General features: G+C 53.4%; 58 protein-coding genes, 1 tRNA gene, 1 pseudogene and 1 riboswitch (2 of these 61 cut by a window edge). Of the genes and pseudogenes, 20 read left to right on the plus strand and 40 right to left on the minus strand.

Features of this window, described 5'->3' with window-relative positions:
• Together NQH49_RS16405 and NQH49_RS16410 are read left to right on the plus strand one after the other, a co-directional pair.
• Positions 1-207, plus strand: partial view of a class II fructose-bisphosphate aldolase gene (locus NQH49_RS16405; protein ID WP_256697452.1) — the 3' portion only. It extends 645 nt beyond the left edge of the window; the window shows 207 of its 852 coding nt (coding positions 646-852); the start codon falls outside the window, past its left edge; the stop codon is at positions 205-207.
• 128 nt (positions 208-335) lie between these two features.
• Positions 336-1199, plus strand: a complete 864-nt coding sequence (locus NQH49_RS16410; protein WP_256697453.1) for a ketose-bisphosphate aldolase — start codon at positions 336-338, stop codon at positions 1197-1199.
• Positions 1200-1259: 60 nt separating this feature from the next.
• Here the strand turns inward: NQH49_RS16410 and NQH49_RS16415 are convergent, their stop codons facing one another.
• On the minus strand, positions 1260-2021 hold the full coding sequence (locus NQH49_RS16415; RefSeq protein ID WP_256697454.1) for a transporter substrate-binding domain-containing protein: 762 nt from the start codon (positions 2019-2021) through the stop codon (positions 1260-1262).
• Positions 2022-2182: 161 nt separating this feature from the next.
• Between NQH49_RS16415 and NQH49_RS16420 the strand changes: the two genes are divergently transcribed.
• Together NQH49_RS16420 and NQH49_RS16425 are read left to right on the plus strand one after the other, a co-directional pair.
• A complete protein-coding gene (locus tag NQH49_RS16420) occupies positions 2183-2761 on the plus strand; it encodes an NAD(P)H-dependent oxidoreductase (protein ID WP_256697455.1) in 579 nt (192 codons plus the stop codon).
• A 31-nt stretch (positions 2762-2792) separates the two neighbouring features.
• Positions 2793-3101 (plus strand): putative quinol monooxygenase, encoded by a 309-nt coding sequence (locus tag NQH49_RS16425; RefSeq protein WP_256697456.1) that lies wholly within the window; start codon positions 2793-2795, stop codon positions 3099-3101.
• Positions 3102-3186: 85 nt separating this feature from the next.
• Here the strand turns inward: NQH49_RS16425 and NQH49_RS16430 are convergent, their stop codons facing one another.
• The 4 genes from NQH49_RS16430 to NQH49_RS16445 form a co-directional block, all read right to left on the minus strand.
• The gene (locus NQH49_RS16430) at positions 3187-6339 is read right to left on the minus strand and encodes an Ig-like domain-containing protein (protein ID WP_256697457.1); all 3153 of its coding nucleotides are present in this window, start codon (positions 6337-6339) and stop codon (positions 3187-3189) included.
• Positions 6340-6543: 204 nt separating this feature from the next.
• A complete protein-coding gene (locus tag NQH49_RS16435; protein WP_256697458.1) occupies positions 6544-7413 on the minus strand; it encodes an OmpA family protein in 870 nt (289 codons plus the stop codon).
• Between the two features lie 70 nt (positions 7414-7483).
• A complete protein-coding gene (locus NQH49_RS16440; RefSeq protein ID WP_256697460.1) occupies positions 7484-9673 on the minus strand; it encodes an Ig-like domain-containing protein in 2190 nt (729 codons plus the stop codon).
• Positions 9674-9939: 266 nt separating this feature from the next.
• On the minus strand, positions 9940-10839 hold the full coding sequence (locus NQH49_RS16445; RefSeq protein ID WP_256697461.1) for a LysR substrate-binding domain-containing protein: 900 nt from the start codon (positions 10837-10839) through the stop codon (positions 9940-9942).
• 92 nt (positions 10840-10931) lie between these two features.
• Between NQH49_RS16445 and NQH49_RS16450 the strand changes: the two genes are divergently transcribed.
• Complete coding sequence (locus NQH49_RS16450; protein WP_256697462.1) at positions 10932-12407, plus strand: tetratricopeptide repeat-containing glycosyltransferase family protein; 1476 nt, start codon at positions 10932-10934, stop codon at positions 12405-12407.
• Between the two features lie 27 nt (positions 12408-12434).
• Here NQH49_RS16450 and parE read toward each other — a convergent pair whose 3' ends face one another.
• Genes parE through nudF form a run of 5 tightly spaced genes read right to left on the minus strand, consistent with a single transcriptional unit; the run spans position 12435 to position 16892 of the window.
• Positions 12435-14330: a DNA topoisomerase IV subunit B gene (gene parE / locus NQH49_RS16455; protein WP_256697463.1), complete on the minus strand. Its 1896-nt coding sequence runs from the start codon at positions 14328-14330 to the stop codon at positions 12435-12437.
• A 46-nt stretch (positions 14331-14376) separates the two neighbouring features.
• Entirely contained in the window at positions 14377-14958 is a 582-nt protein-coding gene (gene yqiA / locus NQH49_RS16460) for an esterase YqiA (protein WP_256697464.1), read from the minus strand.
• A gap of 3 nt (positions 14959-14961) precedes the next feature.
• Positions 14962-15789, minus strand: a complete 828-nt coding sequence (gene cpdA / locus NQH49_RS16465; RefSeq protein ID WP_256697466.1) for a 3',5'-cyclic-AMP phosphodiesterase — start codon at positions 15787-15789, stop codon at positions 14962-14964.
• A 45-nt stretch (positions 15790-15834) separates the two neighbouring features.
• Complete coding sequence (locus NQH49_RS16470) at positions 15835-16260, minus strand: DUF1249 family protein (protein ID WP_008103400.1); 426 nt, start codon at positions 16258-16260, stop codon at positions 15835-15837.
• Positions 16257-16892 (minus strand): ADP-ribose diphosphatase, encoded by a 636-nt coding sequence (gene nudF, locus NQH49_RS16475; RefSeq protein ID WP_256697467.1) that lies wholly within the window; start codon positions 16890-16892, stop codon positions 16257-16259. Before nudF ends, NQH49_RS16470 begins: the two co-directional genes overlap by 4 nt.
• Before the next feature lie 25 nt (positions 16893-16917).
• Here nudF and NQH49_RS16480 point away from each other — a divergent pair, with 25 nt between their 5' ends.
• The 4 genes from NQH49_RS16480 (at position 16918) to NQH49_RS16495 (ending at position 20566) form a co-directional block, all read left to right on the plus strand.
• Positions 16918-17109: a hypothetical protein gene (locus NQH49_RS16480; RefSeq protein WP_225614418.1), complete on the plus strand. Its 192-nt coding sequence runs from the start codon at positions 16918-16920 to the stop codon at positions 17107-17109.
• Positions 17106-18578: an outer membrane channel protein TolC gene (gene tolC, locus NQH49_RS16485; RefSeq protein WP_061720468.1), complete on the plus strand. Its 1473-nt coding sequence runs from the start codon at positions 17106-17108 to the stop codon at positions 18576-18578. Before NQH49_RS16480 ends, tolC begins: the two co-directional genes overlap by 4 nt.
• A gap of 141 nt (positions 18579-18719) precedes the next feature.
• Positions 18720-19394 (plus strand): DUF1190 family protein, encoded by a 675-nt coding sequence (locus tag NQH49_RS16490; RefSeq protein ID WP_008103408.1) that lies wholly within the window; start codon positions 18720-18722, stop codon positions 19392-19394.
• Between the two features lie 8 nt (positions 19395-19402).
• The gene (locus NQH49_RS16495) at positions 19403-20566 is read left to right on the plus strand and encodes a glutathionylspermidine synthase family protein (protein WP_256697468.1); all 1164 of its coding nucleotides are present in this window, start codon (positions 19403-19405) and stop codon (positions 20564-20566) included.
• Positions 20567-20604: 38 nt separating this feature from the next.
• Here the strand turns inward: NQH49_RS16495 and ygiD are convergent, their stop codons facing one another.
• Positions 20605-21390, minus strand: coding sequence for a 4,5-DOPA-extradiol-dioxygenase (gene ygiD, locus NQH49_RS16500; protein ID WP_256697469.1), 786 nt, complete (start codon positions 21388-21390; stop codon positions 20605-20607).
• A gap of 275 nt (positions 21391-21665) precedes the next feature.
• On the opposite strand from ygiD, the gene NQH49_RS16505 reads away from it, so the two are divergent.
• Positions 21666-22049, plus strand: coding sequence for a cell wall hydrolase (locus tag NQH49_RS16505; RefSeq protein WP_256699412.1), 384 nt, complete (start codon positions 21666-21668; stop codon positions 22047-22049).
• A gap of 58 nt (positions 22050-22107) precedes the next feature.
• Here the strand turns inward: NQH49_RS16505 and ribB are convergent, their stop codons facing one another.
• Positions 22108-22764, minus strand: coding sequence for a 3,4-dihydroxy-2-butanone-4-phosphate synthase (gene ribB, locus NQH49_RS16510; protein ID WP_256697471.1), 657 nt, complete (start codon positions 22762-22764; stop codon positions 22108-22110).
• A gap of 105 nt (positions 22765-22869) precedes the next feature.
• Positions 22870-23019: riboswitch (FMN riboswitch) on the minus strand.
• A 171-nt stretch (positions 23020-23190) separates the two neighbouring features.
• On the opposite strand from ribB, the gene ubiK reads away from it, so the two are divergent.
• A complete protein-coding gene (ubiK, locus tag NQH49_RS16515) occupies positions 23191-23496 on the plus strand; it encodes a ubiquinone biosynthesis accessory factor UbiK (RefSeq protein WP_008103418.1) in 306 nt (101 codons plus the stop codon).
• A gap of 37 nt (positions 23497-23533) precedes the next feature.
• Here the strand turns inward: ubiK and hldE are convergent, their stop codons facing one another.
• Genes hldE through NQH49_RS16530 form a run of 3 tightly spaced genes read right to left on the minus strand, consistent with a single transcriptional unit; the run spans position 23534 to position 29212 of the window.
• Positions 23534-24958, minus strand: a complete 1425-nt coding sequence (hldE, locus tag NQH49_RS16520) for a bifunctional D-glycero-beta-D-manno-heptose-7-phosphate kinase/D-glycero-beta-D-manno-heptose 1-phosphate adenylyltransferase HldE (protein WP_256697472.1) — start codon at positions 24956-24958, stop codon at positions 23534-23536.
• A gap of 59 nt (positions 24959-25017) precedes the next feature.
• Entirely contained in the window at positions 25018-27876 is a 2859-nt protein-coding gene (gene glnE / locus NQH49_RS16525; RefSeq protein ID WP_256697473.1) for a bifunctional [glutamate--ammonia ligase]-adenylyl-L-tyrosine phosphorylase/[glutamate--ammonia-ligase] adenylyltransferase, read from the minus strand.
• Between the two features lie 25 nt (positions 27877-27901).
• Complete coding sequence (locus tag NQH49_RS16530; RefSeq protein WP_256697474.1) at positions 27902-29212, minus strand: CYTH domain-containing protein; 1311 nt, start codon at positions 29210-29212, stop codon at positions 27902-27904.
• 204 nt (positions 29213-29416) lie between these two features.
• On the opposite strand from NQH49_RS16530, the gene NQH49_RS16535 reads away from it, so the two are divergent.
• Together NQH49_RS16535 and NQH49_RS16540 are read left to right on the plus strand one after the other, a co-directional pair.
• Positions 29417-30040, plus strand: a complete 624-nt coding sequence (locus NQH49_RS16535) for a TIGR04211 family SH3 domain-containing protein (protein WP_097095975.1) — start codon at positions 29417-29419, stop codon at positions 30038-30040.
• A 142-nt stretch (positions 30041-30182) separates the two neighbouring features.
• Positions 30183-31415, plus strand: coding sequence for a multifunctional CCA addition/repair protein (locus NQH49_RS16540; protein WP_256697475.1), 1233 nt, complete (start codon positions 30183-30185; stop codon positions 31413-31415).
• An 18-nt stretch (positions 31416-31433) separates the two neighbouring features.
• Here the strand turns inward: NQH49_RS16540 and bacA are convergent, their stop codons facing one another.
• The gene (gene bacA / locus NQH49_RS16545) at positions 31434-32252 is read right to left on the minus strand and encodes an undecaprenyl-diphosphate phosphatase (protein WP_008103429.1); all 819 of its coding nucleotides are present in this window, start codon (positions 32250-32252) and stop codon (positions 31434-31436) included.
• Positions 32253-32443: 191 nt separating this feature from the next.
• Positions 32444-32803 carry a bifunctional dihydroneopterin aldolase/7,8-dihydroneopterin epimerase gene (gene folB / locus NQH49_RS16550; protein ID WP_008103431.1) on the minus strand — a complete coding sequence of 120 codons (360 nt, stop codon included), beginning with the start codon at positions 32801-32803 and terminating at the stop codon, positions 32444-32446.
• 107 nt (positions 32804-32910) lie between these two features.
• On the opposite strand from folB, the gene plsY reads away from it, so the two are divergent.
• A complete protein-coding gene (gene plsY / locus NQH49_RS16555; protein WP_256697476.1) occupies positions 32911-33510 on the plus strand; it encodes a glycerol-3-phosphate 1-O-acyltransferase PlsY in 600 nt (199 codons plus the stop codon).
• 30 nt (positions 33511-33540) lie between these two features.
• Here plsY and tsaD read toward each other — a convergent pair whose 3' ends face one another.
• Positions 33541-34554 (minus strand): tRNA (adenosine(37)-N6)-threonylcarbamoyltransferase complex transferase subunit TsaD, encoded by a 1014-nt coding sequence (gene tsaD / locus NQH49_RS16560; protein ID WP_256697477.1) that lies wholly within the window; start codon positions 34552-34554, stop codon positions 33541-33543.
• A gap of 281 nt (positions 34555-34835) precedes the next feature.
• Here tsaD and rpsU point away from each other — a divergent pair, with 281 nt between their 5' ends.
• From rpsU to rpoD, 3 genes are all read left to right on the plus strand, one after another.
• Positions 34836-35051 carry a 30S ribosomal protein S21 gene (gene rpsU / locus NQH49_RS16565; protein WP_008103436.1) on the plus strand — a complete coding sequence of 72 codons (216 nt, stop codon included), beginning with the start codon at positions 34836-34838 and terminating at the stop codon, positions 35049-35051.
• Positions 35052-35169: 118 nt separating this feature from the next.
• Positions 35170-36915 (plus strand): DNA primase, encoded by a 1746-nt coding sequence (gene dnaG, locus NQH49_RS16570; protein WP_008103438.1) that lies wholly within the window; start codon positions 35170-35172, stop codon positions 36913-36915.
• Between the two features lie 287 nt (positions 36916-37202).
• Complete coding sequence (rpoD, locus tag NQH49_RS16575) at positions 37203-39044, plus strand: RNA polymerase sigma factor RpoD (RefSeq protein ID WP_008103440.1); 1842 nt, start codon at positions 37203-37205, stop codon at positions 39042-39044.
• A 60-nt stretch (positions 39045-39104) separates the two neighbouring features.
• Here rpoD and mug read toward each other — a convergent pair whose 3' ends face one another.
• Positions 39105-39623, minus strand: a complete 519-nt coding sequence (gene mug / locus NQH49_RS16580; RefSeq protein WP_256697478.1) for a G/U mismatch-specific DNA glycosylase — start codon at positions 39621-39623, stop codon at positions 39105-39107.
• Positions 39620-40207 (minus strand): TetR/AcrR family transcriptional regulator, encoded by a 588-nt coding sequence (locus NQH49_RS16585; RefSeq protein ID WP_256697479.1) that lies wholly within the window; start codon positions 40205-40207, stop codon positions 39620-39622. Before NQH49_RS16585 ends, mug begins: the two co-directional genes overlap by 4 nt.
• A 133-nt stretch (positions 40208-40340) precedes the next feature.
• On the opposite strand from NQH49_RS16585, the gene NQH49_RS16590 reads away from it, so the two are divergent.
• Together NQH49_RS16590 and NQH49_RS16595 are read left to right on the plus strand one after the other, a co-directional pair.
• The gene (locus NQH49_RS16590) at positions 40341-41123 is read left to right on the plus strand and encodes an SDR family NAD(P)-dependent oxidoreductase (RefSeq protein ID WP_256697480.1); all 783 of its coding nucleotides are present in this window, start codon (positions 40341-40343) and stop codon (positions 41121-41123) included.
• A gap of 190 nt (positions 41124-41313) precedes the next feature.
• A tRNA-Ile gene (locus NQH49_RS16595) sits at positions 41314-41389 on the plus strand.
• A 165-nt stretch (positions 41390-41554) separates the two neighbouring features.
• Here the strand turns inward: NQH49_RS16595 and NQH49_RS16600 are convergent.
• The 14 genes from NQH49_RS16600 to NQH49_RS16665 all read right to left on the minus strand — a co-directional run bounded on the left by NQH49_RS16600 (position 41555) and on the right by NQH49_RS16665 (position 52337).
• Positions 41555-41773, minus strand: coding sequence for an ogr/Delta-like zinc finger family protein (locus tag NQH49_RS16600; protein ID WP_256697481.1), 219 nt, complete (start codon positions 41771-41773; stop codon positions 41555-41557).
• An 86-nt stretch (positions 41774-41859) separates the two neighbouring features.
• Positions 41860-43011 (minus strand): phage late control D family tail protein, encoded by a 1152-nt coding sequence (locus tag NQH49_RS16605; protein ID WP_256697482.1) that lies wholly within the window; start codon positions 43009-43011, stop codon positions 41860-41862.
• Positions 43008-43514, minus strand: a complete 507-nt coding sequence (locus NQH49_RS16610) for a phage tail protein (RefSeq protein ID WP_256697483.1) — start codon at positions 43512-43514, stop codon at positions 43008-43010. The genes NQH49_RS16605 and NQH49_RS16610 overlap by 4 nt, the downstream gene beginning before the upstream one ends.
• 3 nt (positions 43515-43517) lie before the next feature.
• Positions 43518-45998 (minus strand): phage tail tape measure protein, encoded by a 2481-nt coding sequence (locus NQH49_RS16615; RefSeq protein WP_256697485.1) that lies wholly within the window; start codon positions 45996-45998, stop codon positions 43518-43520.
• The gene (locus NQH49_RS16620) at positions 45991-46113 is read right to left on the minus strand and encodes a GpE family phage tail protein (RefSeq protein ID WP_256697486.1); all 123 of its coding nucleotides are present in this window, start codon (positions 46111-46113) and stop codon (positions 45991-45993) included. The genes NQH49_RS16615 and NQH49_RS16620 overlap by 8 nt, the downstream gene beginning before the upstream one ends.
• A 32-nt stretch (positions 46114-46145) precedes the next feature.
• Positions 46146-46424: a phage tail assembly protein gene (locus NQH49_RS16625; RefSeq protein WP_256697487.1), complete on the minus strand. Its 279-nt coding sequence runs from the start codon at positions 46422-46424 to the stop codon at positions 46146-46148.
• 64 nt (positions 46425-46488) lie between these two features.
• Positions 46489-46998, minus strand: coding sequence for a phage major tail tube protein (locus NQH49_RS16630; protein WP_256697488.1), 510 nt, complete (start codon positions 46996-46998; stop codon positions 46489-46491).
• A gap of 12 nt (positions 46999-47010) precedes the next feature.
• A complete protein-coding gene (locus NQH49_RS16635) occupies positions 47011-48180 on the minus strand; it encodes a phage tail sheath protein (protein WP_256697489.1) in 1170 nt (389 codons plus the stop codon).
• Positions 48181-48291: 111 nt separating this feature from the next.
• Positions 48292-48720, minus strand: a complete 429-nt coding sequence (locus NQH49_RS16640) for a tail fiber assembly protein (protein ID WP_256697490.1) — start codon at positions 48718-48720, stop codon at positions 48292-48294.
• Positions 48720-49895, minus strand: a complete 1176-nt coding sequence (locus tag NQH49_RS16645) for a phage tail protein (protein ID WP_256697491.1) — start codon at positions 49893-49895, stop codon at positions 48720-48722. Before NQH49_RS16645 ends, NQH49_RS16640 begins: the two co-directional genes overlap by 1 nt.
• Entirely contained in the window at positions 49892-50500 is a 609-nt protein-coding gene (locus tag NQH49_RS16650) for a phage tail protein I (protein ID WP_256697492.1), read from the minus strand. Before NQH49_RS16650 ends, NQH49_RS16645 begins: the two co-directional genes overlap by 4 nt.
• The gene (locus tag NQH49_RS16655) at positions 50493-51401 is read right to left on the minus strand and encodes a baseplate assembly protein (protein ID WP_256697493.1); all 909 of its coding nucleotides are present in this window, start codon (positions 51399-51401) and stop codon (positions 50493-50495) included. Before NQH49_RS16655 ends, NQH49_RS16650 begins: the two co-directional genes overlap by 8 nt.
• 4 nt (positions 51402-51405) lie before the next feature.
• On the minus strand, positions 51406-51756 hold the full coding sequence (locus NQH49_RS16660) for a GPW/gp25 family protein (RefSeq protein ID WP_256697494.1): 351 nt from the start codon (positions 51754-51756) through the stop codon (positions 51406-51408).
• Positions 51753-52337 carry a phage baseplate assembly protein V gene (locus tag NQH49_RS16665; RefSeq protein ID WP_256697495.1) on the minus strand — a complete coding sequence of 195 codons (585 nt, stop codon included), beginning with the start codon at positions 52335-52337 and terminating at the stop codon, positions 51753-51755. The genes NQH49_RS16660 and NQH49_RS16665 overlap by 4 nt, the downstream gene beginning before the upstream one ends.
• A gap of 107 nt (positions 52338-52444) precedes the next feature.
• Between NQH49_RS16665 and NQH49_RS16670 the strand changes: the two genes are divergently transcribed.
• Entirely contained in the window at positions 52445-53317 is an 873-nt protein-coding gene (locus NQH49_RS16670; RefSeq protein WP_256697496.1) for a pentapeptide repeat-containing protein, read from the plus strand.
• A 100-nt stretch (positions 53318-53417) separates the two neighbouring features.
• Here the strand turns inward: NQH49_RS16670 and NQH49_RS16675 are convergent, their stop codons facing one another.
• The 6 genes and pseudogenes from NQH49_RS16675 to NQH49_RS16700 form a co-directional block, all read right to left on the minus strand.
• On the minus strand, positions 53418-53870 hold the full coding sequence (locus NQH49_RS16675; protein ID WP_256697497.1) for a phage virion morphogenesis protein: 453 nt from the start codon (positions 53868-53870) through the stop codon (positions 53418-53420).
• Positions 53858-54334 (minus strand): phage tail protein, encoded by a 477-nt coding sequence (locus NQH49_RS16680; protein WP_256697498.1) that lies wholly within the window; start codon positions 54332-54334, stop codon positions 53858-53860. Before NQH49_RS16680 ends, NQH49_RS16675 begins: the two co-directional genes overlap by 13 nt.
• Complete coding sequence (gene lysC, locus NQH49_RS16685) at positions 54267-54587, minus strand: Rz1-like lysis system protein LysC (RefSeq protein WP_256697500.1); 321 nt, start codon at positions 54585-54587, stop codon at positions 54267-54269. Before lysC ends, NQH49_RS16680 begins: the two co-directional genes overlap by 68 nt.
• A pseudogene (locus NQH49_RS16690) lies at positions 54511-54861 on the minus strand (Rz-like lysis system protein LysB); the annotation flags it as partial. The gene lysC and the pseudogene NQH49_RS16690, both read right to left, overlap by 77 nt.
• A complete protein-coding gene (locus NQH49_RS16695; protein WP_256697501.1) occupies positions 54855-55367 on the minus strand; it encodes a lysozyme in 513 nt (170 codons plus the stop codon). The pseudogene NQH49_RS16690 and the gene NQH49_RS16695, both read right to left, overlap by 7 nt.
• Positions 55348-55427, minus strand: partial view of an HP1 family phage holin gene (locus NQH49_RS16700; RefSeq protein ID WP_039335507.1) — the final stretch only. The gene runs 136 nt beyond the window's last position; only the last 80 of its 216 coding nucleotides appear in the window; its start codon lies off the right edge, out of view; it ends in the stop codon at positions 55348-55350. The genes NQH49_RS16695 and NQH49_RS16700 overlap by 20 nt, the downstream gene beginning before the upstream one ends.

Raw genomic sequence — 55427 nt, forward strand, 5'->3', positions numbered from 1 at the left:
GAGGATATCCGCCGCGTCAGTGAGTTTGGCGTCGCCAAGATCAATGTCGGTGCGGCGGTGTTTGATGCCGGGAAAATGGCGGTGGTGCAGGCCTTGAAGCAGCATCCGCATGTTGAACTGGCCGACTTGCTTAGGCTGATGGAATCAGCCTGCCGTGAAGTGGTCGTCGAGTATCTGAGCTGGTCGGGATCGGCGGGCAAGGGTTAGCCATCGGGTTAGCTGGTGGTCGCCATGAATGGCGACCCTACATCGTTTTGTAAATTTCACATTCATATCCACTATCGGGTCGGCGCGTGCGTCGGCTCCAGTAAAAATCACGCTGAGGAAATATTAACATGTTGATTTCAATGAAAGAGATGTTGGCACCGACTCGTGAACACCGCTACGCGATTGGCGCATTTAACGTGGCCGACAGTTGCTTTATCCGTGCAGTGGTTGAGGAAGCCGAAGCGACCAACACCCCGGCGATTATCTCCATTCACCCGAGCGAACTGGAATTTGTCACCGATGAGTTCTTTGGCTACGTGCGCGAACGCACCCTGAAAAGCAAAGTGCCGTTCACCATCCACCTCGATCACGGCGCGTCCATTGCTCAGGTGCTGCGCGCCATTCAGTGCGGCTTTACTTCGGTGATGATCGATGGCTCGCTGCTGCCCTATGAAGAAAATGTGGCGCTGACCAAAGAAGTGGTAAAGCTGGCGCACGCGGTGGGCGTTTCGGTAGAAGGAGAACTTGGCACCATCGGCGATACCGGCACTTCAGTGGAAGGCGGTGTGAGTAAAGTGATCTACACCGAACCGGCGCAGGCAGAGGATTTTGTGCAGCGTACCGGCGTAGATACGCTGGCGGTGGCGATTGGCACCGCGCACGGCATCTACCCGAAAAATATGAAGCCTGAGCTGCAGATGCATATTCTCAGAGACATTTCACAGCGCACCCCCATTCCGTTGGTGCTGCACGGCGGTTCAGCCAATCCTGATGCTGAGATCGCGGAAGCGGTGACCCTGGGCGTGGGCAAAATCAATATTTCCAGCGACATGAAGTTCGCCTATTTCGACAAGCTGCGTGAGATTCTGGCGCGCGAAACCTGGTGGGATCCGAACGTGATTTATCCGGATGCGATTGCGGCGGCGAAGTCAGTGATTCGCTACAAGATGAATCTGTTTGGCGGGTTGGGTAAGGCGAGTTTGTATCGTTGAGTTTAGTTTCATGGTGCGCAGTTTGCGCACCATGTATACAGGTCGCCATAAATGGCGACCCTACTTCTCGCCTAACCATTTCTGAGTAATCTGGGCGTATTCGCCGGTGGCGGTGCTGAGATGCAGCCACTGATCGACATACAGCTTCCAGCTCATATCATCGCGCGGGATCATGTAGGCCTTCTCGCCGTACTGCATCGGTTTGTCCGGATTGATGGCGCACAGCGTGGGATAATGCTGCTGCTGGAACAGCGCTTCAGACGCATCGGTGATCATCACATCCGCTTTGTTATCGACTAACTGCTGGAAAATCCCCACGTTGTCAGCCAGCTGCAGCGTTGCCTGTGGTAAATGGCTGTGTACGAAGGCTTCGTTGGTGCCGCCCGCTGGTTCTATAACCCTCACGCTTGCCTTGTTGATCTGCTCAACCGTCTGGTATTTCGCTTTGTCATCGCAGCGTACCAGCGGAATTTTGCCATCGACGCCGAGCGGCTGGGCGAACCAGGCAATCTGCTGACGCTTAAGCGTGACCGATACGCCGCCCAGTGCGATATCACACTGCTTCGCGACAAAATCCTCGCTCAGGGTTTTCCAGGTTGTTGGCACCCACTGCACTTTCGCGCCAAGGCTCGCCGCCAGCGATTGCGCCATGCTGATATCCAATCCTTCGTATTGGCCATCGCTGCGCAAATAGCTATAAGGCTTGTAATCGCCGGTGGTACAAACTTTTAAGGTCTTGCTTGCGCGGATGTCATCAAGGTGGGATTGCGCCTGAGCAGCGCCAGTCACCAGAAGTAATGCACTCAGTATCGCGGTTTTCATGGTTTCTTCTTTTATGAGTTGATGTTGGTTTGCATGCGGATTGTTTCATAATCATCCGCATTATTGCTTTCTTAGCAAAAGTGTTGTGATCAATCACGCATTTTTCTCGCTCCTGCGCGCGCGTAGAGTGTGCGGCATCAACCAGAAACGGAGCGGATTAGATGAATTTTTTAATTATCGATGGCGGCAAAACCTTCGCCCATTCGAAAGGCGAGCTGAACCATACTTTGACTGACGTTGCAGCCAGCCAGCTGCGCGACCTTGGTCATCAGGTACAGGTGACTATCGCTGATAACAATTACAACGTGGCAGAAGAAGTGCAGAAGTACCTCGACAGCGATGTGGTGATTTATCAGATGCCGGGTTGGTGGATGGGCGAGCCGTGGACGGTGAAAAAATACATCGATGATGTCTTCACTGAAGGTCACGGTTCACTGTACGCCAGCGATGGCCGCACGCGTAGCGATGCCGGTAAAAAGTACGGTTCTGGCGGCCTGATTCAGGGCAAGAAATACATGTTGTCATTGACCTGGAACGCGCCGCTGGAAGCCTTTAACGATCCTGAGCAGTTCTTCGAAGGCGTGGGCGTGGATGGCTTATATCTGCACTTCCATAAAGCCAACCAGTTCCTCGGTATGGAAGGTTTGCCAACCTTTATCTGTAACGATGTGATTAAAATGCCGGACGTGCCGCGCGATATCGAACGTTATCGGACTCATCTCAGCCAGATCTTTGCTTAACTGTAAGCACCCAGGGAAAAAAGGAAGCGCTATGTTAACCGTCGTTGCAGAAATTTGTGTCAAACCGGGCCGCCGTCAGGTGGTGCTAGATGCGATTAATCAGCTGATTCCAACCGTGCTGAAAGAAGATGGTTGCCATCAATATGACGCATTAGTGGATCATCAGGCACAAGTGCCGTGGAAACAGAATTCACCCGATTCGATTTTCATGCTGGAACTGTGGGAATCGCTGCGCCATCTGGAGCAGCATCAGCAGATGCCACATATGGATGCGCATCGCGCACTGATTAAAGATGACGTAGTGGATGTGAAGATTCTGGTGCTGGAAGCGGCTAAATAAGTCGATTTAGTTTGTCGCTCAGCATCATGCATAAAAAAAGCCCCGATCTCGCGACCGGGGCTTTTGTTTAGCAGCTCATCAGGGATTAGTGCTGTTCTTGAATCAGGTGCTGAGGAACCATTACTTCAGCATCGCCAGCGTTGTTCTGGTAAACGTTATATTCAACGCCTGCCACGGTTACGGTGCCATTTGCCTGGCTCCAGTTACTCACTTCTTCACCTTTCGGCAAGATGTCTTCCAGAGCAACTTCTTTACCTGCGTCAGCAATCATCAACTGGGTTTTACCGTTGTCAATGAACAGGGAATCATCGCTCATTCCCAGGATGTCATTCAGAGACATAGTCATCAGAATGTCATTCACTGAATCCGGGAACAGATCGCCCGGATCAACAGCGCCAGGAGGCGTAACGTCAATGACCAGCGTGAACGTTTCGCTACCCGCAGTTTCATTACCGGCTAAATCGCGGTAGCCGAAGGAGAAGTCATAACTGCGTTCTTCAAGCTCAATGGTCTCCAGTTTCCACTCGCCATTAGTCACTACAGCGCTGCCGAGTACTAAAGTGCGCGCAGCATCGCCATAAAGTACAACAGTGGTGCCATCTTCTACACCGCTACCGTTCAGCGTCAGCACCTGGCCATTAACCGGTGTTAAGGTACCGTCTTTTCTGGGTGTTAAATCCAACGGTTTAGTAAATCCATCTTTGTCAACGAAAGTACCGTCCAGGAAGCTACCACCGCCAGGAGGAGTCACATCCACCTCAAAGTTGATACCAGCGTTAATTGGGCCAGGAACGCCTGATGCGCTGACAGGCTGAACACGGATGTTATGCGCGCCTTCAGTCAGATCTTGCAGCTCATAGCTCCACTCGCCATTGGTGACCACGGCAGAACCAATTTCTGTGTTGCCATCCCAGATAATGACTTTAGAACCCTCTTCACCAGTACCGCGCACGGTTGGGGATTTATCGTCGGTGAAACCACCTTCATGAATTACACCGGTTTCGATGCCAACATCATCCCACAGTTCAAAATTGACAATTTCATCTGGTACTTGGGTATCAATGATCAGATCAATGGGGTCTGAACGATCGGATGTGTTACCTGCTGGATCGGTGATATCAACGACTACCTCATATTCACCATCATCAATTGGATCCGTTGGTGTCACTGTCCAGTTGCCACCTGCATCTACGATGCCGGTTCCAATGACTTTCTCATCTCCATTTTCGTCAATGATAACGACTTCAACGGTATCACCCGGGTTAGCGCCACCCCCCTTGAATTCAGGCTTGGTTTCGTCAATTGGCGTTCCTGGCTGCACCGGGCCATTGTCCCCACCGGTATTATCAATAATTTCAGGTACACCCGGTTTATTTGGTGGCGTGAGATCCACCACGATAATCACTGGAGTAGAGAAATCAGACTCTTTTCCGGTTGCAGGATCCTCGATTTTAATCTTCAGCTCATGTGAACTCTCATCCAGCGGATCCAGTTCGATTTCCCATGTGCCGTCAGCTTTAACCACCGTTGAATTAATAACATCATCACCGTCATAAACGTGAACAATCTCACCTTCTTTACCGGTTCCGCGCAGTACAGGCGTATCATCATTGGTTGCATCTCCGCTAACCAGAGGACGCTCGGTACTCCCGTTGTTAGCAACAATTTCACTGATTTCCGCTGGTGGTGGAGATGAAGTATCAACGATCAGAATAAATTCATCGGATTTAGCAGAAGCACTCCCCCCTTTTGAGACCGAGTCTACACGCAGGGAGTGTGAGCCTTCAGCCAGTTCCTGATCCACCTCATAGCTCCATTGACCGCGACTATTAGCAACAGTGCTACCAATGAGTTGATTACCATCCCAAATACGCACAATGGAACCGGCATCCGCTACGCCAGAGAGCTTAGGCGTGGTGTCATCGGTTTTATCTCCCGAATGCAATATGGCGGTTTTATCAAAATCATCAAAAGCTTCACTAATCTCTGGTGCGCTGGGTGCCGTTGCATCCAGCTTCAGGATGAAGTTGTCAGATTTCGGGCTCATACGACCATAGCTATCCTCGTATGCCGCGCTGAAGACATAAGTATCATCAGTAGTCAGCGTTGGGGTAAAGCTCCAGCGGCCATCATTGCCTGCTGTAACACTGCCAATTGGGGTAGCAGTGGCGCCATAGATGAATACCAGCGATCCCGGTTGAGCAACGCCTGACAAGGTTGGCGTTTTGTCATCGGTATATTGACCTGACGTTAAATGGTCAATTTGGCCTTCATCGTCAATGACGCGCAAAATTTGTGGTGCTTCAGGATTTTCAGCTTCAATGTGGAAAATCATTTGAGTTGGTATAAGACCCCAGTTACCTGCATCATCACGCACTCGATACTGGAAGAAGTAGACGCCATCAGGCAGTGCATCAGAGCTGAATGACCATTTTCCATCTGCACCTGTTTCGATGAGGGTTACGGTATTGTTAATCGTGATCTCAATCGTGTCATAAGGGTCGGCGGTACGAGATATACTGATCACGTTGCTCTTTTGGTGTCTTTCAAACGCGTTTGCGAAAGTGCCGAAATCGTTAGTGGTTGCTGCTGGCTCAATGTGATGCTCAACCTCTGACGCTGAATTTTCGGCCATGACCACGATGCCCGCTTCAATTTTAAGATTAAAAGCTGCAGATGCGGGACTTTCATGTTTACCCGCATCTTTTACGGTAGCGGTCAGGCTGTGGTCGCCATCGGCCAGATCTGGTGTAACGGTCCATGCACCCATGCCATTCACTTTCGCGGAAGCAATTGGAGTTGTGCCGTTATTATCGTAGATATAAACGGTTGAACCCGGTTCTCCTACACCTGAAAGTACTGGTTGAGCCTCATCAGTAATATCGCCTGGATTCAAATTACCTTTATCACTGCCGGTGTTATCTGCTACACGCCAAATTTCGGGGGCTACTGGCGGTTTGGTATCCAGATTAACAATTGATGAAGTTGCCGGTCCACGGTTACCTGCTTCATCAATAATGGTGATTTGAACGGTATGCATGCCTTCAGCCCACTCAGGAGGAGTGAATGACCACTTACCTTCTGCGTCAACTTTCACATAAGTCGTAACGCCGTCGATGATAATTTCAGCTTTTCCATTTTCACCTTTTGGAGCAGTGATATCTTTCCAGCCAAAATCTTTTTTGTTGATGGTCTCTATTTTCTGCACTGCAATTTCATTGATGCTGCTATTAGCCATGATAACATTCCTTTTATGATATTTCGGTTTAAGGTTCCGGTTCCCTCCCGGAACTCAAACATTCTGAGCCAGTTAGTGAAATAGCTAACACAGGACATGTCTCAATTAATTGGGAATAAATAACAATTAATTGAATACAAATGTTTAAAAAATGGTTCGAATCAATAAATTTTAGACCGCGTAATAATTACAGGAAAGAATAAATTATTTATTCTCTACACTGATTATTACTCGACGCTCGCTTGCATAGCACAAACGCTGCTGTTTTAATGACCCAGAGCACTGTTTAGAAACCTGGCTTTCACCCATACTTTGCGATTGAATATTGTCACTACTTAAACCATTATTGACTAATAATTTCTTAATTGTATCAGCGCGGCGTTGGCCTAATTTTAGGTTACTCTCATTATCACCAATAGGATCGGTAAAACCTGTAACGATAATATGCGGATTCAATTTACCATTGCGTTTCATTTGATGCGCGAATTGCTGAATAGCGTTATGGCCTTGAGCAGAAATATCGTTACCGCTGGCACTGGCGAAATTAAATAACAGATCAGATGAAAACTCGTAATTATCGTAAGATTGAGCGGCGTCCACCTTACATGAGATAACGGACGAGGCACGGGAAAGCAAATGCGCTTGCTGCCGGGCACCCATCAACTGTTGCTGCGCCACAGAGGTTTCTACAACATGTGGGCGGCCAGAGCCATCAAGACTTGCAGTGACATAGTAGGTTTTTCCCGCAGCCAATGAATCCCGCCACTGCTGTTGTTGTTTACCTCGATAGCGTGGCGCATCATCGGTGTAGCTTCCTAATGAATGCATACCTGGCTTAAGACAAAACACCGTGTATCCTCCCGATAAAAGGGCGGTTTGGAATTCACCATCCACATAGATATGTGCAGCTTTTTTATTATTATCAGCAGTGCGATAATACACAACTTTGGTTTGATCGGACGCCGCTGCTGGCATTGATTGCCATGATTTCCCAAAAACAGTTTGCGCTTGAATTCCCGTCGTTACGGACAATGATGCAAGAACAGCGACAATAGCAATACGTTTAATCTTCATTACAACTCCCTGGAAGAAAGTGCCAAATGGCACTTTCTTTTATTCCAAATTAAAATTAGCAGTGTGGTGATTATTCAGATAAGTCACGAAATTCCAGGTGATTATCAACTGAAGAGACATCTAATGAAACCACTCCATTAAGGGTGGAATGATTGACATTAAAATCAGACATAATGTTATTTAAAGCACTTTCATCAAGATGTTGAGACAGCACATTTCCTTCCTGGGGTTCGCCAAACAGTGTGTCTTGTTGATCTGAAAGTAGATCAGCAATATTAATATGACCTATTGAATCAGGGAAAAGATCACCTGGATCAACAGCTCCTGGCGGTATAGTGTCAATTTTAACTTCAAATGCAGGCGTTTTAGACGTTACAACACCTTCTGCATCCTTGAAAGCAGCCTCAATGCTATATTTATCGTCTGGAAGATCTGGTGTTGCGATGCTCCACTTTCCTTTAGCATCGACTGTGGAAGAAAGATAAAAGTGGTTATCAGCCCCATTTATCCAAATATAAACGATATCTCCGGCAACTCCGGTACCACCAACAAAGATGGTCGAATCATTTACTGCTTCACCGCTCGCAATAGGTGTCTTACCGATATGGAATTTTTGACCACCTTCCAACTTCTCATCGCGATAAACATCACCAATCACACCGGTTACTGGCACATTTGGATCGGGAATAACTTCATCACCGGGTACGGGATCGATGGGTGCATTTGGATCATTGATATCAACGACGACTTTTTCAGAAAGCTGAGATTGATTACCGGCGGGATCAACAACGATGATTTGGAATTCATGTTTACCGTTTTCTAAAGCTTTTTCCGGTGTAAAGGTCCACTCGCCTTTGTCATCAATAACGGTGCTTCCTATAACTTTGCCGTTGTCGATTATTTTGACGATATCACCTTTCTCACCCACACCAGAAAACGTCGGCGTGCTGTCTTCAGTTTCATCACTGTTTTCAATCGGTTTTTCATTGCTATCTTTAATTGCACCAATACCTTTATTTTCAGGCGCAATGGTATCAATCTCAACGATCCAGGCATCTGACGGCAAAGATTTATTACCTACCTGATCAACGACCACAATGCTGAAATCATGTTTTCCGTCGGCTAATTTTGGGCAGGTGAATTTCCAATTACCTTCACTATCCGTTTTCGCGGTGCCCTGCAATTGACCATTTTTCCAGATTTCAACCGTAGAGCCAGCTTCAGCTTTACCTGAAAGACTTGGCGTACTGTCTTTGGTCACGCCATCTTTTGTAATTTCTTTTGGTGGATTCGTACTGTCGTCGAACATGCCACCAATGGTACCTTTTGCTGGTGCAGTCAGATCAATGACAAAACCCCATGCTTCACTTGATTCGCCCACTACGCCTTTTTCATTGCGCTCACGGGTAGTAATGCTGTGGCTACCTGCGCCCAAGGCTTTTCCTGGTGTGAAAGACCAGGTGCCATTTTCACCAACGGTCGTTTCACCAATTTTGATGGTGCCATCCCATACTTCAATCACGTTTCCTTTGGTACCAGTACCATTCAGAGTTGGCGTGGTGTCATCAGTTCGGCTACCTTTAGCGATCAGCCCAGTGATGCTACCTACATCGTCGAATATGCCATTCACCACCGGAACGCTTACATTACCGCCACCGTTGTCACCGCCACCTTTGCCGTCATCGCCACCTTTACCGCCGTCTCCGCCTTTACCACTCTTACCGCTATTGTTGCTGTCCTGATACTGTTCTTTCGCGGCTACGTAACCAAGGCCTGCGGCGGCGGCAATAGCAGCCAAACCACCCAAAGCAATCAGCGCTGGTGACCATTCAAAGCCCGAGGCCAGCGCATAACCAGAATCGGTATCAACAGTGCCTTCGCTCAGAGCTAGCGCGGCGGTTTCGCCATCGACAAGGGCTGCAGCTTCGTGGTCAGCATGTCCATCGGTTGCAACGTATTCATGCATTTCGCCATCTTCTGCTTTCCCTACGAGGGAACCCGATTTGGCGAAGAAGTCTTCGATGATCAAATCTGGGTTATTGCTATCTGAACCTTCCAGCATGACTAACAAGTTTTTTCCTACGCGTTTAACGGTAATGTTTTCTGGCGCAACGCCGTCATTACCCTGCGTAAGAAGATATTTGCCATTGGTAATAGCTTGAATTTTTGCTGATTTTCCATCTTTGCCAGCACGCATGACTTCTGCTTTTGTTATCGTTTTTTTGTCGATAACCGCAACACTTACGGGCGAAACGTTCATGATTAATCCCTTTAAAACATTTGATTTTGATTGCGCATTTGCAAGCAAGAGCAGCAATCTCCCTGGCTTAGCCCAGCAGTGTGGGCTCAAAGTGAGCGACATAATCAGGAAAGAGAGATTTCCGAGACATAAGAAATGTCCCGTTAGGGCATAAAAAACTTCCCAACATTACCAAAAGGTAAGTTAGTTAATTAACCAACTGAAATTGTGAGTTTTTATGGCTGATAATGTGATAAGAGATGGGAAGTAATTGAATTAAAATAGGACTATAACAGATGATTTTCCTGAATTTTTTTGCGTAAAAAATCCAAAAAACAGGTAATGCGTGAGGTAAGGGATTGATTGCGATAATAGACCGCGTGGACAGGTAGACGTTGTTCACGGGTCTCGGTTTCTAAAACCGGGATTAAACGCCCGTTAACACGATCATCCCGACTGACAAAATCGGATAAACGCACGATACCTTGCCCGGCCAACGCCAGTTGACGCAGCGTTTCACCGCTGGAGGCAGATAGCGTGGGTTTAATACGCAGGAACTCCCCCTCACGCTGCCATACCGGCCAGACGTTATGCGCATCGAGCTGACTAAACCCCAGCAGTTGGTGATTCGCCAGCGCTTCCACGCTTTCAGGGGTGCCGAATTTATCGAGATAAGCCGGGCTGGCCAATAAGCGTATGGCGCTGCTTCCAAGAACACGCGCGCGTAGTGTCGAATCACGTAACTCGCCGATGCGAATGGCGATGTCTGTTTGCTGCTCCAGCAGGTCGATAACGATATCGTCAGTGTTCAGTTCCAGTTGAATATGCGGATACTGCTGACGAAACTCTGCCACTAGCGGCACAATAACGTGCAGGGTAAATGGCGTATTAGCATTGACGCGTAGGCGTCCGGAAGGAATATCCCGGCGCTGTGCGATTTGTTCTTCGGCCTGTTCGACTGAAGCGAGAATCTGCCGTGCGTGATCGAGAAAAATCATCCCCTCTTCGGTCAATGCCAGCCGACGCGTTGTGCGATGCATTAAGGTGGTTTGCAGCTTGCTTTCCAGGCGGCTAAGTGCACGGCTCACACCAGAGCTGGTTTGATCGAGTTGCTCTGCAGCTGACGTGATTGATCCCGTATCCACCACCGCAACCCAGGCACGCAACTCTTCCAGTGTGATTTTCAAATTTCCATCCTCAGAGAACAAGACCTGTCTTAGCGCGGTTTCTGACACTTTCGACTTAAATTACGCCACTTTATCAGCGGCAGGATATCACAATGCGCCATAAACCTCGGACCGATAGCGGTTTACGCCAGAAGCAAGCGGTAACCCAGTTACTGCAGCAAGGCCGACAGGAAGAAGCCTGGCGTAAAATCCGCGCGCATCTGACACTTGTCCCTTACGATGGCTGGTTTCTGCATGAAGCCGCGAGGCTTGCACGGCGCAGTGGCGATCTTGATTTGGCGCAGCGCTATTATCAGCGGGCGCTGAAGCTTGCGCCACAAGATGCGGGATTACTCAACGGTCTCGGCCTTACCCATTATGACGCCGGACGCTGGAGCGAGGCCGAAGCCTGTTATCAGGCTGCACTGAAATCACATGAGGGCTACGCCGCCTGTCACAATAATTATGCCATTCTGCTGCATAAACAGCGTCACTACCACCTTGCTTTAGAACAGTATCGATTAGCTTTGCTGAGCAAGGCCGATTATACCGAAGCCCGCTATGGCATGAGTACATTGCTGGCACACATGGGCCAGTTGCAAGAAGCTGAAAGCCAAATGCAACAAGTGTTACATGTTCGTCGCAGCGATCTACGCTGTCGCAATGCGCTCGGCATGGTGCAACTACAGCAAGGCAACTTTTCTGCGGGCTGGTCAAACTATCAGGCGCGTTATGCGCCGGACAATCCTGATCGCTTCTTTACTTTGCCTAAACTGCCAATGCGCTACTGGAAAGGAGAAGATCTGTGCGGTAAAACGCTGTTGGTGCGGACTGAGCAAGGAATGGGCGACGAGATACAATTCAGTCGCTTTCTCCCACGTCTGAAAACTGAAAAGCAGGCAGAAAGCGTGATCATGCTGGGAAGCAAGCCATTGAAACCATTAATGTTCTCGATGCCGCATCTCGATCATTATCTTACGCGTGAAGAAGCACAGCACGCGTTGCCACAGGCAGATTATTGGTGCTCATTACTGGATTTACCGCAGCATTTCCTCAACTCAACACAACCCTTTGGCGCGCATCATCCCTATCTGTTCAGCCCCAAAGAACAGCAGGCAAAGTGGCCGATTCTGGGGAGCGGGAAAAAAATTGGTATCGTTTGGAAAGGATCCACCGGACATAAGAATGATAGTCAGCGATCGCTTGCACATCTATCACAACTCGCGCCTTTGTTTGACCTGCCTGATAACAACTGGATTAGTTTGCAAAAAGGTGCAGGTGAAGAGGACATTACTGATTTCCCGCACGTGCAGCCACTTGGTGCGCTGTTTAGCAGTTATCGGGACACTGCCGCCGTTATCGCCCAATTAGATTTAGTGATAGGCGTCGATACCTCAGTGATTCATCTGGCGGGAGCGATGGGGAAAGCTTGCTGGGTAATGTTGCCTGCCTGGGCGCGCGACTGGCGCTGGTTAGCCAATCGCGACGATTCGCCGTGGTATCCGCAAATGAGATTGTTTGCGCGCGGGCAGGATGAAGAGTGGAGCGCGGTAGTTGCGCGGATTAAGCAGGCGCTGCAGCAGCAATAAAAAAGGGACGCCGAGGCGTCCCTTTTTCTACACTTCGAGGTCGGCTAAATCGCCTTTCTCTTGCAGCCAGTTTCGGCGATCTTCCGAACGTTTCTTCGCCAGCAGCATGTCCATTACACGCAGCGTTTGGTCGACATCTTCATCGCTGATCGTCAGCTGAACCAGACGACGCGTGTTTGGATCGAGCGTGGTTTCGCGCAGCTGCAGCGGGTTCATTTCACCCAAGCCCTTAAAGCGCTGCACATTCGGCTTACCTTTCTTACGCTTGAGCTGGTCCAGCACGCCCTCTTTCTCATCTTCATCTAGGGCGTAATAGACTTCTTTGCCGAGATCGATGCGATACAGCGGCGGCATGGCCACATATACATGGCCGTGCTGCACCAGCGAACGGAAATGCTTCACAAACAGCGCGCACAGCAGCGTGGCAATGTGCAAACCATCGGAATCCGCATCCGCGAGGATACAGATCTTGCCGTAACGCAGCTGGCTCAGATCTTCGCTGTCGGGATCGATACCGATCGCCACGGAAATATCATGCACTTCCTGCGAGGCCAGCACTTCGTCTGAAGAGACTTCCCAGGTGTTGAGGATCTTGCCTTTCAGCGGCATGATCGCTTGATAATCACGATCGCGCGCCTGCTTGGCGGATCCGCCCGCAGAATCCCCTTCGACGAGGAACAGTTCGGTTCGATTCAAATCCTGCGCGGTGCAGTCAGCCAGTTTGCCCGGCAGCGCCGGTCCGCTGGTGAGTTTTTTACGCACCACTTTCTTGGCGGCACGCATACGGCGCTGTGCGCTGGAGATCGCCAGCTCGGCCAGCATTTCAGCCGCCTGCACGTTCTGGTTCAGCCACAGGCTGAAAGCATCTTTGACCACCGCTGAGACGAACGCCGCACACTGACGTGACGACAGGCGCTCTTTCGTCTGACCGGCAAACTGTGGATCCTGCATCTTCACCGACAGTACGTACGCACAGCGATCCCAGATATCTTCCGCCGAGAGCTTCACGCCGCGCGGCAAAATATTGCGGTATTCGCAGAACTCACGCATGGCATCCAGCAATCCCTGACGCAAGCCGTTGACGTGCGTGCCGCCTTGCATGGTTGGGATCAGGTTGACGTAGCTTTCCGTTAGCAGCTCACCGCCTTCCGGCAGCCACAGCAGCGCCCAATCCACCGCTTCCACATCGCCGGCAAAACTGCCCACAAAAGGTTTTTCCGGCAGCGTCGGCAAGCCGTCAACCGCCTCACACAGGTAATCGGTCAGGCCATCCTGATACATCCAGGTTTGTTCGGTATCGTTGACCTTGTCTTTAAAGACAATTTCAACGCCCGGACAGAGCACGGCTTTGGCTTTTAACAGATGCGATAAACGGGAAACCGAGAAACGCGGGCTATCAAAGAAGCTTTCATCTGGCCAGAAATGTACGCTGGTGCCGGTGTTGCGTTTACCGACGGTGCCGGTAACCGTAAGATCCTGCACTTTATCGCCATTTTCGAAGGCAATCTGATAGATCTCGCCGTTACGACGCACGGTAACTTCCACGCGCTTCGATAAGGCGTTGACCACCGAGATGCCGACGCCGTGCAAGCCGCCTGAGAACTGATAGTTTTTATTGGAGAATTTTCCGCCCGCATGCAGGCGACAAAGAATCAGCTCAACCGCAGGCACGCCTTCTTCCGGATGGATATCCACCGGCATGCCACGACCGTCATCAATAACTTCCAATGACTGATCGGCATGAAGAATCACTTCCACACGTTTGGCGTGACCAGCCAGCGCCTCATCGACGCTGTTATCGATCACTTCCTGGCCCAGATGGTTCGGGCGCGTGGTATCGGTGTACATCCCCGGACGACGACGCACCGGTTCAAGGCCGGTCAGGACCTCAATGGCATCGGCATTATAGCTTGATTGGCTCATCGTAAATGTCTGATTAGCAATAGGAAAATGGCCCCACTTCGCAAAGCTACTGAGCGTTTAATCCCAGAAAATCAACTATCTGTGCGAAATGGCGTTCGAATCCGATATAGGCATGATTGCCGCCCTCTTCAACCGTCTGGCGGCATGCGCTGTAATACTCCAGCGCCTGGCGATAATCGAGTATTTCATCGCCGGTTTGTTGCAGCAGCCAAAGTAAATCAGGCGCTTCAAGAGGGTCAATCTGCATTACTTTCAGATCGTAAATGTGGCGAGACTCTAACACATATTGCTGGCCGGTGTAGGGATTACGGTTTTCGCCGAGGTAATCCACCAGCAGCTCAAACGGCCGTACGGCGGGATTGACCACCACCGCTGGCAACATAAAACACTGCGACAGCCAGGTAGCAAAATAGCCGCCCAGCGACGATCCCACCAATCCCAGCGGTTCACCGGAATACTGCATCACCAGCTCTTCCAACATGCTGGCGGCGTCGGCCGGAAACGTCGGCAGTTGCGGCACCATCACATTGATGTGTGGATGCTGCTCGTTGAGCCATTGCTGTAGCTGGGTAGCTTTCGCCGATTGCGGGGAACTGTTGAAGCCATGCAGATAAATCAGCGCCGCCATTGCTTAGTAGCCCTCGGAATCAAGATCGGGGCGGAACATGTCGCTTTGCAGGCGGTTCACCTCGGTTTGCAGCGTCCCGTCTACCTGTAAAGTAAACCAGCGCCAGCCTGGCGCCAGCGTATCAATAGTGAAGTTGGTGCAATGCGGTTTGAACTGGACACAGGTCGATGGCGAAGCCATTACGCGGCGACCATGCCAGTCGAGATCGAGTTCCTGATGAATATGGCCGCACACCAGATTGCGCGCACGCGGGAAGTGTTGCAGTACTGCTTCCAGCTGATGTGGATTACGCAAGCTGTGCTGATCTAACCAGGTACAACCGGAAGCCAGAGGATGATGATGCAGCAGCACTAAGGTGTGACGTTCCGGATACTTGCTGAGCGCGGTGTGCAGCCACTCAAGCTGGTATTCGCTCAACATGCCGTGCGGGACACCAAATACCTGACTATCTAACAGCACCAGCTGCCAGTGATCGCCTAGCAGAACATGCTTGTCTGACTTAATACCCGCATCGGCCAGCGTATCCACCATCGCCGGCTGAAAATCATGATTTCCCGGCAGCCAGACGCAAGGTTTCGGCAGACGATTAATGCCCGCTACAAAATGTTGGTAAGCTTCGACGGTGTGATCCTGAGCGAGATCGCCGGTGGCGATAATCAGATCATAATGCTGCTGTTGTGCCTCAATGGCATCCAGCACCGCATCAAAACTCGACCAGGTATTCACCCCAAGCAGCGATTGATGTTTTCCGGCAAAAAGATGGGTATCCGTGATTTGTAAAATCCTGATATCAGACCCATCTCGTGCAGGAAGAGTTAGCAGGCTATCCAAAGCGTTTCCTTAATCTCCACGCCATCGTTGCGTTTTTTTACGCTATCAGCAAACCGGTACTGCCACAGCGCCATGCGCTAAGCAGTAACGTAACCAATCCGCAAGGAACTGGTTAATCTGATGTTTTTCATCGCGCTGATGCAGTTTTTTATTAGGATAATCATAGCGCGCTTTAAATCGGTAGATCTGTTTAGTGGAACACACTTCAGCGACCATCGCATCATGGTAGAGCCGCACAGACATCGAAGGCAGGCTCCAGTAACTCACCGCGGGTGCCACCTGACGCACTTCAACCAAAGTGGTGTAACGGGTCGATTCCTCGATGGTGAGCTGATAGCTGGCGCCATTCACCTGATAAATCACCGATGCACCTGCCTCGTCATTACGCGGCAGCAGGCGACGCAGTTGTGCGAAATTGGTTTCGCACAGGCGCATCATTTCGGGAAAGTCAGGGGTATAGCGCTGTTTCATTTTAGCTTCCACTCTTCTCGTAGTTTTTCATGGTGCAACGCCAGCCATTGCAAGGCGATGACAGATGCCGCGTTATCAATAATCCCCTCTTCCACCCAGCGATAAGCCTGTTCGCGGCTCACCACATGGACAAGAATATCCTCATTCTCTTCCTCCAGCCCGTGATTTCCCTCTGCCAGGCTGGCATCCACTTCGCCCACCAGCACCGATAAACGTTCAGATGTTCCGCCGGGGCTGGCTAAGTAATTCACTATCGGTTTGACGCGGCCAACCTTGAGGCCAGCTTCTTCTACCGCCTCACGACGTGCGACATCTTCTGGTGTTTCGCCAGGTTCGATGATGCCAGCCACCATTTCCAGCAGCCAGGGCGTTGGGCTGGAATCAAAAGCGGGAATGCGGATCTGCTCGATCAGCACCACTTCATCGCGTAAGGCATCATAGGGTAGCAGCACGGCGGCGTGTCCGCGCTCAAAAACTTCGCGCACCACTTCACCGCTCATTTCGCCATTAAAACGACGGTGACGGAAACGGTAGCTGATGATGGAAAAAAAACCATCGTAACGCGTTTCGCGTGCAATAATTTCTACATCGTTTTTTGTGAAAGTCACAGGGGATTTTTTTGCACTCGCCATCGTCTGATTCCTTATGCAGATTGGGATGGAGCAAAGAAAAGCCAAGTCTACCGCTCCGTCCGAGTGGTTCTTTTTGAATTATTTACGTAAATTAGGGGAAGAAGGCACGTTCAGCCAACTTATCTCTGACGCCGCCTCTGTAGAATCGGCGATTATTTTTTTGGCTTACCTGCAGCACTACCAGTGCATTTTGCTGCAACAAAAGGAATGCAAATGAAAAAACTGCTCCCACTTTTTATTGGACTGAGCCTGGGCGGATTCAGCCTTGCCAGCCAGGCAGAAAACCTGTTGCAGGTCTATCAGCAGGCGCGCCTTAGCAACCCCGATCTGCGCTCCTCTGCCGCTAACCGCGACGCAGCATTTGAGAAAATCAATGAAGCGCGTAGTCCTTTATTGCCGCAGTTAGGCTTGGGCGCTGATTACACTTATAACAACGGCTACCGTGACAGCAGCGGACTTCATTCCAACACGACCAGCGCCTCTCTGCAATTAACTCAAACTATTTTCGATATGTCGAAATGGCGTGCGCTGTCGCTGCAGGAAAAACAAGCCGGTATTCAGGACGTCACCTATCAGGTTGCTCAGCAAGATCTGATTCTGAACAGTGCAACTGCCTATTTCAACGTGTTGAAGGCGATCGATACGCTTTCTTACACCGAAGCACAGAAACAGTCGATCTACCGCGAATTGGATCAAACCACTCAGCGCTTCAATGTAGGTTTGGTCGCGATCACTGACGTGCAGAACGCCCGAGCACAGTATGACACCGTGCTGGCCAACGAAGTGACCGCACGTAACAATCTCGATAATGCGGTGGAATCGCTGCGTCAGATTACCGGGATGGATTATCTGTCGCTGGCTTCTCTGAATATCGATCGTTTTAAAACCGCGCGTCCAGATGCCGTTGCCAGCCTGCTGAAAGAAGCAGAAAGCCGCAACCTGACCTTGCTGTCTGCGCGTCTGAGCCAGGATCTGGCACGTGAGCAGATTCGTTCAGCGGAAACCGGCCACATGCCAACGCTGGATTTGACCGCGTCAACGGGTATGTCGAACAGCAAATATGGCGGCAGCCGCGCTAATCAGAGCGCCGGCAGCACCGACTCGATCACCGGTTCTAACCAGGTTGGCCTGAGCTTCACCATGCCACTGTACAGCGGCGGTTCTGTCACTTCTCAGGTTAAACAGGCGCAGTACAACTATGTCGCGGCCAGCGAACAGCTGGAAGGCGCGCATCGTAGCGCAGTTCAGACGGTGCGTTCTTCATTCAATAACGTGAATGCCTCTATTAGCAGCATCGATGCTTACAAGCAGGCTGTGGTCTCTGCACAAAGTTCACTGGATGCGATGGAAGCCGGTTATCAGGTTGGTACGCGTACCATCGTTGATGTGCTGGATGCGACCACCACGCTGTTCAACGCTAAACAGCAGCTGTCTGATGCGCGTTATAGCTATCTGATCAACCAGCTGAATATCAAATATGCGCTGGGTACGCTGAATGAGCAGGATCTGCAGCAGCTGAACAGCACGCTGGGCAAAGAGATCACCACGACACCAGAAGTGGTGGCGCCGGAAAATAACCAGCAGGCCGCGCGTGTGGATAACGGTCCGAAAGCGTCTTCGCCTTCAGCCGCCGCACAAGCCCGTCCAGCTGCCGCACGCAGCAGCGGAAATCCATTCGGTAATTAATTCCCCAAGGGGCCGCATGCGGCCCCTTTCGCATTCAATCGTATAGCTACGTAAAGATGCTTTCCCCATCTGGCTCCGCGCTTCATTTTCCACCGCTCATCCCCTATCCTTTACCGCACCTTTGGGCACAGGATGAAAATAATGAAACGGACGAAAAATATTCGCCATGCCGCTTTTCGTAAAAGCTGGCAGGCACGCCACTTAACGCCAGTCGCCTTTGCCGTTAGCGCAGTGTTTATGCTGGCAGGCTGCGAGCAGAGTGATGAGACGGTGTCGCTCTATCAAAACGCAGATGATTGCGCCAAAGCCAATCCGGGCCAGAGCGCGCAATGTACCACTGCATATAACAACGCACAGAAAGAAGCTGAACGTACCGCGCCAAAATACGCCACGCGCGAAGATTGTGTGGCTGAGTTTGGTGAGAATCAGTGCCAGCAAACGCCTGCACAAGCGGGCGTGGGCACGACCGCTAATAATGCTGAAGCGCAGCAAAGCGGGAGCTTCTGGATGCCATTGATGGCCGGTTACATGATGGGACGTATGATGAGCGGCGGCGCAGGCTTTGCCCAGCAGCCACTGTTCTCGCCAAAAAATCCGAACAGCCCGGCAAACGGAAAATTTGTCGACGCGTCGGGTAAAAACTACGGCAATGCGACATCAGGCCGAACCATCAATGTGCCGAAAACAGCCATGGCGCCGAAACCCGCCACCACTTCCACTATCACGCGTGGCGGCTTTGGTGACAGCGTGGCAAAACAAAACACCATGCAGCGCAGCAGTGCCTCTGGCACCGGCAGCCGCTCGCTGGGAGGCTAAGCCGCAGCATGCAACGTATTGCAATCCCTGAACGTCCAGACTGGCGTGAAAAAGCAGCTGAGTATGGTTTCCAGTTTCACACCATGTATGGCGAACCTTACTGGTGTGAAGATGCGTACTACCAATTCACGCTAGCGCAGGTTGAACAGCTGGAAGATACCACCGCCGAGCTGCACCAGATGTGTTTGCAAGCGGTGGAGAAAGTGGTGAGCAGTGACGAGCTGCTCACCCGATTCTGCATTCCTAAGCACACCTGGGATTTTGTGCGCGATTCCTGGAAGTTGCGCCAGCCGTCGCTCTATTCGCGCCTCGATCTGGCATGGGATGGCAAAGGTGACGCCAAGCTGCTGGAAAACAACGCCGACACGCCAACCTCGCTGTATGAAGCCGCCTTCTTTCAGTGGATTTGGCTGGAAGACCAGGTCAAAGCGGGCAACCTGCCGCAGGGCAGCGACCAGTTCAACAGCCTGCAAGAGAAGCTGATCGAGCGCTTCGCCACGCTACATCAGCAGTTCGGGTTCAGCTGGCTGCACTTCTCCTGCTGTCGTGATACCGAAGAAGACCGCGCCACGGTGCAATATCTGCAGGACTGCGCCACCGAAGCCGGATTGCCGAGCGAGTTTCTCTATATAGATGAGATTGGATTGGGTGAAAGAGGCCAGTTTACCGATGTAAACGATCAGGTCATCAGCAATCTGTTCAAGCTCTATCCGTGGGAATTCATGCTGCGCGAAGTGTTCTCCACCAAGCTGGCAGACGCGGGCGTGCGCTGGCTGGAGCCGGCATGGAAAAGCATCATCTCCAATAAAGCGCTGTTACCGCTGCTATGGGAAATGTTCCCCAATCATCCCAATTTGCTGCCCGCCTATTTTGCCGATGATAAGAACGCGCCGCAGATGGATAAATACGTGGTGAAACCGCTGTTTTCACGTGAAGGTGCCAATATTCGCATCATTGAGAACGGTCAGGAGATCGCGCGTGCGGACGGCCCGTATGGCGAGGAAGGCATGATTATCCAGCAGTTCTATCAGTTGCCGAAATTTGGTGACAGCTACACGTTGATCGGTAGCTGGCTGATTGACGATCAACCTGCCGGTATCGGCATACGTGAAGATCGTGCATTGATCACTCAGGATCTGTCGCGCTTCTATCCTCATACCTTTATTGAGTAAACGCTGCGCCGCCCGCAATCTTCGGGCGGCCACGCGAATTAACCAATCTGCACCGACATCATGCTGATCGCGCCCATCTCCATACCTTCTACGGGAATAGAGATCGCTTCATCAGCAGCACGCGCACCAAGAATATAGAGCAGCGGTAAATAGTGTTCCGGCGTAGGGTTTGCAAGCTGTGCATCCGGATGCTGCATAAAGTTCACCAATGGGTGATCCGCTGCTTCGCCCTGGAAATCCAGATTCTCACGCACGTGCTGATCAAAGTTATCCGCCCACGGATACGCGGTTTCCGCACCCTGCCAGCGCAGCATACGCAGATTGTGCACTACGTTACCGCTGGCCACGATCATCACACCTTCATCTCGCAATAACGCCAGCTTTTGCCCCAATGCGTAGTGCCATTCGGCTGGTTTAGTAGCGTCGATACTCAATTGCACAACCGGAATGTCGGCTTCGGGATACATTTTTGCCAGCACGCCCCACGAGCCATGATCAAAACCCCACTCCTGATCGGCATGAACGGCGACCGGCGCCAGTAAATCAATCACTTGCTGGGCCAGCTCTGGCGATCCCGGCGCGGGATAACGCACATCAAACAGCGCCTGCGGGAAACCACCGAAATCATGGATGGTGCGTGGATTATTCATCGCCGTCACGGCCGTACCGCGTGTGTACCAGTGCGCCGAAACCGCGAGAATCGCGCGTGGACGCGGCAATGTTGCGCCCAACTGCTGCCAGGTTTGGGTATACCGATTATCTTCCAGTACGTTCATCGGGCTGCCGTGACCAAGGAACAGCGCAGGCATGCGTGTAGTGCTCATGATTAATCCTCTGACGAAGTGTCGCTTTGTTGACCGATACGATACGCGCTTTCGCGGGGGGATTAACGCTGATAAGTATGATGTTCTCTGTCAGGGAATTTGAATGATATTCAGCGGAAAAATTTAAGACCAGATAGGTCTCAATCTTGCACGTGCTCCTTCTACATATCAGTGATATAGCCCGCACCTAAGACCGAGCGAGACCAGTCTTGTTACATCCAATGAATCGTCTTCTTACACTCCACTCGGTTTTGGAAATATGAGCATTGGAATGTATGTTAATTCAGGGAGCAATATTGTGCCTGGCAATGAATATCTACCATGAAGCGCGTGGCGAACCGATTAAAGGACAAATAGCGGTTGGCACGGTGACCATGAACCGGGCCAATTGGGATGTCAAAGAGATCTGTCCTGTGGTGTATGCACCTAAGCAGTTCTCCTGGACGTCTCTCAAAAAGAATCCTTATCGTTATCCACCCAAGGAAGATAAAAGCTGGCAGCGCGCTAGAGAGTTGGCAAAAAAGATTGTTGAAGGGGAATTACAGGACGTAACCAAAGGCGCAACGTTCTTCCATGCACACCACGTTAAACCGACCTGGCGCCATGCTTTTGAACGTACCGTGGTGATTGGTAATCATGTGTTTTATGCCAATCGCTAAAACAAAAAAAGAGGCCGAATAGATCACTATCCGGCCTCTTTCTTCTACATCAATTCAGTTAGCTGGCGTGACGCGTCTCACGTTGACGGCGATACGCCACCAGATCTTCAATGGTGACAACCGGCATATCGTGTTGCTTAGCAAACACGATCGCTTCAGGCGCATGCGCCATGCTGCCATCATCATTGGTCAATTCGCACAGTACGCCCGCAGGTTTAAATCCTGCCAGCGTCACCAGATCGATAGTCGCTTCGGTATGTCCACCACGAGACAGAACGCCGCCTTCACGCGCGCGCAGCGGGAAGACATGGCCCGGACGGTTAAGGTCTGACGGCTTGGCGCCATCAGCGATTGCAGCGCGAATGGTAGTAATTCGATCGGCAGCAGAAACGCCGGTGGTAACACCGCTTGCGGCTTCAATCGTCACCGTAAAACCGGTGCCGTATGCACTGGTGTTGGTTTCCACCATCATTGGTAGCTCAAGCTGCTGACGGCGTTCTTCGGTGATGCAAAGGCAGACAATACCGCTGCCGTGACGGATGGTTAATGCCATCTGTTCAACGGTCATGGTTTCTGCCGGGAAGATCATGTCACCTTCGTTTTCACGATTTTCATCGTCGAGCACCATTACACCGCGGCCGTTGCGCAGCGCATCAATGGCGCGCTCTACACGCTGTTCAGGCGTGCCAAATTCAGAAAGAAGCGTCTGATTCATGGTAAAAAAACCTTATAAAATATGAGTTACCAGAACCAGGGCGTGCTTAGGAGTGCGTACAAAACACATGGCAAAAACGTGACGCGGGCAAAGCCCGGCTGATGTCGTTACCCTCTCCCATCCGGACTCTAACCGTCGGCTCCGGAATTACACCGGATCTGCTGACCTTTCACATTGCTGTGAAAGCGCTCGCGGGCTTTCAGCTATAGCTGATTTACCGCCGGTGGGGAATTTCGCCCCGCCCTGAGAATAAGCGAACAAACTATAACGCCAATCATCTGGACGGGCAATCGACAAAAGTGCAAATGCTTTTGCATTTCCTGCGTTGCGGATTTCAGGTTTAACCTTTTCGTTTCAGGTATTACACTTAATAGCTATTGAGTCCGAACACGCGCAGCTATCGGCCACCGTAACCAGGAAATAATCATGATCGACACGAAAAAAATTGAACAACTGGCTCGCCAGGTACATGAAGCTATGCCGAAAGGGATTCGTGATTTTGGCGATGATGTCGAAAAGAAAATCCGTCAGGTATTGCAGGCGCAGTTGACGCGCATGGACCTGGTTAACCGTGAAGAGTTTGATGTGCAGACGCAGGTTCTGCTGCGTACGCGTGAGAAATTAGCGGCGCTGGAGCAGCGTTTGGCGAAGTTGGAAAGTGAAAGTCCAGCAGCACCCGCGCCGGCGATCATCACGCCAGATCCTGCTGGGAAAATCGATACTCCGCAGTAAGCTCATCGGCGGGAGCATGACTCCCGCCGATTTACACTTAATGACTGCGAATCGTTTTGATGATATTGCTGGTTGAGATGCCATCTTCGAAGTTAAGCACGCGCACGTCACCGCCGTTCGCCCACACTTCTTTACTTCCCGCGATATCTTCTGGTTTGTAGTCGCCGCCTTTTACTAGCAGATCCGGCAGTACGCCAGCAATCAGACGCTGTGGCGTATCCTCTTCAAACAGTACAACCCAATCCACCGCTTCCAGCGCACCCAAAACAATCATGCGATTTTCTTGCGGATTGACCGGACGTGTTTCGCCTTTCAGACGCTTAGTCGAGGCATCACTGTTAACGGCCACAATCAGGCGATCGCCCAGCTTGCGCGCGTTCGCCAGATAAGAAACATGACCAGCGTGCAGGATGTCAAACACGCCATTGGTCATCACCACTTTCTCACCCCGCTGACGCGCCAGCGCAACAGCGGCTTTCAGCTCCGCTTCGGTCATCACACCAAATCCCGTTTCAGGACGGGCGTGAATGGCATTTTCCAGCTCAACCGTGCTGACAGTAGAAGTACCCAGCTTGCCAACGACGACGCCGGCAGCAGCATTGGCAAGGAAACAGGCTTCTTCCAGGCTGTCACCCGCCGCCAGCACCGCAGCCAGCACGCCAATTACCGTATCGCCTGCGCCGGTTACGTCATACACTTCCTGCGCCTGTGTAGGTAGATGTAGCGGTTCTTTGCCCGGTTGCAGCAGCGTCATACCGTTCTCTGAACGGGTGACCAGCAGCGCGGAGAGCTCATAATCAGCGATTAACTGCATGCCACGGCTGACAATCTCGTCCACGGTTTTGCATTTACCCACCACCGCTTCGAATTCAGACAGATTCGGCGTTAGCAGTGTCGCACCGCGATAACGTTCAAAATCAGTACCTTTGGGATCAATCAGCACCGGCACATTAGCTTCACGCGCCAGTTGAATCATGGTCTGTACGCTGTTCAGCGCGCCTTTAGCGTAATCAGACAGCACCAGCGCACCCGCTTGCGTCAGCGATTGGCGCATACGATCGTGAATCGGCTGCGGATCAATCTGCTCAAAACCCTCTTCGAAATCGAGGCGAATCAGCTGCTGATTGCGCGACAGCACGCGCAACTTAGTGATGGTTGGATGGCTTTGCACTGCCACAAAATCACAGTCGACATTAACCTTCTGCAGGGTTTCACTCAGCACGCGCGCGGCATCATCAGCGCCCGTCAAGCCAATCAGCCGTGATGCTGCACCGAGCGCAGCAATGTTCATAGCGACGTTTGCCGCGCCGCCTGGACGCTCTTCAATAGTATCCACTTTCACCACCGGCACCGGCGCTTCCGGGGAAATACGGCTGGTTGGGCCATACCAATAGCGATCTAACATGACATCGCCGACGACCAGCACAGTGGCCTTGCCAAAAGTGGGCAGTGTTACTTTCATTCAGAGACTCCAACACGGTCAAAATAATGCGCGCGATATTACCACATAAGCCATCAGGCTCACTGTTCCGCGCTGTCAGATTCGGTGCCGCTTAACCAACGCTGCCAACTGTTGTTGACCACCGCGCGCTCAGCGACAAAGGCTTCAGCTGCCACATGGCCCGGCAATTCCTGCAGCGCCAGATGGTGCAGCGCATCACGTAACGTGACGTAAGCATGCGTTAAAGCCTGCGCCTCTTCATCCGGCATAATGCCGTGACACGCCATTAACTCGAAAATGCGGACGTTATCCGACCAACGCGTCAACGCTGGCTGATGGGCCGCGTAGCCTAAGACAAGATATTGCGCGATGAATTCAATATCGGTGATACCGCCCTCATCGGTCTTAATTTCCCAGCGACCTTTGTGTTTATTGCTGAGATGCGCACGCATTTTTTCACGCATTTCACGCACTTCTTTTTGCAACGTCTCGACTTCACGCGGCAGGCAAAGAATGCCACGCCGAATCTCATCAAAGCGTTCACATAGCGCAGGTTCGCCAAACACAATACGCGCGCGCACCAGCGCCTGATGCTCCCAGGTCCACGCCTCGCTGCGCTGGTATTCGTTAAAGGCAGCAAAAGTACTGACCAGCATGCCCGCCGCGCCAGAAGGACGCAGCCGCGCATCCACTTCATACAAAATGCCGGACGACGTGCGCGTGCTAAACAGATGCATCACACGCTGCGCGAGGCGTAAATAGAACTGACGGCCATCAATGACGCGCTCGCCATCGGTTTCCGCATCATCCGGACAATCATGCAGGAACACCAAATCAAGATCAGAGCTATAACCCAGCTCCCAACCACCGAGCTTGCCGTAACCAACAACCGCAAAACCGCGTTCGTTGTCGCTGGTGAGATGCGATGGGCGACCATAACGCTGCACCATCATCTGCCAGGCTTGCTGTACCACCGATTCGATAATCGCTTCTGCCAGCCAGGTTAAGTGATCGCTCACTTTCATCACGGGTAGCGTTTCAGCAATATCGGCAGCGGCGATGCGCAGATGCTGCGCCTGTTTAAACTGACGTAATGCTTCCAGCTGCTGCTCTTCGTCATCGGTAGGAATACGCAGCAAATATTGGCGTAGTTCGTCACGATAAGCGTCGGTCGCGGTAGGTTGATACAGCGTTGCGGGATCGAGTAGCTCATCCAGCAGCAGCGGATAGCGCGCCAGCTGGCTGGCAACCATCGGTGATGCGGCGCACAGGCGAATCAGATGACGCAGCGCGCCATGATATTCGGTAAGTAATTCCAGATAAGTGCTGCGCGTCAGCACGCCCAGCAACAGCGGTGTCAGACGGTTCAGCAGCACATCGGCATCTGCGCGCTGACAGACTTCACTGAGCAGACGCGGCATCAACTGATCAAGCGCCAGACGACCGCGCGGACCAATGGTGCGGCGGCTCACATCCTGGCGGAAGTTGTTCAACGCGTTGTAAAGCGCGTGACGCTGCGCATCGTCCAGCTGCGGCACAACCGGGATGAGATCGCTCTCTTCAAGTGCGTCCTGCCACAAACCAGCAAATTCGGCCAACTGCGGCTGATCGTCGACATCCGGCGCATCGTCGCCAATCAGCTCGTCAAAGATGGCGCGCACACCGGCCATTTGCAGCTCCAGCTGCGCCATCAGAACGCTCCAGTCTGCCGCGCCCATCGCCCAGGCTAAGCGCTGGTGGTCGAGTTCGTTCTCTGGCAGCGTTTGCGTCTGCTCATCATTAATACTTTGCAGCAGGTTTTCCAGCCGACGCAGGAACAGATAGGCTTCACGCAGATGCTCGATCTGTTTTTGACTTAACAAAGCCAGCTCGCCAATGGCTTCAAGCGTAGGGAGTAAGGAACGCAGTTGTAGTGAGCGCTCACGTCCACCGCGAATCAGCTGGAAGACCTGCACAATGAATTCTGTTTCACGAATGCCGCCAGCGCCGAGCTTAATGTTGTCTTTCAAGCCACGTCGACGCACTTCGCGCGCGATCATGCCCTTCATGTTACGCAGCGATTGAATCACGCTGAAATCGATATAGCGTCGATAAACGAAAGGACGCAGCATTTGCTGCAATTCCTGGCTCCAGTGACCGTGATCGTCGCCCATCAGGCGGGCTTTGACCATCGCATAGCGTTCCCAGTCGCGGCCCTGCTCCTGATAATAATCCTCCAATGCCGCAAAGCTCAGCACCAGCGGACCGCTATCACCGAACGGGCGCAGACGCATATCCACGCGATAGACAAACCCATCCACCGTTGGCTGATCGAGCACTTTGATCAGCCGCTGCCCCATGCGCGTGAAGAATTGCGCATTGTCGATCTCACGTCGCCCACCTTGCGTAACGCCGTTTTCCGGCCAGGCAAAAATCAGATCGATATCAGAAGAGAAATTGAGTTCACAGCCGCCGAGTTTACCCATACCAAGAATCAACATCGGCTGAGCTTCACCGGCTTCATTGCATGGCGTACCGAAGTCGCGGCTGCAATCCTGCCAAACCCAGTCGCGTGCGGCAGCGATGAGAATTTCCGCCAGCGTACTGAGCTGCTGCAAACTTTGTTCGGTAGTGGCGTGTTGCAGCGCCTGCATCCAGGCGATGCGCACCAGCATGTGACGACGGAACAAACGCAGTTCGCGCATCAGGGAGGTTTCGTTATCAACGGCTTGCAGCACATCCTTCAGCCAGTTGGCATAGTGCTGCCACTCATCTGGCGCAGGCGCTTGCTGTTGCAGATGCTGCCACCATTCGGGATGCTGCTGCAGGTTATCGAGGATAAAGTCACTAAAGGTCAGCGCGCCCGCCTGTTCTGGCGTGAACGCTGAGGGTGGCAAATTAAGTCGCTCTGCCACATTAGCCAACTGCGCCTGCATTAGCGCCGGTAACGGTAACAACATCGTCTCTCCCTGATTGGATTTTTCGTTAGCGTTTGATTCCGCTATTAAGCCAGAACGGCGCTGGTTTAATCGCAAGATTCACCAGTTGCATTAAGCCGTGATTCTGTTTGACGCGAATGGCGTGCTGTAACTCCAGCCAGCCTTCCAGCCAAACATTCACCTCTTCCACCGGATAAGCACCTGCCAGCAGGTTCACTGCCAGCAGTTGGCGATTCAGGCGCGTCGCTTTATCCTGAAACTCATTGAACAGCTGTACGTCAACGAAGGTTTCACGGAGATCGGCTGAGATGCGGCTCAGCATAATATCGCTGAAGCGCTTGAACGATCCCTGCAGCTTACTTTTGCTCTTGTCGTCGAGCCAGTTTTGCCACTGCGACTCCACCAGCCAGTGAGTAAGCGCTAACTGGGCTTCAACGGAGGTCAACGAGAAACACGTGGCTTCTGCATTATTCTCTTCATCGGCCAGCAACTCTTCCTGACGGGTTAACTTCTGGCGCAGCTCGCTGCTGGCCTTGCGAGGCACCAACGCGCCAAACAGTGAGAACGCCTGACGCAGCGTTTCCAGCGCATCAATCACCGCCGCTTTGGCCTCTTTATTACCACGCAGCCACACTTCTTCATGATATTGCCAATGATTCAGTGCCGCCGTCATCGCATTGATCATGCCCTGCTCAACCGATGCCTTCGCGGCGATTTTCTGCAACGGCAAGGTACGGATTGGACGCGGTAAATTACCCTGCGCCAGCTGGTAACCGCGCGCGGCTTTGCTCAGGCTGCCGAGACGCAAGCCGCCCATCGCAATCAACGCTTCAGCGAATTTCAGCATGTCATCGCGCTGCCCACTTTTGAGCTCAAGCTCAACTTCATAAAGCGGTTCGCTAAATTCACCGGCAGCGACTTCGCCGCGGTCAAATGCCACTTCAATTTCACTGTCGCCAAATTGCACCAGCCAGGCTTCGCGCTGGAAATGGGTGCTGAACAACGGCTGCAGGCGCGATTGCAGTGCGGCGATATCGGTGTCCTGCGGCCAGATCTCAGCCGGCAGGCGCGCGATATCCAGCTGCGGCTCGGCGAGATCAACATTATATTCAGGACGCTGATGCAAGCCGCCAACCGTTTTACCGGCAGCTTTCAGTGTCATTTCATAGCATTGGTCAACGCCACGAATGCGCAGGCCCATGTCCCAACGACGCAATTGGTTGTCGTCGGTTTCATAATAGATATTGGTCAGCTCGCGCGCGGCGAAGTGCTGATGTGGCCACGCGGCAAGCTTTTCAGCCAGTTTTTCGGCGGCTTGCGGTGTAGCAATGAACTTTAATTCGATTTCGATGGTCATAATTTTTTATTCAATACGCTGCTGGCACTTACGAGTTTAATCTGGCGAAGAGTAATGCACCGGAAGCCCGCTGTCTCCGCTTTCTTGTGCTTTTACGACCCTTTTCGCACCGGATTGAGACCAGGATAGTTCTCATTCAGATTTTTGAGAAGCGTCTCCAGACTGTGCCGGTAATTTTACGCCATTAAGAAAAAACGACATCGAATGAAAAAAATCACACTTGCTGCCCTTTCTTTGCTGGCTTTCAGCGCCATCACGCCTGCTCATGCTGCTGACGAAAAGCGTTACATCTCCGATGAATTATCCACTTGGGTGCGCAGCGGTCCGGGCGATCAATATCGCCTGATCGGTAAGCTGAACGCCGGAGAGGAAGTGACCTTGCTGCAGACCAATAGCGATTCTCAATATGGTCAGATTCGTGATGCAGAAGGCAAAACCAACTGGATTCCACTGTCACAGCTGAGCGCCAATCCGAGCCTGCGTACCCGCGTGCCGCAGCTGGAGCAGCAGGTTAAAGACCTGACGGCCAAGCTGGCGAATATCGATAACAGCTGGAATCAGCGCACGTCCGAGATGCAGAACAAAGTCGCCAATAGCGACGGCACCATTGATGGCCTGAAAGCCGAGAATCAGAAGCTGAAAAATGAGCTGATTGTCGCGCAGAAGAAAGTCAGCGCCGCCAATGTGCAGCTGGATGACAAGCAGCGCACCATCATCATGCAGTGGTTTATGTATGGCGGCGGCGTGCTGGGCGTTGGTCTGCTGTTGGGTCTGTTACTGCCGCATATGGTGCCGCGTCGCAAGAAAAACGATCGCTGGATGAACTAACGCGCCACGCAGATTTGTTCTTTTATTTAAGGGGATCGTAAGATGCCCTTTTTGGCGTGCCCGATATTTAGCCAAAGTATGCAACAATAAAGTAACAAGCGTGTTCAGCACGCAATTTTTGATCTGCCTCTGGAGTGGTTGAGTGAAGACGTTTCTGGTCGGTGGCGCAGTGCGCGATGCCTTACTGCGTTTGCCGGTAAAAGATAGAGATTGGGTGGTTGTAGGCGCGACGCCAGATTCGATGCTGGCGGAAGGTTATCAGCAGGTTGGCCGGGATTTTCCGGTTTTTTTGCATCCGCGCAGCCGTGAAGAGTATGCGCTGGCGCGTACGGAACGCAAAAGCGGCAACGGTTACACCGGTTTTGTGACGCAGTTCGCGCCGGATGTCACGCTCGAGCAAGATCTGCAGCGCCGCGATCTCACCATCAATGCCATCGCCCAAAGCGACAGCGGCGAACTGATTGATCCTTATGGCGGTCAGCGTGATCTCGCCCAACGCCAGCTGCGCCATGTTTCCGCCGCCTTTAAAGAAGATCCGCTGCGTGTACTGCGCGTGGCGCGTTTCGCCGCCCGCTTTGCCCATCTTAATTTCCGTATTGCCGATGAAACTCAGGCGCTGATGCGCGAAATGGCGGTCAGCGGCGAACTGGCGCATCTCACCGCAGAACGGGTGTGGAAAGAGACGGAAAAAGCGTTGCTGACGCGCAATCCTCAAGTCTATTTCCAGGTGCTGCGTGATTGCGGCGCGCTGCAGGTGCTGTTCCCGGAAATCGATAACCTGTATGGCATTCCGGCCCCGATCAAATGGCATCCCGAGATTGATACCGGCATCCATGCGCTGATGACGCTGGCGATGTCCGCCGCGCTTTCGGACCAGCTTGATGTGCGTTTCGCTACGCTGTTCCACGATGTTGGTAAGGCGCTGACGCCACCCGAAAAATGGCCGAGCCATCATGGTCATGGCCTCGCCGGCGTGCCGATTGTTGAAGCGCTGTGTCAGCGCCTGCGCGTGCCGAATCAGGTGCGTGATTTGGCGTTAGTAGTGACCGAATTCCATGACGTGGTGCACACCATTGAGCGCCAGCCAGCTGACGCATTAATCGCGCTTTTTGATCGTATCGATGCTTGGCGTAAGCCCGATCGGGTGGAGAAGATGGCGCTGACCAGCGAAGCGGATGCGCGCGGGCGTGCGGGCCTGGAAAGTATGGCTTATCCGCAAGGCGACTATTTGCGTCAGGCGTTTGCGCTGGCGCAAGCGGTGCCAACCAAAGATGTAGTGGCAGCAGGCTTTAAAGGGGCAGAAGTGCGGGAAGAGTTGACGCGTCGGCGTGTGGCGGTGCTGCAGGCGGAATTGATTAACGCGCGGCCAGTGTAACCAGCCGCGCGGGGCAACTTACATAAAGATGGCGTAAACCACGGCCGCAACAATGAAGCGGTAGATAGCGAAAGAGACGAACGAGATACGCTTGATCAGCTCAAGGAACACCTTGATCGCCAGCAGCGCCACGACGAAGGCTGTTACGAAACCGACGGCAAACATCGGAAAATCCTGCATCGTCAGGAAGCCAAGGCTCTTGTAGAGATCCAGTCCGGTTGCGCCAATCATCATCGGCACCGCCAGAATGAACGAGAACTCCGACGCCGCATAACGGCTCACGCCCATCAGCATACCGCCAGAAATCGTCGCACCTGAGCGCGAGAAGCCCGGCCACAGCGCCAGACACTGGAAGCAACCAATCATAAACGCTTGCAGGTAAGTGATATCGTCAACGCCAACTGCTTTAGGTTGCTTTGGCTTAAAGTATTCCGCCACCAGTAGCAGCACACCGCCGACCACCAGCGCATACATCACGTTGATCGGGTTAAACAGCGTTTTGATTTGGTCGTGCAGCAGCAAACCAATCACCACCGCCGGCACCATGCCCAACAGAATATGAATCAACGTCAGTCGACCTGTACCAACACCTTCATGTTTGACCTCACCAAAGTGAATGCCGATCAAACCAAACAGGCGGCGCCAGAACATCACGACCACAGCGAGGATGGAACCGAGTTGAATCACAACTTCGAAGGTTTCAGCGGTCTGGCCTTCAAAACCCAACAGATGACCAACAATTATCATGTGGCCCGTGGAAGAGACCGGCAGGAATTCCGTGAGGCCTTCTACAACCCCCAGGATTGCAGCTACCCAAAGCTGGTGAATGTCTGCCATCAAAATATTTCCTCTATCCGTTTTAAACAGTAAAAAGGCGGTCGCAAAGGGCTACCGCCTGAAATTATGCCTACGTCACGCTGAAGGAAACCTTAAGAAATTCGGTAACTTCCTGCTCGTTAGCGCAACGGCCTCAAGTGAGACACACCATAATTTGGTTTGGTTTCATTGTGATGGCAATCACGGAAGTTTTATTTCGGAATAGTCCCGCGCTCAATACGCACGCCAACGCTGGCCGCCTGGGCTACAGCGCCCGGTTTGCCTACCTTTATACGTACTCCGGGGGTTTTGAAACGATTCATCAACAGATCGGCGATTTCTTCTGCCACCCTTTCAACCAGGGCAAAACGCTGACCTTGTAGATGATTGAGGATCACTTCGGTGACATCGGCGTAGCTCAGGCAATCGTTCACATCGTCGCTGGCCGCGGCCTGACGGTTGTCCCACGCCATTTCGACATCGAGCACCAGCTTCTGCTGCATGCCCTGTTCCCAGTCGTAAACGCCAATAGTCGTGAACACGGTAAGCTGCTCGATAAATACGATATCCATGATGTCAGTCTCTGTTTTTGGCTAAGCCGGATACCACTTCCGGCGGATTATGCGTATTATCCACGCTTATCGAGAACAAAACGACCCAAAAGGAACGGTACGACGCTATGAGTGCTATCGCGCTTGGTATGATTATTTTCGCGTATCTTTGCGGCTCGATTTCCAGTGCGATACTGGTCTGTAAACTGGCTGGTTTACCCGATCCGCGCTCGCAAGGCTCAGGCAATCCTGGCGCGACCAACGTTTTACGCATTGGTGGCAAAGCCGCCGCTGCCGCAGTGCTGATTTTCGATGTGGCAAAAGGCATGCTGCCAGTGTGGATCGCTTATCTGCTGCACGTTGCCCCGCTCTATCTTGGCCTCACGGCGATTGCCGCCTGCATGGGCCACATCTATCCGGTGTTCTTTCGTTTTCGCGGCGGTAAAGGCGTGGCGACCGCCTTTGGTGCGATTGCGCCGATTGGTTGGGATTTGACTGGATTGATGACCGGCACCTGGCTGCTGACGGTGCTGCTGAGCGGCTATTCGTCACTCGGCGCGATTGTCAGCGCGCTGATTGCACCGTTTTACGTGTGGTGGTTCAAACCGCAATTCACTTTCCCCGTTTCGATGCTTTCGTGCCTGATTCTGTTACGACACCACGACAACATCCAGCGCCTGTGGCGCGGCCAGGAAAATAAGATCTGGAAGCGGAAGAAGAAGAAATAAAAAAACCGGCGCGAGGCCGGTTTTTTCGTTTTAGATGGCGGGTAATTCTGCCAGCGGCCAACGTGGTCGCACACTCACGCCGAGTCCACCACGGGTGCCGCCTTTGAGACGCACCATGCCAGCGTAAGCAATCATCGCGCCGTTATCAGTGCAAAACTCAGGGCGTGCATAAAACACTTCGCCGCCACGCTTTTGCATCATCTCAGCCATGCGCTCCCGCAGCGTGCGGTTCGCGCTGACGCCACCCGCAATCACCAAACGTTTAAAGCCGGTTTGCTCAAGCGCACGTTTGCACTTAATCATTAAGGTATCAACCACCGCGTCTTCAAACGCACGGGCAATATCCGCGCGGGCTTGCTCTTCGCCCTGATGCTCGCGAATGGTGTTCGCCGCAAAGGTTTTCAGGCCGGAGAAGCTAAAATCCAGCCCCGGACGATCGGTCATTGGCCGTGGGAAGCGGAAACGGTTTGGCGTGCCCTGCTGCGCCATGCGCGACAGCATCGGTCCGCCCGGATAATCCAGCCCCAGCAGCTTGGCAGTTTTATCAAACGCTTCGCCTGCTGCATCGTCAATCGATTCGCCCAGTAAGGTGTATTCACCAATTCCGGTCACGCTGATCAATTGTGTATGCCCGCCGGAAACCAGCAGCGCAACAAACGGGAATTCCGGCGGATTCTCTTCCAGCATCGGCGCCAGAAGATGGCCTTCCATGTGATGTACCGGTACCGCCGGCACATTCCAGGCGAACGCCAGCGCACGACCAATGGTGGCGCCAACCAGCAACGCGCCGACCAATCCAGGCCCGGCGGTATAGGCAACGCCATCAATCTGTTGTGGCTCAAGGCCTGCTTCTTTCAATGCCGCCTGAATCAGCGGCACGGTTTTACGGACGTGGTCACGCGATGCCAGTTCCGGCACCACTCCGCCGTAATCGGCATGCAGTTTCACCTGGCTATATAGTTGATTTGCCAGCAGACCGGACGCATCGTCATAAATCGCGATGCCGGTTTCATCGCAGGACGTTTCAATACCCAGAACTCGCATAGCTTTTATCACCCTCTTCGTGCGGCGCGCAGTGTAACACAGGCAATTCTCACGCCAGAGACTTTGCCCCTGAAAAAGTGTTTTTCTGTCGCACAAAGAGTGCGCTATACTCCACGGCCTGAAAAAACCGGCAGCCGCGATGGCATATGCCCCTGTTGGTTCTAAATTATACATGGTGCTTTACAAGTCGGCCGCGGCTGGAGTAAAATGCTGCACCATTTTGAAATGTGCTGGCGCCGCAGTCAGCAGCAAAAACCGAATTTTATCGAGGTAAGAGTTACATGCCGGTAATTAAAGTACGTGAAAACGAGCCGTTCGACGTAGCACTGCGTCGCTTCAAGCGTTCATGCGAGAAAGCAGGTGTTTTGGCAGAAGTTCGTAGCCGTGAGTTCTACGAGAAGCCTACCACTGAGCGTAAGCGCGCTAAAGCATCTGCAGTTAAGCGTCATGCCAAGAAACTGGCTCGCGAAAACGCACGCCGCACTCGTCTGTACTAATTTCTTGCGGAAGCTTGCTTCCGCCGCGTGATAAACGCAGACAGAGTCAAGTAAAAGGCCGTGCTTTCCGAAAGGAAGCGCGGCTTGTTGTCGTTTATGAGCTGAAAAATCGGGGCTTATGGCTGGACGAATTCCACGCATATTTATCAACGACTTACTTGCCCGCACGGACATCGTGGATATTATCGATGCCCGCGTTAAGCTGAAAAAGCAGGGTAAGAACTATCACGCGTGCTGTCCTTTCCATAACGAGAAAACCCCCTCTTTCACCGTAAGCGGTGAGAAGCAGTTTTATTACTGCTTCGGCTGTGGCGCCAAAGGCAACGCCATCGACTTCCTGATGAATCACGATCGTCTGGAATTTGTTGAGAGCGTTGAGGAGCTGGCCACGCTTCATGGCTTAGAAGTGCCGTATGAAGCGGGCAATGGTCCTAGCCAGATGGAGCGCCATCAACGTCAAAGTCTTTATCAGTTGCTGGATGGCCTGAACGGCTTCTATCAACAGAGCCTGCGTAATCCACAAGCGCAATCTGCACAGAATTATCTCGCCACGCGTGGTCTTAGTCAGGAAGTGATCGATCACTTCGCTATCGGCTATGCGCCTGCCGGTTGGGATAATGCTCTGAAGCGCTTTGGGCAGCAGAAAGACGATCGCGAATCACTGATGGAAGCGGGCATGCTAGTCAGCAATGACTCAGGCCGCACCTACGATCGCTTCCGCGATCGCGTGATGTTCCCTATTCGCGATAAGCGTGGCCGCGTGATTGGTTTTGGTGGTCGCGTGCTGGGCAACGATACGCCGAAGTATCTGAACTCGCCTGAAACACCGATTTTCCATAAAGGCCGCCAGTTATACGGACTTTATGAAGCGCAGAAAAATCATCCGCAACCCACGCGTTTGCTGGTTGTCGAAGGTTATATGGACGTGGTGGCGCTGGCGCAATTTGGCATCGATTATGCCGTTGCATCGCTGGGCACCTCGACCACTGCTGAACACGTTCAGCTGCTTTACCGCTCAACGGATACCGTGATTTGCTGTTACGACGGCGACCGCGCCGGACGTGAAGCGGCATGGCGTACGCTCGAAACCGCATTGCCTTACATGAATGATGGCCGTCAGCTACGCTTTATGTTTTTGCCCGATGGCGAGGATCCGGACACGCTGGTACGCAAAGAGGGCAAAGAAGCCTTTGAAGCGCGAATGGAGCAGGCTACACCGCTCTCCACGTTTCTTTTCGACAGCCTGATGCCGCAAGTGGATTTGAGTACACGCGATGGCAAAACCAAGCTGGCGACACTGGCGTTACCGCTGATCAGTCAGATTCCCGGTGAAACGCTGCGCATTTATATGCGTCAAACGTTGGGTAATAAACTCGGGATTCTTGACGATAACCAGTTAGACAAGCTGATGCCGAAGCTGGCGGAAAGCGGAGTGCTGCCAACTGCCCCGCCGTTGAAGCGCACCACCATGCGCGTATTGATCGCGTTATTAGTGCAGAATCCGCAATTTGCCTCCATCGTGCCTACACTGGATGGACTGGAGCAGTCAAAAATGGCGGGTTTACCGCTATTTGTGGAGTTAGTCAGTCGTTGTACAGAGAATCCTGGCCTGACCACCGGACAGCTACTAGAGTTATATCGCGGAACAAATTTTAGCCAGCCCCTTGAAACATTGGCCACCTGGAACCACATGATAGTGGATGAAGAGGCGGAAGAAGTGTTCCAGGATTCACTGGCAAGTATTTACGATTCCGCGCTCGAACAGCGCCTTGAAGCGCTTATCGCTCGCGAGCGAACGGAAGGCTTAAGTGCCATTGAACGCCGCGAATTCTGGGCTCTAAGCCAGGCATTAGCAAAAAAATAAGATTTTAACTGGGCCAGAACCGCAAGTAGGTTAAAAACGGCATTCTGGCTTAGTGATTTCCGGATTGATAGACGCGATAAGCGAAGCCGGAAACATCAACAAATTAGGGCTGTTGGCTTTGAAGCCAGGCCCGGAAAGAACACAAGCGGCTTAAGTGCCGATTATAGATGGGCTTCAGCCCTGGCCGCGATGTAGGCAGCGGCAAAAACACAACGCCTTCACTGTTATTGTTGGCTTTCGCCGCCGACCGACACCAATCTAATTAACAGAAGTGTGGATACCGTCTTATGGAGCAAAACCCGCAGTCACAGCTTAAGCTACTTGTCACCCGTGGTAAGGAGCAAGGCTATTTGACCTATGCTGAGGTCAATGACCATCTGCCGGAAGATATCGTCGACTCCGATCAGATCGAAGACATCATCCAGATGATTAACGACATGGGTATTCAGGTTGTTGAAGAAGCGCCTGATGCTGATGATCTGATACTGAATGAAAACAGCTCCGATACTGACGAAGATGCCGCAGAAGCCGCCGCTCAGGTTTTATCCAGTGTTGAATCTGAAATTGGCCGTACCACCGACCCGGTGCGCATGTACATGCGCGAAATGGGTACCGTTGAACTGCTGACGCGCGAAGGCGAAATTGACATCGCTAAGCGCATCGAAGACGGTATCAACCAGGTCCAATGCTCTGTAGCCGAATATCCGGAAGCGATCACCTATCTGCTCGATCAGTACGATCGCGTAGAAGCGGGCGATGCTCGCCTGTCTGACTTGATCATCGGTTTCATCGATCCGAACGCAGAAGAAGATATCGCGCCGACCGCCACCAACGTCGGTTCTGAGTTATCGCAGGAAGACCGTGATGACGACGAAGAAGAAGATGAGGACGATGACGACAGCTCTGATGACGATAACTCTATCGATCCAGAACTGGCTCGCGAGAAGTTTGGCGACCTGCGTACGCAGTACGAAACCACGCGCACCGTCATCAAAGCCAAAGGCCGCAGCCATGCTGACGCCGTAGCCGAAATCCAGAATCTCTCTGAAGTGTTCAAGCAGTTCCGCCTGGTACCGAAGCAGTTCGATTACCTGGTAAACAATATGCGTGAAATGATGGAGCGCGTGCGTACGCAAGAGCGCCTGATCATGAAACTGTGTATTGAACTGTGCAAAATGCCGAAGAAAAACTTCATCACGCTGTTTACCGGCAACGAAACCAACCCAAGCTGGTTCAAAGCCGCGCTGGCCATGAACAAGCCGTGGTCTGAGAAGCTGCTGGAAGTTGAAGATGATGTGAATCGTTCGCTGTACAAACTGCAGCAGATCGAAGAAGAAACCGGCTTGACCATCGAGCAGGTGAAGGACATCAACCGCCGCATGTCTATCGGTGAAGCGAAAGCGCGTCGTGCGAAGAAAGAGATGGTTGAAGCAAACTTACGTTTGGTTATCTCTATCGCGAAGAAATACACCAACCGTGGTCTGCAGTTCCTCGATCTGATTCAGGAAGGCAACATCGGCCTGATGAAAGCCGTTGATAAGTTTGAATACCGTCGTGGTTATAAGTTCTCAACTTACGCCACATGGTGGATTCGTCAGGCTATCACCCGTTCTATCGCTGACCAGGCGCGCACCATCCGTATTCCGGTGCATATGATTGAGACCATCAACAAACTCAACCGTATTTCGCGTCAGATGCTGCAGGAAATGGGCCGCGAACCGACGCCGGAAGAGCTGGCTGAACGTATGCTGATGCCTGAAGATAAGATCCGCAAAGTGCTGAAAATCGCTAAAGAGCCAATCTCTATGGAGACGCCGATTGGTGATGATGAAGATTCGCATCTGGGCGATTTTATCGAAGACACCACGCTGGAACTGCCGCTGGATTCCGCTACCTCGGAAAGCCTGCGCTCAGCGACTCACGACGTGCTGGCTGGCCTGACCGCGCGTGAAGCGAAAGTGTTGCGTATGCGTTTCGGTATCGATATGAACACCGACCACACGCTGGAAGAGGTTGGCAAACAGTTTGACGTAACGCGTGAGCGTATTCGTCAGATTGAAGCCAAGGCGCTGCGTAAACTGCGTCACCCAAGCCGCTCAGAAGTACTGCGTAGCTTCCTCGACGATTAATCGTTGTCGAGACGAAAAAACCCCGGCTTGCCGGGGTTTTTTATTGCCTGAAGCGTCGCTCTATCGCGCGTTACTTTGCAGCCAATCATGCAGTTGGCGATAGGATGCGGCCATCTCTTCTAGCGTCGCACGATTTAACCCACTCGGATTAGGCAGCACCCACAAACGCGTTTCACCCAGTGTTAGCGGCTGCTCGCCCCACTCAACTTTGCGCTGACGAAATGCTTTCTGGAAGGCATCTTTGCCCAACACCGCCAATGCACGCGGTTGATAGTGCAAAATCTTTTGCTGCAAGCGTGAGCCACCGTCGCGTAATTCATCGCCATCCAACTCGTTAGCCTGCACCGTCGGACGCTCCACCAGCATGGTAATACCACATCCAGTTTCCAACAGCCGCTGCTCCTGCTCGGGCTTGAGTAACTCGCGCGTAAAGCCGGCCTGATATATCACTTTCCAAAAGCGATTGCCGGGATGCGCGAAGTGAAATCCAGTGTGCGCCGACGACTTGCCCGGATTGATGCCACAAAACAGCACCTGTAAATCAGGCGCAATGATGTCGCGGATATCGTGCTCGCTCATACAATCTCCAGTCCGGCGCGTTGTTTTACCGATCGACGACTGCTCGCCAGCATAGTGCGCGCTTCCTCGTCGTCCGGACAAGCACGTGCCATTGCCACCGCACCAACCATCTCAGCCAACATAGTGGTCGCCGCGTCATCCGCATGCGGATGATTAAGCTCATGTAGCGTCAACGCCAAACGCTGCCGCATCGCTTCACGCTGCTGTGAAAACAACGTACGCGCCTCGACGGGTAAATGCGCCATCTCACTCACCAGCGCAGGCATCGGACAGCCTTCACCCGGCGTGTTGCAATGCTGCTCAGATAAATAGCTATCAATCAGCTGATTAAGTCGTTCAGCGGGATCGTTAATTGAGGTGATATCCGCAAAGCGGCGCGCCGAATCAGCAAACATCTCAGCGATCACCGCTTGCACCAGATCTTCGCGGGAGGCGAAATGGGCATAAAATCCGCCGTGCGTTAAACCCACGCGCTTCATCAGCGCCGCTACGCCAATGCTTTCAGTGCCGTTCTCGCGCATCACCACCGAGGCTTCATCCAGAATGCGCTGTCGTGTACGCGCCTTATGGCTCAGCTTTTCCATCTACATTGACTCCGACATCGTTGATGGCAATCAGTGTAATTATTACAACCATCATATTCTAGCTTGACGACAAATATTATGATCGTCATATTAAATCTCGTAAATATGACAACCATCATCTTAAGGAACACACATGTCACAACAACTGGCTTTAATCACCGGCGCATCAAGCGGAATTGGCGCGACCTATGCAAAACAGCTGGCAGCACGTGGCACAAACCTGATTCTGGTGGCACGCGATGAAGCCAGGCTCAATCTGTTGGCGCAATCGCTGCGTGAAGCACATAGCGTTGAAGTCAGCGTGCTGGCTGCCGACCTCACCAACCACGATGATTTGCTAAGAGTTGATCGCGAAATCCAGCAAAACAAAGCGATTACGCTGCTGGTAAACAATGCAGGTATGACAGTTGAAGGCGAATTCATTGACGGTGATATCGCGAAAATACAAACGATGCTGACGTTAAATATCCTTGCGCTGACTCAGCTGGCCCACAGTGCTGCACAGGCATTTCTTGCACGTCGCAATGGCACGATTGTGAATATTGCTTCGGTGCTAGCGCTGGTGAGCGAATCGGCCAATGGTGCCTACAACGCCAGTAAAGCGTATGTACTTTCCCTGACCCGTAATCTGCATCGTGAATTAGCCGAAAGCGGTGTGCGTATGCAGGCTGTGTTGCCAGGCTTAACGCGCACTGAAATCTTTGAGCGCGCAGGAAAATCCATTAACGATCTTCCCGCTGAGATGCTAATGGAAGTAGACGATTTAGTCTCGTCAGCGCTGCGTGGACTCGATGCCGGCGAGCTGGTGACAATCCCATCCGTGGAAGATGTGCAGCTTTGGCAGAACTACGAAGAGGCACGCATCGCCATATTGCCCTTCATCTCGCTTAACAAGCCTGCAACGCGCTATTTGTAGTATCGACAAACTTTCGAATGAGCCTGGTCTCAAAAAAACGCTGATGATTGGGCGCTTAATAAACGATAGTGCGTGGGATAGTAGAATTTTCTTTTTTAGATCAAGGAGTCAGCTATTGCTGTAATTTTCACCATCCGAATGGTGAACTCTGGATCACCCTAACAAGATACTCTATAATCCTCGCTCCGCTGGCCCCTTAGCTCAGTGGTTAGAGCAGGCGACTCATAATCGCTTGGTCGCTGGTTCAAACCCAGCAGGGGCCACCAAATTTAGTGATGTAAATCATGTATTTAAGCCACCTTTCTGGGTGGCTTTTTTGTTGCCAATTTCGTGAGTGTCGCAAAAGTGTCGCACGATTTTTTTCAGTTGCAACAATCGCACCCATCCGTACTAAATTGCATCCATAAAAAAACCCGCTTTCGCGGGCATCATTAGTGGAATAAGTTCGGCTGATTTTCATGCTGACTATAGATCGGAACGCGGTTGATTTGTCCAGGCTCAACGATAATCCCTGCAATACTCTCGTGTGTCTTAAACGTACAACTGCAATTGATGTTTTGACACTGGTGATAACGCTCTTTGGTTTCTCTGGATATGTAGCGACTGCTTTTGGCGTGGGCGGCGGTCTGACATCTTGGGCAATGCATCATGTTGTGCTCTCCTTTTCCAATGCAATCTATTTAGACTAAATCTAATTAATTCTCAATTTATTTTTAATTATTTTCACTAAAGCTAATCAATTCGCCACATACTCAACATCCGAAAGCAACACCTCGAACTCCAGCTGCGTGGTGTAACCACCACTGCTTAGATTGTGCGTCACCTTGCTGATTAGCCACGGCTGGGCGTCGATCACTGATTTAAAGCCGCTGACTTTAACCGGCGTTTCCGGGTAAAGGTCGGCCCGCCCCATAGACAGCGTTAGCGAAAACTCTGCCACACCGCGCTGCAGTTTCTCCCACTTCGCTTTTGCCGCACTCATTGCAGTTTTCTGGCTGGAAAATACTGTCGTAAGCGTAAATACATTGTCCTGGCTACCTTCTAGGTAATTACCTTCTTTTGCTTCTGGCACTTGCTCCTTCTTTGCGGTGGTCTTCTTCGCGTCAGGATGCACCACGGTGCTCTGCTGCTGTGCTTTTGGCTTGCGCTGCAGCTTCACTTTCTTCGGCTTCGGGTCTTTGGTGTGCAGCCAGCTCGCCGACACGCCGGTGTAAGCACCGCGATCGGCAATGCTGAAACTGTGCTGGTCGCCGTCTTTGCGTGTGATGGTCATCTGCGGGATCGGCTTGCCGCTGAGGGTGACGCCATTCCCCGGCCGGATAAACAGCAGCCGCCCTGCCTTTATCGCCGCCACCGCGCCGTAAAGGGTGGCAAGGCGCGTCAAAAACTTAGCGTCGGTTTCCTGCGTCTGGTCGATGTGTGCCACCTCAATTGCGGCAAAGCCGTCGGCCAGCATGGCTTTCAGGTTATTACGTCCGGCAATCTGTTCGACGATCGCACCGAGCGAGGTGTCGTGATAGGACACCTCGCGCCGGGAATTCAGCGAGCCGCGAAAGTCGGCGCTGCGGGCGCGGATGGTCATGGTGTCCGGCGCACCGTGGTGCTCGACTTCATCCACGGTAAACGTACCTTTACCGATCAGCGACTGCCCCTTCCAGCCGAGAAACAGCGAAAGCTCAGCGCCGCGCACCGGCATTGCCAGCTTACCGTCGGCGTCGTCCAGCTCGATGTCGAGCTGGTCAGCCTCAAACCCGCGATTATCGGTGAGCGTTAGCGAAATCAGCCGGTCGCGCAGGTTGGTAGTTACGTCCTTCGAGTTTACCTTGAGCAAAAAATCCGGTGTCAGGCGTGCGCCTGCCTGTACCGGTAAGCCACTGATACCGTTCATCCGAACAGGCCTCCCGCCGATGATTTGGCGCTGTCTCTAGCCGCGGTTATTTGCCCTGGCAGATTACTCACTCCACCGATTAAACCGTCAGCCTGCTTTTTCAGGTCGCCAAACATCGAGGTGAGCGATCCATCGACGCGCATGAGGTTCAGGGTAAACATGATTTTGCTGGCCGTGCCGTTGGGGAAAAACTCGCTGTGCGTGTTCGAAATGCTCTCGATGACGTACATGCCGTAGATCATGCCGCTGCCGCCAATCAGCGGCCACGCCATACCCTGATCGGCAAGCAGGCGAACGGTCATCAGCGAAACAGCGCCGCCGGTGATCTCCGGGCGCAGCTCACCAGACAGCGTGATTTTCTCGTCACCCACGCCGATAAACTGCGCGGCCGGTCGCAGCCCAATGCGGCTGTTCGTCGGCCAGCGGTAGTCGATGTTCTGCTGCAGCTCGCCGTAAGGCAGCGTCTGGCGCATGAACGGCATCATGCCGTAAATCATCATCATCGGTTAATCCTCCCAACCCATTTTGCTGCGGTTCTGCGCCTGCCGGTTGCGCTGCTCTTTTGCCTGATGCTGCGCCATCAGCGCCAGCGCGTCGTCTTTAGTCATGCCTTCGTGCATTTTGATTTCGTACTGATAGGTGTTCTGGCTGCGATCGGTAAAGCCGCCACCGCCAGACGGTGCGGACACCGGGCGATATGGCGCGCCACCGGTTGCCAGACTGTACTGCAGACCGCCGGTATCGACGCCCGCACCGCCTGTCGCCAGCGGGTCAGGTGACGGCACTTTGTCTTTAATGCCGCTGGATTTGCTGTCGATGATGCCTAGCTTTTCCAGCACCCAATCGATGCCACTGCGAAGCTGGTCGAGCGCTTCACCCGGAATTTTCAGCGCCTCCGCCAGCATGTTGCCGAACTTTTTGCCCATCTCACCAGCAGTTGCCAGCTCTGACTGCGTGGATTTCACCGGTTCCAGCAGGCGGCCGAACCAATCCCACAGCTCGTTCAACTTGCCACCCAGCCACTCAAACGGCGGCTTGAGTGAGCTGAATGATTCGCCAATCGGCCCCATTGCGGCGGTAAAGCCTTCGGCGACACCCGACATAAAGGCGCTGATAGGCTCCCAGTATTTACGGACAAGCAGCGCACCGGCCACGATAGCCGCGCCGACGGCCAGCACCGGCAGCGTGATTGCACCGAGCGCTGTAACAATCGCGCCTCCGGCGATGCTGAATCCGACGCTCAGCATGCCCGCACCTGCGATAAGCGCGTTAATACCCAACATCACCGGCCAGATAACCAGCCCGACGCCGCCGAGTATTGCCGTCAGCCCGGCAACGGCTCCGGTAATCATCACCAGATTGGCGGTGAGTGTGGGGTTCTTGCTCACCCACGCATCGAGCTTTTCAATCCATTTGGTTGCGCTTTTGGTCACAACGCGCAGATGGTTATCCATCCCCTTAAAGATGTTAAAGCGCAGCCCCTCAAACGATCCCTTGAGCTTCGCCACGTCGCCCGACAGGTTATCGCGCAGCGTGTTACCCATGCGCTCGGCCGCACCGGTGACATCAACAAGATGGTTTTTTACACCTGCCAGCGCGCCAAGAAACGCCGGTATCTGGTCAACGGACAAATCTTCAACCGGCGTGCCGAACAGTGAAATCGCCGCGTTCGCACGCGCTGCCGGGTCTTTGATGGCTAGCAAACCTTTTGCCGTCTTCTGCATCGCCACCCGCGCTTTATCGCCACCGCTGGCAATATCGCGAGACATCTTCTTAGCATTGAGGCCAATTTCCTGATAAGCGGCAACGCTGTTTTTCGACATGTCAGAGCCGCGAATACTGAATTCCTTAATCGCGTCGCCGGTTTTGTCGAGCGCAAACTTGCCCTGCTTCGACATATCAACCAGCAGCGACATGGCCTCCGCGCCGGTGAATCCCATATTGCGGAAGTGCGTCGAATACTCGTGCAGGATTTCCGGCATCTCACCACGCATGCCCGCTGATACCCGCTGCATGCCGGTGATTATCAAATCCAGCGCCTCATCGCTGTTGGCCGCGAGCTTGTTTTTCATCATGATCGCGGCAATCTGGATGCTCTCGGCGGTGTCTGTGCCGAAGGTGGACTGCATATCCAGCGCCTTGCGGGTGATGCGGTCTAACTCCGCTTCACCCACGTTGCCCAGCGTCCCAAGCGTGCTGCGCACCGCCGACACTGCCTCGGTGATTTGCTCAAGGTCGCCGCTCACGCCCGACGCGTTGATGCGCTGGATCGCAGCCGTGTAGTCGCTGCCTTTCGCTGCCCCTTCGCCCTGCCGGGCGGCGATCAGCGCGCCGCTGTGCAGCGTCTGGATTTCTGGCGCCATCAGGCGGCTCCCTGCATAGAGTGCGGCGCTGCTACCGGCAAACGCAGCCGCACCGCCGTTACGCACCTTAGCCGACAGTTCCTGCCCGCGCCGGTGGCGCTCGCTGACGCGGTTGAGCCGTTCCTGCTGTGCGTTAAGCCGCTGCAGCTCCAGCTTTTGCCGGTTGAGGTTCTGCGTTGCCTGCGCGGCGGCCTCTTTCAGTCGTCGCTGCTCACTGCTCAGGTTGCGCGTGGAAATGCCCGCCGCAGCCAGCGCGTCGCGCTGCTGCTGCACGGAAAGGCGCAGCGAGTTCGATTTGGTCTGCAGCGCGGCCGCAGCCTGCTTTGCTTTCTCCAGCTCACGCGCCTGCTGCGAGGTCGGACGGGCAGTGTTGCGAAACGCCACGGCCAGCGCTTCGGCCTCCGCTTTGGCGCTTTTTAGCTTTTGCTGCGTAACGGCCATCTGCGCGCTGGTCTGGCGGAAACCGTCGATTTTGCCCGCCTGCACATCCAGATCCCGGATGTTGTCCTGCGTCTGGCGGATGTCGGTTGCCAGACCTTTGGTGGCATTCTGCACGGCTTTGAAGGGACGCGAGGCGCGGTCTACCGCGTTCAGCAGCACCTGCACCTTGAGGTTATTATTCATCCGGGTTTGCTCCGCTGCGGATTAAGGCTTTCTGCCGCCACTCCAGCAGCTCGGCAAGCGGCATGGTGTACATCTCGGAGGGCGGCCAGTGGAATATCGTGGCGACGTCGGCCATCAGGTCATTAACCGTCAGGCCGTTCGGCCACGCTATTCGTCCGACTTCGACTGCAAAAAACCAATCACCTTGCCGCCAAGCGAAATCAGGTCAACCGGATCGAGATTGTTGCATTCCGGCTTCGTCAGCGAAGGCGAAGTGATGCGCGGTAGCACGGTCAGCAGCGCGTCAACGTCTGACTGACACAAATCCGCCAGGCGCACGCCGCGAAGGCTTCCGGCGGTAGGCTTAATCACGTAAACCTGCTTAATCTCGGTGTCGCCACGCTTGATCGGGGTTTCCAGTTCCACGGTGTTTTCGCTCTGTTCCATTGTCGTTTTCTCTGTTCACTGTAGTCAGATAGTTACCAGCACCGTGCAGGCGCTGGCGTCGGGTTTAGACCAGGCCGATGTTTTTGCGGCGCTGCTCGAGGCGGTCAACGCCGTTGACCTTTTCCACCATGTTCACGGTGTCGATCTCAATCAGCTCCTTTCCGTTCCACGTCAGCTTGAAATACGTGTTCTTGCTGGTGATTTTGGTTTCGGTGTCTTCGCCCTGTTTGGCTTCGCCAAAGTCAAAGCTCTGGTGCTTGCCGCGCACCTCCACCTCAACCGCGATTTCTTCGCCGGTGTCGTCGCGCTGGTAAGAGCCGGTGAAGCGTAGCGGCACGGCAGACGCGCCCCACTGCGTGAGCAGCAGCTCGTCGATGCCGCCGATGCTCCATTCCAGATCGAGCGCGTCATCATCCAGACCGTTGTCGATGAAGGCCGCGCCGCTCATGCCGCCTGCGCGGTACGCATCGAGCTTGCGCGCCAGCTTCGGCAGTGTGACGGCGGTGACGATGCCCTGATAGCTGTTGGCGTCGTTGAACAGGTTCATCGCCTTGAGTTTGCGGGGTAGTGCCATTTATCCGGCTCCTTAGCTGTTTACGGATGCGGCGAACGTCGCCAGATAGCTGTCGGTGATGCGCTGGCGGAAGGTTAAATCTTCCAGCGGTGGAACCGGCGTGTAGTCGTAATCGATAAAGAGCTTGCCCGCTTTCAGGGTGTCTTTATCGTTGGCACTTTCGTCGTACCAGGCAGACGCGCCCAGCAGATAACCGGCGCTGACCAGCTCGCGGAACTTGGCGTTGATGCCCGCGATAATCTCTTTCACCAGTACCGGCGTTAGCGGTTTATCAACCGCCCACATGTGCGCCTCGGCGATGGTGTCAGCCAGCACCTGCGCGGTGCGGGTGTAGTTCTCAAACTGGAACAACGGGTCGTCGCTGCAGGTGCGGTTGCCCCAGAAGCGAAAGCCATCCTTGCGGATCAGCGTGGTGACGTCCGCCTCGTTGAGCAAGTCGGCGTCGGTGCCAACCTGCTGCAAATCCCAGAATACCGACGCGGAAATCCCGGTCACGCCGTTGACGCCGACGTTCGACAGGGTTTTATGCCAGCCGGTGTCGTTGTCGATTTTGGCGCGCAGGCCAAGCGCGCGGGCGGTGGCGAAGGCCACATCCGACTTGTTGTTGGTGGTGTTCCATGCGAGGAAATCCGGCCAGATCACCATGATTTCGCGCTGGCTGAAGTTCTGGCGGTAAAGGCGGGCTTCGGAAATGGTGCTGCACTCCCACGCTGAGACGTAGGCGAAGGCGCGCAGCTGCTGCGCGATGCTGGCAAGCGCAGTCGCCACTTCCAGCGAGTCGAGTCCCGGCACGCCGAGGATGCGCGGCTTCACGTCGAGCTGCGTCTGCGCGGCGAGCAGCGCTTTCATGCCGGTGTACTGGCCGTTAAGGTCAGTGCCGCCGATGATGTTGGAAATGGTTTCGGCTTCGTCGTCGCCTTCGGCCACGCGCACCACGACGGTGACGGGCTTCGACTGATCGGCAATGGCCTGCAGCGCAGCGGCCAGCGTGCCTTTCACGCCCGCTTTACCAACTGCGCCTTGCACGTTGGTAATCAGAACCGGGGTATTGAGCGGAAAGGTTGCCGCGTCCGCATCATCGGCGGTGCAGACCATGCCGACAATAGCGGTGGAGACGGTGGAAATGGTGCGCGTGCCGTCGTTGACTTCGACGACGCGGACACCGTGATGGTAATCGGCCATTTGTAGCACTCCTGATTAAAGGTGTGCTCAGAGTGGCAGTTCAGGCGAGGCGGCGCATGCGGTTGCAGTTTGCTCAGAGGTGAGCGGACAAAAGAAAAGCCCCGAGGGGCTTTATTGCTTTGGCGTCTCAGGCCAGTCAATATCCGGCGCGGCACTCGCATCCACTGCCTGCAATGCATCAATGTAATCAAGCCAGATATTAAGGCTGGTTTTCTCAGCGTCGCTTATGCGCCCCAACGCCAGCTTCGTTTGCCAGATGCCGATGGCCTGCTGCGCATTTCCGAGAAGATTATCTTTGCGTTGCACCGCTTCCGCTGCCAACTCGGAGGGCGTCAGTGGTGGTAAGTCGCACCACTGCGGAAGCCCGTCCGTACCCGCCGCCATCATCTTGCCTGATGGCGCTTCCCCCATGAACTCAATGGCTGTTGGCATGCTGATTTCAAGCGCGTCATCCGGCCAGGTGCCTGCCAGCTCATAATCATTCCTTAGCGCAACGGCGCAAATCATATTGAATGATGCGCTGTAAACGTATTCGTTCATCAGTATCCCACTCCCCATACAGTGACGGTTGACGTCGATTTTGAGTAAGCGCTTGCCGCCGCAAACGACGCACGATCAATCACAGTGGAGGATGTGAACGGCGAGCCGTTTGTTGAATAAATTAGCGAATTGGTCAGTGCCTGAATGGTGATCAAGCAGGCCGTCGGAAATGCTACAGGCCAGGCGGAGTTAACTGATTGCATGCTCCCGTCAACCGACATCGGCACGCTCACGGCTTTCCATTGCAAAATCATGTTCCGAGCTACGCCCGAAATTATTACCGGAATTGACAGCCAGCCCGCACTGCTGGCAAGCGCTGAGGCAGCGGGCATTTTTGCCCCCTCCCCAAGCCCAAGGTTTCGCAGAAATGCGGCCACATCGGCGATGTCGCTGCCGTTCTTAGCAATGTCCATCTTTCCGGTCAGAGCGGTGGTCATGGTGGTGACAAACTTTGGATCGTTACCCATCGCAGCGGCCAGCTCTTTTAGCGTGTCCAGCGATGCGGGTGCACCGCCGTTAAGCACAGACAGTGCGGCAGCGACAAAGGCCGTTGTCGCCAGCTGCGTTGAGTCATCACCCGCCGCAGCCGTGGGCGCTTTGGGCTTGCCGGTAAACGTCGGGCTGGCTTTCGGTGCGTACTGCGTGTGCGGGTCGGCGGCTTTCAGGTGCGCGTCCATCAGGCTGTCCGCATAGGCTTTCACCTCAATAACCGCATCATCAACGTACTTGCGCGTCGCCAGCACCACAGCCGGGTCGATTTTCAGCGTCACAGCGGTGGTGCTGTTCACGATGATAATCATACGTACTGTCTGCGTGCGGCCGCTGCCTTCGGCCAGCATCGGCTTGTAGGTTTCGGCACAGTTCGCCACGGCAATCATCACGCCGTCGGCGTCAAACAGGCCAATCTCACGAATCCAGAAACCACCTTCGCCCTCCGGGATAACCTGCTCGGCAATAATCTGACTGCTGTTGGCGGTGTCGATAATTAGCGAGTTGAGCTGTGCGCGGCGCTTCTCGCCGACGAGCTTCGTCTGCGATGCGTCAGGCGTGGGTAGCGTGCCGCCACCGTCGCCGACCGCCATCGCGGTGATGTTTACTTTGGTTCCGAGCGCGGCGGCGTTTGCCAGAATAGCCGCGCCCTGATTGGTCAGCAGGGCAAAATATTTAGTCGTCATGCGCTCACTTCCGTCAGATCGATAAGATGTACCGCCGCGCCGGAATAAACCGCGCCGCCGGTGCTGATAATGTCTGGTGTGTAGGGATAAACGGTCAGCTCGTCGCCGCTGTAGCTGGCAACCGCAACCGGGATTGCGCCACTCGCATCAAGATTGATTGATAGCCCGATGAGGTGACGGCTGCACGGCTTGGCATCGGCAATCAGCCGCTCCAGCTCGTTGTACATTTCCTCAGTAATGCCGGTATCGAGCACGCCGACATCAAGGCGAAACGTGCCGGGCGCTTCATTGGTTTTCCACCACTCCAGCACGCGGATCAGATAACCCAGCGGCTCCACCACGCGCCGGATCGCGCCGATAGTGCCTTTGTGGCGATGCACGTAGCGCGCGGCCGCCACCACGTCGCGCTTAGTGGCTTCGCTCCAGCCTGAGTCCCAGCGGTCAACTGACCACGCCCACGCCAGATAAGGCAGCAGCGCCAGCGGGCAGGTGTGCGGGTTCCACAGCTGACGCAGCGGCACGTTCATCACGCTGAGATTTGCCAGCGCTTCGGCTGCGGCCACTTCCAGCGCCGACGAGCCGGTGGGCAGCAGGCGCTCACTCATCGGAACCCCCGACGCTCAGCGTGTAGCCGGTGCAGTAAGCGGCCTGCGTTTTATCGAGCACCACGTCGGCGGCGGGCTGGATCAGGTTAACGCGCTGCACACCTTCAACGTGAATGGCCGCATACAGCGCCGACAGGCGGATGTCGCGCCCGAGCCGTTTCTGCGCGGTGACGTAGTTGGCGAGTTTTGCCTCAGATGCCGCCCGCACCGGTTCCGCTTCGGGGCCAGGGTAAATGTAGATTTCGGCCTCAATCGCGTAGTTCACGATGTCAGCCGACCGCACGTTCACGCGGTCAGCTACCGGTCGCACGTTCTCATCGTTCAGCGCTTTATCGACCACGGCCAGCAGGTCAGAGGCGGCCGTGCCGTCACCCTCGCGAGCAAGCACCGTTACGGTGACAACGGCAGGCGACGGGCTGATGGCGGACGCATCGGCCACTCTGCCGTCGGCGCTGCGCGCGTGGTATTCATATGCGCCGGTCGGCCCCGCTACACTCAGCCCTTCAAAAGCAGCAGCAATGCGGGCGCGGTAGTCGTCGTTGCTTTCCATGATCGCCGCCGTCGGCGGAATCGTAGTGCTGTCGGCCGGGGTGATGGTCAGGCGTTCAACGCCGTTGTTTGCGCCAAGCTGGTCAAGGTCAGCATCCAGCGCGTAAGCCACCATGACGCCTTTTGCCGCCTCGTTGATGCGCTGGCGCAGCAGCACTTCGCGATAGGCGTTTTCCTGTAACAGCTTGACGATAGGTTCCGATTCGAGCGACAGCGTGCGTGCAATCGCCTCGCGCTGTTCTTCGGGATAGAGCGAAACCAGCGTGGCTTTGCGCTCGTCCAGCAGGGTTTCATAATCCAGCGTTTCCACCACGACGGGCGCGGGCAACTGGCTCAGGTCGATGGTTGCCATGTTCTCAGCTCACAGGAACGGTTAGGGAAAAGGGTTGCGTGGTGTCGGTGCGTGCGCCGGTCAGCTCGACCACCATGCCGCCGTTAAAATTAGAGTCAAAATTGATGCCGGTGAGTTTTACGCGCGGCTCCCACTGCAAAATCGCCACGTAACAGGCCGACATAATCTGCAGGCGCAGCGCTTCGTTCTGCGGCATTCCAATCAGCGCCGACAGCAGCGAACCATAACTACGCCGCATCACCCGCGAACCGAGCGGCGTGATCAGGATATCGCGCACCGACTGCCGGATGTGTTCGATGTCGCTCAGCGCCGCGCCGGTGTCGCGGTTCATGCCGGTGTACTTTGCCGCCGTCATATCGGTGCTCCTGTCTGGCCGCCGCTGTCGCCCGGATGTTTGTGCGTGTGCAGCACTTTGCCGTTTGAGCTGAGATTGCCGCCGCTGTGTGTAACGTTGCCTTTCATCGTGCCGCCGTCGGTGACATCAAGCTGCGCGGTTCTCAGCAGCTGTGTGCATTCAACCAGCGGGGAATCAAGCAGCACCTGCACGGCCGCGCTGATGGTCGCAGTCTGAATACCGCTGGCCGTCAGTGCGCCGGTCGCCGGTTCGTACTCGATCACTGCGCCGTCGGGGAATGACCAGTGCAGCGCATCGGCTGAGGCAGACGGGGCGGGATTGTCGTCAGAGAAAATGCCGGGCAGCACAAAGCCAGTATCGAGTTCGCCACCGAGGCATAAAACGAGCACCTGCTCACCCACCGACGGCGCATTCCACGAGCGGGTTTTACCGGCGCGGGCGTTGAGCCAGTGAAGCCAGCCGGTTGTGTTGCTTCCTGTGTCCACGCGGCATAACCCGTCGTCCAGTTTTACGGCGGACACGGTTCCGATGCGGATCAGGTTGCGCAGCAGGCGCAGGATTTCTGAGAGTTGTTCGTTCATCCATTAAAGATGCCTGGATGGTGAGTCTTGCTCAATGCATACTCGTCCGCTCAAGTACTAGAGAACAAAGCTGTTAACATGAAAGGACAAACTAAAAAGGAATCCCCATGCCTGATGCAAAGAAACCATCATTTGATAAAATCAAAAGTCATCCGTATGCATCCATATTCTTGGTTTTTTCAATTTACTTAATAATCACGATTATTTTTTCAAGTTTATTCCCTTGGTTAAGCAAGCACATACTGCCAAATACATCACTTGGAATTTACAATAAAGACTTTTGGATTAACCTGCTAATTAACTTAAATGCATCATTAATTGACTTTATTTTCTTTGGTATCGCCCTATTTATTTTCCAAAGAAGAAATGAAAGAAAAACATTAATTGAAGAAACAAAAAATAGTCTATCTGACATTTCCAAATACAATGATGTTACTTTAAATCTAAAAAAAGTTGGTTTAATCCGCCGCCTGAATGAACAAAAATGCCATACAATTACGATGCATAGATTGAACATTTCAGGTTCTGGCGTCGAAATGAGAGATGTAAAATTAATTGATTCTGATTTAACGGGATTAGAGAGTGAATCCATTTACTTTAACACTGTTTATTTTGAAAAATGCAATCTTAAATCATCTAACTTTCAGAGGAGTAAGCTTAGAAACCTAACCATGCTCGATTGCACTTTAAAGAATGTAAACTTCTCACACTCCAACCTGAAGGGGGCAATATTTAAGGAGTGCAGATTGATGGGCGCTAAATTCAATAACTGTAACTTACAGAGCGCAATACTCTCGGGCAGTAATTTAGAAAGGGTCGATTTCGAGGGGGCAAACTTAAACTTTTGCAATCTTAAAAGTGCTATAAATATCAATGCAACAGAGCTATGTAAAGCGGCAACTTTAAATTATATCGTTTTAGATCCGATAGTTGAGCTACAAGTAAGAAGCTTGAGAGGCGATGTGAAGTTTTCTCGATGAGATTTTAAGAGGTGAGGGGAATTGAACCCCATGACTAGAGCAAGCTCTAGCTGACCAACATCTTCCTTACCTCTGATTTAACTTTGAAATGAGTTATCTGTCAATACTCGCTTAAACTGGTAATAAGAATTCCTTCAATTATTTGTTGATCATTTTGACTAATGCCCAAGAGCGGGCGAGCTTCATATCGAACCTCTTTTCCGCCGCGTGAAGCTCGATCGCGCAGGCCATACTGATGCACCCGCACCATACGCTGCACGCTACCGGCAAACTCGACCACCGCCTCATTCGTGGTTGCCCGCGCCTTCAAATATTTTGCCGTGCGCAGTTTGGCGAACATCTCGCGCTTTACCCGGCCTTTCTTGCCGCGTATCGGCTGCTCTTTGCGCGGCTTATACGGCGTGCCGTCCGGTGACTGCTGGCGCTTGATGTTCTGCTGCTGGCTGGCGCGCAGCTTCTTCGCGATGTTGCGAGCCATCTCTTTGCGTGACTGTGCCGAAAGGTTGCCGATCAGCGCATTGAGTCGGTCATTAACCAGCTCTAAGTCGCACATGATTGCCACTCACTGATAAGCTGTCCGTATGCATAAAGCTGTACCGGCCGCGCATCATTCTCCGGCAGTGGATTTTCACCAACGTGCTCGACGTGAAGTTCATCTCCCACGCGCCGGATAATCACGCGTTCGGTGAGCTGCAGGTCAATGCTGATGTCGCTGGCCGTGTCGCTGACCACGTCCGCCTTGAATGTGAATCCGGTCTGCTGCTTCTCCTTCGTCGCCATGATGTCGGGTTCATTCACGCGCAGCCATTCCAGCATCGGCACGATTAACAGGTCAATATTGCCGGTGTAATCGGTGATAACCATGTTCAGTCGGTACTGATACTCAAACGACAGCGAGGTGGCGAGCGTCGAAACAACGCGCCCGCTGTCGATAAACACGTTCAGGCTGTCAGGGTTGCGCTGCAGCAGCGGCACGCTGTCGGTCAGCGCCTTGCGCAGTTGTTGCGGTTTCAGCATCGTGTTGCTCCTGGCACTCTTTGATGACTTCAATCTGCAGCCCGCATGACGCGAGCGCCGCCTCAAGCTGGCGGTTATCCGCCGCCAGATCGCCCGCCGTTTTGAGGCTGTTGCCCGGAACCGGGCAGCTTGTCACGCGCGGACAGCCAATCCAGATAATCTCTGGCGCTGGCGAAAGCGGGACGGCTGTGCAGCCGGATAACATCGTCAGGCAGAGCAGCAGCAGACCACTCACGTAAAATCGGACTCCCATCGGTTTCCCTCTGTATCTGTGCTTCGCGGGTTAAGGCTCCGGCGCTGGCGCGCCCCTGCATCAACCTCAGCGCGGCCTCGCGCTTCTGCCCCTGCTGGTTTTCACTGTTGAGACGGTTAATCGCTTTGTCGCGGCTCTCGATGCCCGCCGACAGCGTGCCGATGATGCGCTGCGCGCCCGCCAGTTCTTCACTGACCACCGACCAGCGCCAGCCGGTAAACGCCAGCGCCAGCAGCACGACGGCTAGTAGTGTTGCGGTAATGCGCATCACCATGCCCCCTCAAGACACCATGCCAGCTCGCGCACGCGGCGGTTATCCAGCCCCTGATTAAACACACCTTTCACGTACACCCAGCGCGGCAGCTGGTAGCAGGCTTCGCGCCAGCGCCCCTCGTTTAGCAACTTCACCATTGTTGAGGCGCAGGCATTGCCCGTTCCCACATTGAAAGCGAGCGACACCGTGGCGTCGTAGACCTTTTGCGGCACTTGTTCCAGCAGGCATCTCGCCAGTGCCTTTTCGGTGCGCAGCACGTTGGCAATAAACGTGCCCGCCGCCTGCCGTTCGGTAATGGTTTTACCCGGCACGACGCCGACCGTATTGCCGATGCCGTCCGTCCATTTGTCCGCGTCGCACTTGTACGGACTCAGACGACAGCCTTCGTAATCGGCAATCAGTTTCAGCCCCTCGATCGAGGTGTGCAGCTGTTGAAAGCCCGGCAGCGTGGCGGCGATTGCCAGCACCACGCCGACCGAGCAGCGCTTAACGATTTGCAGATTCATAGTCACCCCGGCTGATGCGCCCGCTCAGGAAAAGCTGATAGGTTTTGCGCCGGTAATACC

The organism is Pantoea trifolii, assembly GCF_024506435.1.
Taxonomy (GTDB): domain Bacteria; phylum Pseudomonadota; class Gammaproteobacteria; order Enterobacterales; family Enterobacteriaceae; genus Pantoea; species Pantoea trifolii.

Coding starts and splice junctions, on each gene's coding strand:
- NQH49_RS16410 (WP_256697453.1), top strand. CDS start 336: ATGTTGATTTCAATGAAAGAGATGTTGGCACCGACTCGTGAACACCGC.
- NQH49_RS16415 (WP_256697454.1), bottom strand. CDS start 2,021: ATGAAAACCGCGATACTGAGTGCATTACTTCTGGTGACTGGCGCTGCT.
- NQH49_RS16420 (WP_256697455.1), top strand. CDS start 2,183: ATGAATTTTTTAATTATCGATGGCGGCAAAACCTTCGCCCATTCGAAA.
- NQH49_RS16425 (WP_256697456.1), top strand. CDS start 2,793: ATGTTAACCGTCGTTGCAGAAATTTGTGTCAAACCGGGCCGCCGTCAG.
- NQH49_RS16430 (WP_256697457.1), bottom strand. CDS start 6,339: ATGGCTAATAGCAGCATCAATGAAATTGCAGTGCAGAAAATAGAGACC.
- NQH49_RS16435 (WP_256697458.1), bottom strand. CDS start 7,413: ATGAAGATTAAACGTATTGCTATTGTCGCTGTTCTTGCATCATTGTCC.
- NQH49_RS16440 (WP_256697460.1), bottom strand. CDS start 9,673: ATGAACGTTTCGCCCGTAAGTGTTGCGGTTATCGACAAAAAAACGATA.
- NQH49_RS16450 (WP_256697462.1), top strand. CDS start 10,932: ATGCGCCATAAACCTCGGACCGATAGCGGTTTACGCCAGAAGCAAGCG.
- parE (WP_256697463.1), bottom strand. CDS start 14,330: ATGAGCCAATCAAGCTATAATGCCGATGCCATTGAGGTCCTGACCGGC.
- yqiA (WP_256697464.1), bottom strand. CDS start 14,958: ATGGCGGCGCTGATTTATCTGCATGGCTTCAACAGTTCCCCGCAATCG.
- NQH49_RS16470 (WP_008103400.1), bottom strand. CDS start 16,260: ATGAAACAGCGCTATACCCCTGACTTTCCCGAAATGATGCGCCTGTGC.
- nudF (WP_256697467.1), bottom strand. CDS start 16,892: ATGGCGAGTGCAAAAAAATCCCCTGTGACTTTCACAAAAAACGATGTA.
- NQH49_RS16480 (WP_225614418.1), top strand. CDS start 16,918: ATGGAGCAAAGAAAAGCCAAGTCTACCGCTCCGTCCGAGTGGTTCTTT.
- tolC (WP_061720468.1), top strand. CDS start 17,106: ATGAAAAAACTGCTCCCACTTTTTATTGGACTGAGCCTGGGCGGATTC.
- NQH49_RS16490 (WP_008103408.1), top strand. CDS start 18,720: ATGAAACGGACGAAAAATATTCGCCATGCCGCTTTTCGTAAAAGCTGG.
- NQH49_RS16495 (WP_256697468.1), top strand. CDS start 19,403: ATGCAACGTATTGCAATCCCTGAACGTCCAGACTGGCGTGAAAAAGCA.
- ygiD (WP_256697469.1), bottom strand. CDS start 21,390: ATGAGCACTACACGCATGCCTGCGCTGTTCCTTGGTCACGGCAGCCCG.
- NQH49_RS16505 (WP_256699412.1), top strand. CDS start 21,666: ATGTTAATTCAGGGAGCAATATTGTGCCTGGCAATGAATATCTACCAT.
- ribB (WP_256697471.1), bottom strand. CDS start 22,764: ATGAATCAGACGCTTCTTTCTGAATTTGGCACGCCTGAACAGCGTGTA.
- ubiK (WP_008103418.1), top strand. CDS start 23,191: ATGATCGACACGAAAAAAATTGAACAACTGGCTCGCCAGGTACATGAA.
- hldE (WP_256697472.1), bottom strand. CDS start 24,958: ATGAAAGTAACACTGCCCACTTTTGGCAAGGCCACTGTGCTGGTCGTC.
- glnE (WP_256697473.1), bottom strand. CDS start 27,876: ATGTTGTTACCGTTACCGGCGCTAATGCAGGCGCAGTTGGCTAATGTG.
- NQH49_RS16530 (WP_256697474.1), bottom strand. CDS start 29,212: ATGACCATCGAAATCGAATTAAAGTTCATTGCTACACCGCAAGCCGCC.
- NQH49_RS16535 (WP_097095975.1), top strand. CDS start 29,417: ATGAAAAAAATCACACTTGCTGCCCTTTCTTTGCTGGCTTTCAGCGCC.
- bacA (WP_008103429.1), bottom strand. CDS start 32,252: ATGGCAGACATTCACCAGCTTTGGGTAGCTGCAATCCTGGGGGTTGTA.
- folB (WP_008103431.1), bottom strand. CDS start 32,803: ATGGATATCGTATTTATCGAGCAGCTTACCGTGTTCACGACTATTGGC.
- plsY (WP_256697476.1), top strand. CDS start 32,911: ATGAGTGCTATCGCGCTTGGTATGATTATTTTCGCGTATCTTTGCGGC.
- tsaD (WP_256697477.1), bottom strand. CDS start 34,554: ATGCGAGTTCTGGGTATTGAAACGTCCTGCGATGAAACCGGCATCGCG.
- rpsU (WP_008103436.1), top strand. CDS start 34,836: ATGCCGGTAATTAAAGTACGTGAAAACGAGCCGTTCGACGTAGCACTG.
- dnaG (WP_008103438.1), top strand. CDS start 35,170: ATGGCTGGACGAATTCCACGCATATTTATCAACGACTTACTTGCCCGC.
- rpoD (WP_008103440.1), top strand. CDS start 37,203: ATGGAGCAAAACCCGCAGTCACAGCTTAAGCTACTTGTCACCCGTGGT.
- mug (WP_256697478.1), bottom strand. CDS start 39,623: ATGAGCGAGCACGATATCCGCGACATCATTGCGCCTGATTTACAGGTG.
- NQH49_RS16585 (WP_256697479.1), bottom strand. CDS start 40,207: ATGGAAAAGCTGAGCCATAAGGCGCGTACACGACAGCGCATTCTGGAT.
- NQH49_RS16590 (WP_256697480.1), top strand. CDS start 40,341: ATGTCACAACAACTGGCTTTAATCACCGGCGCATCAAGCGGAATTGGC.
- NQH49_RS16600 (WP_256697481.1), bottom strand. CDS start 41,773: ATGATGCATTGCCCAAGATGTCAGACCGCCGCCCACGCCAAAAGCAGT.
- NQH49_RS16605 (WP_256697482.1), bottom strand. CDS start 43,011: ATGAACGGTATCAGTGGCTTACCGGTACAGGCAGGCGCACGCCTGACA.
- NQH49_RS16610 (WP_256697483.1), bottom strand. CDS start 43,514: ATGATGATGATTTACGGCATGATGCCGTTCATGCGCCAGACGCTGCCT.
- NQH49_RS16615 (WP_256697485.1), bottom strand. CDS start 45,998: ATGAATAATAACCTCAAGGTGCAGGTGCTGCTGAACGCGGTAGACCGC.
- NQH49_RS16620 (WP_256697486.1), bottom strand. CDS start 46,113: ATGGCCGACGTCGCCACGATATTCCACTGGCCGCCCTCCGAGATGTAC.
- NQH49_RS16625 (WP_256697487.1), bottom strand. CDS start 46,424: ATGGAACAGAGCGAAAACACCGTGGAACTGGAAACCCCGATCAAGCGT.
- NQH49_RS16630 (WP_256697488.1), bottom strand. CDS start 46,998: ATGGCACTACCCCGCAAACTCAAGGCGATGAACCTGTTCAACGACGCC.
- NQH49_RS16635 (WP_256697489.1), bottom strand. CDS start 48,180: ATGGCCGATTACCATCACGGTGTCCGCGTCGTCGAAGTCAACGACGGC.
- NQH49_RS16640 (WP_256697490.1), bottom strand. CDS start 48,720: ATGAACGAATACGTTTACAGCGCATCATTCAATATGATTTGCGCCGTT.
- NQH49_RS16645 (WP_256697491.1), bottom strand. CDS start 49,895: ATGACGACTAAATATTTTGCCCTGCTGACCAATCAGGGCGCGGCTATT.
- NQH49_RS16650 (WP_256697492.1), bottom strand. CDS start 50,500: ATGAGTGAGCGCCTGCTGCCCACCGGCTCGTCGGCGCTGGAAGTGGCC.
- NQH49_RS16655 (WP_256697493.1), bottom strand. CDS start 51,401: ATGGCAACCATCGACCTGAGCCAGTTGCCCGCGCCCGTCGTGGTGGAA.
- NQH49_RS16660 (WP_256697494.1), bottom strand. CDS start 51,756: ATGACGGCGGCAAAGTACACCGGCATGAACCGCGACACCGGCGCGGCG.
- NQH49_RS16665 (WP_256697495.1), bottom strand. CDS start 52,337: ATGAACGAACAACTCTCAGAAATCCTGCGCCTGCTGCGCAACCTGATC.
- NQH49_RS16670 (WP_256697496.1), top strand. CDS start 52,445: ATGCCTGATGCAAAGAAACCATCATTTGATAAAATCAAAAGTCATCCG.
- NQH49_RS16675 (WP_256697497.1), bottom strand. CDS start 53,870: ATGTGCGACTTAGAGCTGGTTAATGACCGACTCAATGCGCTGATCGGC.
- NQH49_RS16680 (WP_256697498.1), bottom strand. CDS start 54,334: ATGCTGAAACCGCAACAACTGCGCAAGGCGCTGACCGACAGCGTGCCG.
- lysC (WP_256697500.1), bottom strand. CDS start 54,587: ATGGGAGTCCGATTTTACGTGAGTGGTCTGCTGCTGCTCTGCCTGACG.
- NQH49_RS16695 (WP_256697501.1), bottom strand. CDS start 55,367: ATGAATCTGCAAATCGTTAAGCGCTGCTCGGTCGGCGTGGTGCTGGCA.